Raw genomic sequence first — 57,332 nt, 5'->3', positions numbered from 1 at the left:
TGGTTGGCCAGCAAGCCGAGGAAATGCTGTCGGTAGATGTCTTCCAGTTCGGCATAGTGGTACTGCCCCGTCAGCCGATCGTTGATCTTGTAGTCGAAGCCGTACATGTCGAAATGATCGGCGGTGATGTTGCAGGCATAACGCTTGTTCTTGCAGTGCACGCGAATGTCCTGGGAATCAGTGGAGTCCCGGGCGGTGTACTTGTCCAGGCGCGCGGCCATGACATTCAGGTCCTTCACTTCCCTGGACGTGAGCATCGCGCCATTGAACATCGTCGGCAGCAGGCGGCCATCGTTGTACTTGAGCAGCGGCACATCCGGCAGCAGCGCGCCGTACTTCAGTATGCTCTGCGACACGCGCACCTTGGCGGTCAGGCCGAGCTTGGTGTATTCGTCCGCCGAACCCCGCGGGTTACTGCCGCTGGACGGCAGCAGGCCGCTGTTACTGCTGTCGGGACTGGAGTCGAGCTTGAACCCCGCCATGCCCAATGCATCGACACCAAGACCCAGTGTGCCTTCGGTGAACCCCGATTGCAGATTGAGAATGAAACCCTGGGCCGACTCTTCGCGTTTGGACGCGCCCTGCTCGTTGGAGGTGTGGCCGTCACGGAAGTCGCGGTTGAAATACACCGTGCGTGATTCGATGTTCGCCGTGGTGTCGTCGATAAAGCCGCTCGCCTGGGCCGGCCCGGTAAAACCGGCGCACAGCACCAGGGCGCCGAAGCCGAATGACTGGCGCACGAAGATGAACGTAAAGGGGGGACGCATTAAAAAGCTCCAACAATGCAGCGTTTGCGCCAGGGCGCAATCAGCCAGAAATAGCCTTCATCCGGTCAGGTAACAGACCGGGCTGAAGTGAAACGCGGGGTGAACGACAATGATGGCAGAACGCTTTTTCTTGCTGCAGACGACTTTAGTCTGAAAAGTGACCGTATTGTTTTTCGCCGAACGGTAGTGGTTTGACGACAGGCGGCATTCAACTGGCTTTAACCAATGCTTAATCGCGCAGTCCAACACTCTACTGGACCGCACGCCCTCAGAGTCCTCTGACGCCCAGTGCGGCAGGCTCGACGATACGTCGAGCTCACTTGCACCTGCACTGGAGATCACCCCATGAAATCGCGCGCCCTGCTCGTTTCAATCGCCCTTGTCTGTGCCGCATCGACCGGCATTGCCCAGGCCAATGACCCCGCCACACAAAACGTGCCCTCCTATCACTACGGCATGCCGTTGCACGTGGGCAAAGTGATTGCGCTGAGCGAACCCACAACCCTGGACTGCGAAGTGATTACGGCGACGATGAAGTACATCGACTCACAATCGGGCCAGCCTGCAGAAGTCGCCTACCGAAAACTGTCTGACGCTTGCAGTTATCAGAACTGAAGGAAAATTCTGATTTAACGCCTTGCGGTACTCGTGGGGAATTTCAGGCGCTATGCTCAGGCGCTTCCTCACTGCCGCAAGGATTCGCCATGCAGTTGTCGTTTCGTACGTTATCGACATCAACCGCCGCTTTGTGTTTGCTGCTGGCACTGGCCTGGGGCGTCATGCCCGAGTGGCTGCTGGCCACTTGGGATATTGAATACTCGCCGACCGCAGGCCTCATTGCACGACGCATAGCAGTACTGTTCGCAGCGTTGGGGGTGATGTTCTATCTGGTGCGCAACCAGGCGCCCTCCGCGTCTCGCCAGGCATTGGCCATTGGCTTTGTGGTGGGCTGCTGGGGGCTGGCGATACTGGGTTTCGGCGAATGGCTCAATGGCCATGCCGGACCGGGCATCCTGCTGGCAGTCGGGGTTGAACTGGCGCTGGGCCTGGCGTTTTTCCAGACCCGGCGCGAATCGGCAGAATTTGAAACAACTGCTTAAAGTGCTTTGCGCATGCCCTGGCTATGCCCGGGTTCCGTGTAATGGTTTTGGAGATCGGAACGCAGAACGGCGATCAGTTCGTTTATTTCCCGACAGCCATTGAGTTGCTGGGCGTCGATACCGGTTTTCAGAAGATCGAGTTGATCGGTTTCACCATCGGCAAACACTTTTACAGTCATGGACAAGTCCGGCGACAGCGTGCATTGACAGCGTTTTGGTAGAAAACTGCTTTCAATGATATTGCGAAGTTCCAAGGCAGAAAGAAACATGGCGACCCTCTCCGTTGTGAGACTGCCAATTAACTATCGACGCTGACTCATATGGAATCCCGGTCAGCTTGAGAACAGCTACAGCATAAAACATGCCCTGAATTTCGCTGTGCAGCTCATCGGTAAATCAAGGGCTTATTGTAAGGTCTCGTAAAAATGGTCGTGCAATCTGCAAAAAACGGCTTGTGCCGGCCCTGCAATTTGCACGCTGGGCGAAGGATTTGCATTGACCGCCGGCGCCGTCGAGAATGGCCGCCAGCCGATCCAGTATCCGCTCACCCCACACATTCGCAAGGAGGCATCATGGGTTCATCGACCATCAGTACCACCGTCGGGCTGATTGCCGTCACGCTGTCCGGCATCGTCCACGGGGCAAAACTCGAAGACGTCGCGCCCTTCCCGAAACCGGACAGCGGTTTCACCCGCCAGGTCATCCACCTCACGCCACAAACCCGTGAAGACGATTTCCAGGTCGAGATCCTTGCCGGCAAGACCCTGGCAGTCGACTGCAATCGCCAGCGCCTGGGCGGCATTCTCGAAGAAAAGAACCTCGAAGGCTGGGGCTATCCGTTCTATCGCCTGGACAAAGTCATCGGCCCGATGAGCACCCTGATGGCCTGCCCCGATGGCAAGAGCACGCAGGCGTTCGTGCCGGTGGTCGGCGACGGTTTCATGCTGCGCTACAACAGCAAGCTGCCGATCGTGCTCTACGTCCCCAAGGACATCGAGGTGCGCTACCGGGTCTGGTCAGCCTCCAGCAAGGTCGATAAAGCCGTCGCGGAGTAGGCCTTACATGCATCAAGCGAGCGTGTCGCACAACGCGGCACGCTCGGCGACATGGCGCAAACTGTCGAAATTGATATTGGCACCCGACTCGATGGCGATGAACGTCTGGCCACGGGTATTGCTTCTCGCCACGTACTTCTTGATGCCAGCCACCGCCAACGCACCGGAAGGTTCGGCGATCGAGCGGGTATCGTCATAGATATTCTTGATTGCAGCGCAGAGCTCATCGTTGCTGACCGTCAGCACCTCATCGACGCAAAACCGGCACACTTCGAATCCATGAGCACCGATCTGGGCCACTGCCACCCCATCGGCGAAAGTGCCGACGTGAGGCAGGACGACACGTTGATCGGCCTCCAGCGCCGCTTTCAAGCAAGCGGAATGCTCCGACTCGACGCCGATGATGCGCACTTCTGGCCGCAGGTATTTGATGTACGCCGCGATGCCGGCGATCAGACCGCCACCACCCACCGGTACAAAAATCGCATCCAGCGGGCCCTGGTGCTGGCGCAGGATCTCCATGGCCACGGTGCCCTGCCCCGCAATCACATCAGGGTCGTCGAAGGGCGAAACAAAGGTCTTGCCGGTTTTTTCCGCCAGATCCAGCGCATAGGCCAGGGCAAACGGAAAACTCTCGCCGTGCAACAACGCCTGTGCGCCACGACTGCTCACTCCGAGCACCTTCAATTCCGGTGTCGTCGCGGGCATCACAATTGTCGCTTCGATCCCCAGCTCACGCGCCGCCAACGCCACCCCCTGGGCGTGATTGCCTGCCGAAGCCGTCACCACGCCCCGCGCCTGTTGCTCAGCACTCAATTGTACGAGCTTGTTGTAGGCACCCCGGATCTTGAAGGAAAAGGTCGGTTGCAAATCTTCGCGTTTAAGCAGGATCTGATTGCCCAAGGCTGCGGACAACGCCGGAGCTGGTTGCAAGGGAGTGCGCACCGCCAGTTCATAGACCGGCGCGGCAAGGATTTTCTTGACGTAATGCTCAAGCAGGGTTTGTTGGGCGGGCACACTGGTCATGATCGTCTCCTGACATTGATCAGAGCCCCGAGACAGAAAATGAAAACCCGCCTCAAGGGCGGGTTGGGTGCTGCAGTCGTGAGCTAGCCCGCCAAATGAGGAATGGCGGTAATAATGCTTGGCTGGCAGCGCAATACGGTGGAAGTCATGTCCGGAAAATATCCGGGCGTGGGTGGCAAGTCAATGGTTCGATTTCAAGATAGCCATCGCGAGCAAGCTCGCTCCCACACTTGATCTCGGTCGAATGTGGGAGCCAGGCCTTTACTTCAATCCCACCCTGTACAGCCCACCATCCTCTTCATCGGTCAGTACATACAAATATCCATCCGGGCCCTGTCGGACATCACGGATGCGCTTGTCGAGTTCGCCCAGCAAGCGCTCTTCGTGAACCACCTTGTCGCCGTCGAACTGCAGGCGAATCAGCTCCCGGGTGACCAGCGCGCCAATGAACGCGTTGTGCCGCCAGGCCTTGAAACGGTCGCCGTCGTAGAAGGCCAGGCCGCTCAGGCCAGGGGATTTTTCCCAGACATGGTGCGGCCCGACGGTGCCTTCGGCGATCTTGCCGTTGGCTTCCGGGATTGGCTGACCCGAGTAATTGATGCCGTGGGTGGCCAGCGGCCAGCCGTAGTTCTTGCCGCGCTCGATGATGTTGACCTCATCACCGCCCTGCGGACCGTGTTCGTTTTCCCAGAGCGTGCCGGTCCAGGGGTTGAGCGCCGCCCCTTGCGGGTTACGCACGCCGTAGGCCCATATTTCCGGGCGCACGCCGGCTTGTCCGACAAAGGGGTTGTCCTCGGGCACCTTGCCGTCCGGATAGATCCTGACGACCTTGCCCTGCAACTTGTCGAGGTCCTGAGCGGTGGGCCGGTCGTTGTTTTCCCCCAGGGTAATGAACAGATAGCCATCCCGGTCGAACACCAGCCGCGAACCAAAATGGTTGCCGACCGAGAGCTTGGGCTCCTGGCGGAAGATCACCCGGAAATCCTTCAGCGTCGTCAGGTCTTCGGACAACCGTCCGCGACCGACCGCGGTACCGGCCTTGTCACCCTGACCGCCACCTTCGGCATAGGACAGGTAGATCATCCGGTCTTGCTTGAAGTCGGGTGACAGCGCCACATCCAGCAAGCCGCCCTGCCCCTTGGCCCAGACCTTGGGCACGCCATTGAGTGGCGCCGACAATTTGCCCTCGGCCGTTACCACGCGCAGGTTGCCCGGACGTTCGGTGACCAGCATGCCCTGGCGATCAGGCAGAAAGGCCAATGACCAGGGATGCTCAAGTCCGGTCGCGATCGGCGTGAGCTCAAGGGTGCCCTGCTCGCTTTGCATGTCCCGGTCAGTCGCTGCCAGAACAGGCACGCTGACGGCGAACAAGGTGCTGGCGCAGAAAGTGGCCAGGAGGGTTTTACGCAACATGCACGATTCCTTTTGTCATGGGATACAGGCAGCTGCCTCTCTTTCAAGGGCTGCGGGGAGGTGGATTGGGGATGAACTTCGGGGCACTGGTGGGGGCCGAGCCTTGGGGGTAGCGATTGCCGATGCCACCGTTGTCGAGGGTGGGCGGACGTGGCACCGGCACGGTATTCGGCCCATGGATGGCAGGGGCATTGGGTTGCGTGCCCTGCATGCTGTTTGGATTGGCCCGGCGGATCGGGCTGTTGTAGGGATTATTGTTGGTGCTGCCCGGAAGGTTTTGCGCCACCTGCAACGGAGCGCCGGGCGAAGCGACGTCGGCCTGTGCCGCATGACCGAGTACGCCGCTCAATGCCAGCACGATAAGGCCAGGTACGTATCGATTCATGGGATGCCTCTCGACCTGTGCGTGAATACAGTCTTCGATAGCACGCTACGCCTGGGGTTCGGATTTGTTAACACAAACCTTGCCGGCAAGATGTAACACGAAGTTGATGCGCGGCCAGGACCGGGCCGCAGGCCGCTGAAACTTTTGCGCAGAGCCCAAGGTCACCTGATCATCACTTTCGGGAAGACGACCATGGCACGGGCAATCTGGAAAGGCGCGATCAGTTTCGGGCTGGTGCATATTCCTGTGGCGCTGGTCTCGGCGACGTCCTCCCAAGGGGTGGATTTCGACTGGCTAGACAGCCGCAGCATGGACCCGGTGGGCTATAAGCGCGTCAACAAGGTCACCGGCAAGGAAGTCACCAAGGAGCACATCGTCAAAGGCGTGCAGTACGAAAAAGGCCGATACGTGGTGCTCAGCGAAGAAGAAATTCGCTCGGCGCATCCCCTGTCGACCCAGACCATCGATATCTTTGCCTTTGTCGACGCCGAGCAGATCCCGCTGCAGAACATCGACACGCCCTATTATCTGGCACCGGACAAACGCGGAGGCAAAGTCTACGCCCTGTTACGCGAAACCCTGACCAAGACCAACAAAGTCGCGCTCGCCCGCGTGGTGCTGCATACCCGCCAGTACCTGGCGGCCTTGATGCCGCTGGAAAAGGCCATGGTCCTGATCAAACTGCGCTGGCCGGCGGAGGTTCGCAGCCTGGACGAACTGGCATTGGGCCCCGATGTGACAAAGGCCGAGCTGGCCAAGGGCGAACTGGACATGGCCAAGCGCCTGGTGCAGGACATGAGTGTCGAGTGGTCGCCGGAGGATTACCGGGACGAATTCGAAGACAAGATCATGGCCCTGGTGGACAAGAAAGCCCATGAAGGCAAGATCGAGGATGTTGAAACGGCCACGGGCGAAGAGGAGCGCAAGACGGCGGATGTGATTGATTTGACCGAGTTGCTCAAGCGAAGCCTGGGGGGCAAGGGGGCGGCCAAGGCGCCTGCCAAGCCCAAGTCGACTACCAAGCCGGCGGCGAGGAAGAAAGTCAGCAAGTGATGTGTTGGATGTTCCTGCCTCTTCGCGAGCAAGCCCGCTCCTACAGGTTTTGCGTGCACCGCCAATCTCTGTAGGAGCGGGCTTGTCAGCGAAGGCGTCCTCAGATCACAACAAAAATCGCCAGCAACCCACCAAAAAACGCCCACTTCTGCAGGTAATACAGCTTGCGATTGCGCTTCTTCAACGCCTTGCCATGCAGGCGAACCTTGTAGATCTTGCCAAACAGCCGGTTGATCCCACCCGTCTTGTCCCCCGCCTCGTTCGGCGCACCGGCAGCCGACATGACATTGCGGCTGAACCAGCCATTGAACGCCGCCGCCCAGCGGTATTTCATCGGGCGTTCGACGTCGCAGAACAGGATGATGCGGTTCTGCCCGGTGGTGTTTTCCGCGTAATGAATAAAGGTCTCGTCGAACATCACCGCCTCACCATCGCGCCAGTGATAGTTCTCGCCATCGACATTGATGTAGCAACCGGCATCATTGGGCGTTTCCAGGCCCAGGTGGTAACGATAGGAACCGGCATACGGATCGCGATGGCGAACCAGTTTCGACCCCGGCGGCAACTCGGCGAACATCGCCGCCTTGATCGAGCCGATGCCCTGCACCAGTTCGGTGGTGCGCGGGCAGAGTTTCATCGCCGACGGGTGGCTGTCGCCGTACCACTTGAGGTAGAAGCGCTTCCATCCGGTCTTGAAGAAGGAGTTGAAACCAACGTCGTCGTAATCGTTGGAGCGCTTGATTTCCCCCGCCTTCAGCAAATTCTGGCCTTCGGCGCGAATTTCTTCCCAGTGGGTCTGCAGCGGCGTCAGGTCGGGAAAATCCGCCGGGTTGAGAAACGGCCTGTTGGGGATCTTCGAGAACAGATAAAGGAAGCAATTGATCGGCGCCAGGAACGTCGAGTGGTCGCTCAGTTGACGGCCCAGTTTGTGGCGCACGCGACCGCGCAGGTGGACATAGGCGATGGAAACAAGGTACACAGCGGCAATGATGAGCTTCACGGAAATCGTCACACGTCAGAGGTGAACAAACTGCGCCCCCTGGCGGCCAACGGCCTGTGGGGCTTGTGCAGCGTCTGAAAACCAAACAGCGGGCCCGATGACCCGTCCTTGAGCCGATGCCGACGTTCGGCATCAAGTGAAAGACGGCATTTTAGCCATCGTCTGTAACCAATTGTTAGCTTTCAAATGTGAAAATCTGTCCGTTGATACCGGCAATGCGTCGGTGCGGCCTTATTGCCCTATCGTTTAAAGAGCCAGACCAGTACAATCGCCGCCAAACTTTACGCGCCCCCCTTGGTTGATGACGGGAACGATCCCGGCCTCAGCGCACTTCGACTCGGGCCAAGCGCTCCATATGCTGCTGTCCACTTATTGCCAGATGGATCTTCCGCTTCTGACCGGGATGCATTTCCCGTGATCCGAATGACGGAAACGGGTACTGATTCGGTACTGCCGCAACCCTAGCTACTCTGAATGCTTCGCAGGAAAAACCTTTGATTTCTACAGCTAACATCACGATGCAGTTCGGCGCCAAGCCGCTATTCGAAAACGTGTCGGTCAAATTCGGCGCGGGCAACCGCTACGGCCTGATCGGCGCCAACGGTTGCGGCAAGTCGACCTTCATGAAAATCCTCGGTAGCGACCTTGATCCGTCCGGCGGCCAGGTCATGCTGGAACCGAACGTGCGCCTGGGTAAATTGCGCCAGGACCAGTTCGCCTACGAAGAATTCACCGTAATCGACACCGTGATCATGGGTCACGAAGAGCTGTGGAAGGTCAAGGCCGAGCGCGATCGCATCTACTCGCTGCCGGAAATGACCGAAGAAGACGGCATGGCCGTGGCCGAGCTGGAAACCGAATTCGCCGAAATGGACGGTTACACCGCGGAGTCCCGTGCTGGCGAACTGTTGCTGGGCCTGGGTATCGGCATCGAGCAGCATTTCGGCCCGATGAGCGAAGTTTCCCCAGGCTGGAAACTGCGCGTATTGCTGGCTCAGGCGCTGTTCTCCGATCCGGAAGTGCTGTTGCTCGACGAACCGACCAACCACCTGGATATCAACACCATCCGCTGGCTGGAAAACGTTCTGACCCAGCGTTCCAGCTTGATGATCATCATCTCTCACGACCGTCACTTCCTGAACAGCGTATGCACCCACATGGCTGACCTGGATTACGGCGAGCTGCGCCTGTTCCCGGGCAACTACGACGAGTACATGACCGTGGCGACCCAGTCTCGCGAGCAACTGCTGTCGGACAACGCCAAGAAGAAAGCGCAGATTTCGGAACTGCAATCGTTCGTCAGCCGCTTCTCGGCCAACGCCTCGAAAGCCAAGCAGGCCACTTCCCGCGCCAAGGCGATCGACAAGATCCAGCTGGCCGAGGTCAAGCCTTCGAGCCGCGTGAGCCCGTTCATCCGTTTCGAGCAAAACAAGAAGCTGCACCGCCAGGCGGTCATCGTCGAGCGCATGGCCAAAGGCTTCGACGGCAAGCCACTGTTCAAGGACTTCAGCTTCCAGGTTGAAGCCGGCGAACGCGTGGCGATCATCGGCCCGAACGGTATCGGCAAGACCACCCTGCTGCGCACCCTGGTCAACGAACTGACCCCGGATGCCGGTAGCGTCAAGTGGACCGACGCCGCTGAGCTGGGCTACTACGCTCAGGATCACGCGCACGACTTCGAAGACGACGTGACTCTGTTCGACTGGATGGGTCAGTGGACCCAGGGCGAGCAGATGATTCGCGGTACTTTGGGTCGCATGCTGTTCTCCAACGACGAGATCCTCAAGTCGGTCAAGGTCATCTCCGGTGGTGAGCAAGGTCGCATGCTGTTCGGCAAACTGATCCTGCAAAAGCCGAACGTGCTGATCATGGACGAACCGACCAACCACCTGGACATGGAATCCATCGAAGCGCTGAACCTGGCGCTGGAAAACTACCCGGGCACGCTGATCTTCGTCAGCCACGACCGTGAGTTCGTGTCGTCCCTGGCCACCCGCATCATCGAGTTGAGCCCGAACGGCGTGACCGACTTCAGCGGTACCTATGACGATTACCTGCGTAGCCAGGGTGTGGTGTTCTAAAAGCAGCTATTAGTTTCTAGCTGCAAGCTGCAAGTTAAAGCCCTGTCCTTTGTGACGGGGCTTTTTGTATTCAGACTCATGATTTTCTGTGGTGTCGAGACCATCGCGAGCAAGCCCGCTCCCACAGGGGGAATGCATTCCAAATGTGGGAGCGGGCTTGCTCGCGAAGAGGCCTTCAAGAACAGCGATAATTAGTTAGCCTGCTTCCTTTTATCCCACAGCCGCGCCATCATGCAGTTCTCCCTCCGCCGCCCGCGAACGAGCCCTCATGTCTGCGCAAGAACAGCCACCACAAAGCTCCATGGCGATCACCCTGCAGATCGTTTCCATCGTTTTCTATACATTCATCGCCTTCATCTGCATCGGCCTGCCGATTGCGGTGTTGCCGGGGTATGTCCATGAGCAGCTCGGGTTCAGTGCCGTTATCGCCGGGTTGACCATTGGCTCGCAATACCTGGCCACCCTGCTCAGCCGGCCCATGGCCGGGCGCATGTCCGACAGTGTCGGGACCAAGCGCGCCATCATCTACGGCCTGACGGGGATCGTCTTGAGTGGCGGGCTGACCTTGTTGTCGACCTTGCTGCAAAGCTTTCCATTGATCAGCCTGTTGATCCTGATCGCCGGACGCTTGTTGCTGGGCATCGCCCAAGGGCTGATCGGGGTCGGCACGATCAGTTGGTGCATGGGCCAGGTAGGCGCCGAACATACCGCGCGCTCGATCTCGTGGAACGGCATCGCCTCCTATGGTGCCATTGCCATCGGGGCGCCGCTGGGGGTGGTGATGGTCGGGCAGCTGGGGTTTGCCAGCCTGGGTATCACCCTGTCGGTGCTGGCCCTGTTGGCTTTGCTGCTGATTCGCAACAAACCGTCGGTGCCAGTGGTACGCGGTGAGCGGCTGCCGTTCTGGGCGGTGTTCGGACGGATTGCGCCATTCGGTGCAAGCCTGAGCCTGGCCTCGATCGGCTACGGCACCCTCACCACCTTCATCACCCTGTATTACGTCAACCGGGGCTGGAGCGGCGCGGCGTACTGCCTGACGGTGTTCGGGGTGTGCTTCATCCTGGCGCGGCTGTGTTTCATTTCCAGCATCAGCCGTTTTGGCGGTTTCACCTCGGCCGTTGCCTGCATGTCCATCGAGACCGTCGGCCTGGTGCTGTTGTGGCTGGCGCCTTCGACCGGCTATGCCTTGATCGGTGCCGGCCTGACCGGTTTCGGTTTGTCGCTGGTGTATCCGGCCCTGGGCGTCGAGGCGATCAAGCAGGTGCCCAACTCCAGCCGAGGCGCCGGCCTGAGCGCTTATGCGGTGTTTTTCGACCTGGCGCTGGCGATTGCCGGGCCGTTGATGGGCGCAGTGGCGTTGAACCTGGGGTACGCGTGGATCTTCTTCAGTGCGGCGTTGTTGTCGGTGTGTGCGCTGGGCTTGACCCTTTTGCTCAAGCACCGTGCAACGACCTGATTACTGATCAGCGGTCTGCATCCCCGCCCGCGTCGGTTTGCCTAGGGTGCGCGAGAAGAAACGCCCGGCTTCCGAGATCAGGCTACGGTGAATGTCCGCGCGATCGACGCCCTCTGCATCGGTACACAGGGCCGGCATGATCACAATCTGTTCGTCATTGCACGGCGCCATGAACACGAAATGCCCGGCCCCGGCGAGCAGCTTGAAGTCCGGGGCGACGGGCAGCTTGCGCGCCAGTGCCGCGGCGTTCTTGTCGGGCGCCACCAGCTTGTCGCCATCGCCGCTATAAAGCAGTACCGGAACATGCACATCGGCCAGGGTATGACGGCCGAACTTCAGGCTCAGCGGCGCCATCAGCAACAGTGCATGGACCCGTGGGTCGGCCACCGGCTGCAAATCGTCGCGGTCGACGATCAGTTCACCCTGGGTATTGCAGGCATCACGGTCGTCCGGGCGCTCCTGGCAGTAACGGCGCAGACGATCCAGGTCCGGGGTCGCGCCGGACAGTATCAACGCCGTTTCGCCGCCTGCCGAGTAACCGATTACCCCGACCTGCTCGGCATTGACGAAGGGTGCGAGCATGGGATCGCCCAGCGTCGCGGTAATGGCTTCGGAAATCTGGATCGGCCGTCCGTACAGGTTGCTCAAGGTGCCGAGGCGGCTGTGATCCTTGGAGTTGTCGCCCGGATGAATCACCGCCACCACCACAAAACCCTTGCGGGCCAGGGACGTGGCCAGGTCGTGCAGGGCCAGCGGCGTGCCGGTGTTGCCATGGGACAGCAGCAGCATCGGAAACCGGCCGATAGCGACTTTGGTGTCTTCGCCGGCTTCGACGTTGTACCCCTCAAGCAGGCTGGAATGTTCCTTGGCGCTCGAAGGATAAAAGGCAATGGCACGCATCGGTTGCAAGTCGAGCGGGTCGAGAAAGCTCAGTTCGTGATAACCGACGCTCCAGTGAGGATGCGGCGCAGGCGCGGCGTGCACTGAATTCAGGCTGGCGAGCAGACAGATCAGTAAAGCTGCACAAAGACGCACCATGGGATGCCCCACCTTGTTACCGGATCAGAGACGTTAAGCCTCGACTGCATAACTCAGGCCACAACTTGCAACAGCCAGAAACAAAAAACTCCGCATCTGCCACTTGCGTGATCAGAATACAGAGTTTTTTGGGAATTGCCTGCAGCGGCAATGGGTGTTTACGCAAGCCTTACGCGGCGGCGAACAGCTGCTCGCTGATTTGCGCCTGGGCGTCGTTCATGGCTTTGCCACGCACTTCGTCACCGTAAGCCAGGCCGTGGGCACGGACGAATTCGATGTCGGTAATGCCGATGAAACCGAACAGGACCTTCAGGTAGTCTTCGTGGGCAACACCGGTTGCCTGGCCGGCGTGCAGGCCACCGGAAGTCGAAACGATCACGACTTTCTTGCCACCGCACAAGCCTTCAGGGCCGGCTTCGGTGTAGCGGAATGTCTGGCCGGCAACGGCGATGCGGTCGATCCAGGCTTTCAATTGGGTCGGGATGGTGAAGTTGTACATCGGCGCGGCAATCACCACGGCATCGGCGGCGAGGAACTCGGCCAGGGTCGAGGCGCTCAGCTCGGCTTCGTGCTGTTGGGCGGCGTTGCGCAGTTCAGCGGCGGTACCTGCTGCAACCAGGGTGGCCCCGGAAAAGTGGCTGATGGCGTCGGCAGCCAGGTCGCGGTAGGTCACTACGGCGGACGGCTCGGCGGCTTGCCAGGCTTTGACGACTTCGCCGCTCAGCAGACGGGAAGCCGAGTTGTCACCAAGAATGCTCGAATCGATATGCAGCAGTTTCATGTGGGATCTCCAAGTGAGGATCGCCGCCAGGGCGATCTGATGGAAACAATCCTACAGACGAAACCAATAGCTGATTAGACTGCAACAATGCGATAGTTTGTCCCACTGATAGAACGATCGAGAAAGTGCCATGCAAGACCTGAACGACCTCTATTACTTCGCCAAAGTCGTGGAGGCCGGTGGCTTCGCGGCCGCCGGCCGTTTGCTGGGGATTCCCAAGTCGCGACTGTCACGGCGCATTGCTGAACTTGAGGAGCGCCTGGGTGCGCGGCTTCTGCAACGCACCACCCGCCAGCTGAAACTCACCGCCGTCGGCGAACGTTATCTGCGCCACTGCCAGGCAATGCTGCTGGAAGCGGAAATGGCTGACGAAGCCGTGGCCAGCATGTCCAGTGAACCGCGCGGACGCTTGCGGGTTTCTTCCCCGGTCGGCCTGGCCCATGAAATGCTTCCGAGGGTGATCAGCAACTTCCTGGAGAAATATCCCCAGGTACAGCTGGAGGTGATGCTGGTCAATCGGCGCGTCGACCTGGTGACCGAAGGCGTGGACGTCGCGTTGCGCGTACGCGAGCCGGGTGATGAAGATCCGCTGCTGGTCACCCGCCGCCTGCGTCAGGCGCAGATGCTGATGGTCGCCAGCCCCGCGTTTCTCCAGGGACTGGACATCAATCACCCCGATGACCTGAAGAACCTGCCGGTGCTCGGCGCCCTCGAGCCCGATCGCCTGGTGCACATTGGCCTGGTCGATCGCCAGGGCAAGAAACACGAGCTGGCCCTTGAAGCGCGATTGGGCATCGACGACTTCATCGTGCGGAAGACCTGCACCCTCGCCGGCCAGGGGTTCACCACGTTGCCTATGATGTATTGCGAGCAGGAACTGGCCAATGGCTCACTGGTACAGTTACTGCCCGAGTGGTCGTTGCCCGGGGGCTGGTTGCAGGCGGTCTACCCTCACCGACGCGGGGTGATGCCGGCCGTGCGTGCCTGGCTCGACCATCTGATCGAAACCTTCAATGCCTGTGGGGACCGTTTGATATGAAGGCAGGACGCATGAACGAGGCCGACGTGGCGGCTTTCTGCCTGGCATTGCCGGGTGCGCGGGAAGACTACAAATGGGGTGGCGTGCGGGTGTTTTCGATTGCCGGTACCAAGATGTTCGCCTTGCAGAACCTGCGCGGCGACTCCCTGGCGTTCAAGGTCGACAAGGACCTGTTTCTCGGTCATTGCGACCGCCCGGGCATTCACCCGGCGCCCTATCTTGCGCGGGCCCAATGGATCATCATGGCCACGCCCTACCCGCTCGGCGCCGAGGAACTGCAAGGCTTGCTACGGCGCTCCCATCAGCTTGTCGTCAGTAAGTTGCCCAAGCGCACCCAGGTCGGGCTGTTGCTCTGATCAGAACAGTGAGAACAGCTGCGCGCCGAGGAACAGCCGGTCGATCCAGAACACCTGGTGCAGCAGCACGATGATCCAGAACACCCCTTGAAAGGACAGCTTGCGCGTCTTGTGTCGAAACACTTGCTGCGCGAGCAAGGCGCCCGGCCAGCCGCCAGCGAACTCCAGCGCATGCAGGACGTTTTCCGGGATACGCCTTTGATCGGCGCGCGCCTTGCGCTTGTCGCTCCAGTACAGCAGGAACGCCAGCCCGCTGACGATGCCGTAGGCCGCCATGGGAATCAGCGAAACCCCCTGCAGCCATAACGACATCGAACCGAACAGCGGCAGCGCGCACAACATCGCCAACACCAGCAGTTTCAGGCGCAGATGGCGGATGCCTGCCCCGGATTGGCGTCCTGCGTCGTTGCGCGCGCGGGTATCGTTCATGGCTTGGCGGCGGTCCAGTCGACCCAACCGAACTGCCAGGTCGCCAGGATCAGCAAGCCGAATGCAATGCGGTACCAGGCAAACGCCGCATAGCTGTGGCTGGCGATGAACTTGAGCAAGCCCCTGACCGCAATCATCGCGAAAATGAACGCAGTGACGAAGCCGACCGCAAACACCGGGAAGTCAGACGGCACGAACAGGTCGCGGTACTTGTAGCCCGAGTACACCGCCGCGCCGACCATGGTCGGCATGGCCAGGAAGAAGGAAAACTCGGTAGCGGTCTTGCGCGACAGGCCGAACAACAGGCCGCCGATGATCGTCGAGCCGGAGCGCGAGGTACCCGGAATCATCGCCAGGCACTGGGCCAGGCCGACTTTCAGGGCGTCTTTCCAGGTCATGTCATCGACGCTTTCGGCATGCACTTCGTGCTGACGCTTTTCGGCCCACAACATGATGACCCCGCCCACCACCAAGGCCGTGGCCACCGTGATCGGGTTGAACAGGTAGTGGTGAATCAGGTCGGCGAAAATGACCCCCAGTACCACCGCCGGCAGGAACGCAATCAGCAGGTTGGCGGTAAAGCGCCGGGCACTTGGCTGCGTCGGCAGGCCGACGACCACGTCGAAGATCTTGCGGCGAAACTCCCACACCACCGCCAGGATGGCGCCGAGCTGGATAATAATGTTGAACGCCATGGCCCGCTCGCCACCGAAGTCGAGCAAGTCGGCGACAATAATCTGGTGCCCGGTACTGGAAATGGGCAAGAACTCCGTCAGCCCTTCTACAACGCCAAGAATCAAAGCCTGAAAGGCCGTCCAAAGATCCATCAATCCCCCAAAAGGCCATGCGTCGACGCATGCCCCGTTAATTTATTCAAAGCCGTTTACTGTCATCAGCGTCGTTGAGTCCCGCGCGCACAAGCCTACGCAAAAAACGTCGCGAGTTTCGTGAAAAATCAGTTTGATTTCAGGTTTTTGCGTGCGGGACGAAATCCTAGCAGACAAGTGCGCTTTACGCTGCCGTGCAGTCGGCATCGAAGGCACCCGCTGCTACAAGCCTCTCGGCCATAATCCGGTTACAATCGCGCCCCTCTTCGATTTCTCCAAGGAACCTGCATGTCCGGGCTTGAACTGTTTGCCGCCACCCTCGGCGTCATTGCCGTCTGGTTGACGGTCAAACAGAATCCCTGGTGCTGGCCGATCGGCCTGGTCATGGTGCTGATCTACAGCTGGATCTTTTACGAGGTCAAGCTGTATTCCGACATGCTGCTGCAAGTGATCTATGCCGGGCTGCAAGTTTACGGTTGGTGGCAGTGGACCCGCGCGGGCCAGGCCCATCACGGGCGCGAAGTCAGCCGACTGGACGCACCTGCGGTGGCGTCGGGGCTGGCCCTGGGCGCGCTGGGCAGTCTGTTGCTGGGCGCCGCCATGGCGCACTGGACCGATGCCGCGCAACCCTGGCTCGATGCTGCCCTCACGGCCTTCAGCCTGGTGGCTCAATGGTGGATGGCGCAAAAACGCCTGCAGTGCTGGCCGCTGTGGATCGTCCTGGACTGTGTGTTCGTCGGCCTGTTCCTTTATAAGGGGATGTACCTGACGGCTGCCCTGTATGGCCTGTTCACCCTGCTGGCCATTCAAGGCTGGCGCACATGGCGCCGCGATCCGGTATTGTGCCTATGAAGGTGTTGGTTTTGGCAGGACCTGAATCGAGCGGCAAAAGTTGGCTATCAAACGAGATTCACGCCAATTTCGGCGGCATACTGGTCGGCGAGTACGTTCGGCATTTCATCGAAAAGGAAGCCCGAGTAACCTGCTACGAAGACATCACACCAATAGCACTTGGCCAGCTGTCTTGGGAAGATCAAGCACGGGCCCAACAGCCGTCCCTGTTGATTCTCGATACGCATCTGTTGAGCAACATCCTTTGGAGCCGCACCTTGTTTGGCGCTTGCCCGGTGTGGATCGAGCAGGCATTGCAGGTACGGCACTACGACCTGCATCTGCTGCTGAGCCCGGAAACCGTGGCCTGGCACGACGATGGGCAGCGTTGCCAACCGCAGTTGGCAGAACGCCAGGCGTTTTTCCAGGCCAGCCGCCAGTGGCTTGACCTGCATCGCCAGCCTTACCAGATAGTCCAAGGTGACTGGCAACAGCGCAAGGACGCGGCATTCGAGGCTGTAACGCGCTTGCTCAACGCCTGACAAGACGGCCACGCCCTGCCGGAAATGTCCATTCCTGAAACACCCTCCCCAGCGAGAACCCGCGAGATAGAGCGGTTCGAGCATTTTCACCAGAAAATGTTAAGCCACTGATACAACCTGCCTTAAACGCCCTCAGCGAGCAATGCCGCCAGCAAGGACGGCACTTTTGCGTGCTTCTGTCTCAGGGGCGTTACAAAGTGTTTTTCACCACCTCAACAGTTTAAGCCAAGCCACTGTTTTCAATAGAAAAGCAAAAACCGGCACAGCTTCTGCTCTCTTCCTTCGCAACGCTGATAAGGGCCAGCGTTCCACTTACAGAAGGAATTGCCGCCGTGGGGAAATTTCATAACAACATCCATAGTCTCCTGCTGGTCGGATGCGCTCTGAGTTCAATGGCTTGCCTGCCTGTCCAGGCGGACAACGGCATCATCATCATCAAACGCGATGTCCAGGTACGCAACGCAACGATCCCGCCGCTCGTTCCCGATCCCAACCCCACGACTGTCAACGCCAACCCGTCCAAACAGGTCCTCGCTCAAACCAACGAGTTGAGCGACGGGGACTTTGCCGGCGTCGCCAGTGGTGCAGGCATCTCCCGCCTGGTCACGCAAAACACCAACAACCTGGGCGGCAACATCAGCACCCAGAACCAGCTTTCCAACCAACCCGCCGGGCGTTCGGGCAATGGCGGCAGCGGCATTGCCAATATGGTCAACTCCAACGTCCAGCAGGGCCTGGGTGCCCTCAGAATCATAACGGGAGACCGTTAAGATGAATCGTACGCTGCTGATGATCGCCATGTTTTGCAGTGCATCGACCTTCGCCCAATCCCCCGTCATTGATAACGCCACCATCGACAATTCGGGCGCGCAGTACCAGGGCAACGTCGGGGTCAACCAGGCAGCCGGCGACTTGCAGCAACAGGCGAACGCCAGGGCCTTCGCCATTGGCCGTGACGCCAGCGCGACCACGGATATTCGCCAACGGTTGCGCACCATTGTCGATCCCAGGATCGATGCCCACGCCAGTATTCAAGGCGACTCCTTCAGCCATGGCAATGGCGCATTGGGCGTCAACCAGAGCGCGGGCGCCAGCAACCAGCAAGCCAATGCGCTGCGCATAAGCACCAGTGAGCAGCCGCAAAGTATCGACGACAGCGTCCTCATGCAACAGAACGTGACGCTGCTCTACAACTCCGATCCAACTGACTCTGCACCCGGCTATCGCCAGGTCACTACCAGTGACCAGGCATTCACCGGTAGCCGTGGGGTGATTCAGTTGAATCAGAGCGCCGGGGTGGGAAACCGAATGGCCAACACCCTGAGCGTACGGGTCGTGGATTGACCCAAATAGGTAACAACAACACTTAACCTAAAATAAGTACGGAGAATCACCATGAAACCTTCGATGGCATTAAAGCCTCTGGTTTTCGCAATTGCTGCGGTCATGGCTGTTGCTGTACAAGCTGGGCAAAACGATAGGCGTGGCAACCACCATAACAATGGTGGCCAACAACAAACCCCTCCTGCAAGGATGGTCCCCATCAGCGCGACTGCCAATGCGACGGACAGACAGAGCAGCACCGGCAACCGCATCTGGAATGAAGGGGTAGAAAACTCGGCCGAGATGAGCAGTTCGGCCGCAGGCGCGAGCGGTAACGTCGGCGTCAACGTGGCGGCAGGTTCCGGCAACCAGCAAGACAACGCCGCCGCCATCGCCAACGCAGCCTCCGACAACGCCGCGATCGATAACAGCTTCGTGTTCGGCACGGCCACTGCCACCGCGAACGTCACGCAAATCAGCAACAATAACCGCGTCAGCAACTTTGGCGTGACCAACTCTGCCGTGATGAGTGGATCCGCCGACGGCAGCAGCGGTAACGTGGGTGTCAACATTGCTGGTGGCGATCTGAACCAACAGAAAAACACCATGGCAATTGCCAATACCAATGCTCCACTGGGTAGCGCAAGAGCCACCGCCTCCGCCAACCAAAGCGGTCCTGGCCTGACAGTGAACAACACTGCCGATCGGACCTACCGTGTTGATACGATCACCGTTACCAATACGCGGTCTGGTAGTGCCTCGTTTGACAAGTCGTTCGAAGCCAGCGGCAGTCAAAGCAGTTCTTCGAGCTGGGCCGCGGCCGGATCCAAAAGCTCTGATGCCAGCGGTTCGCTTAGCATTGATCTGAGCGGTTCTACCGCCAGCGCTGCGAGCGGTTCCAACAGCAGCGCTGCCAGCGGTTCCAACAGCAGCTCTGCCAGCGGTTCCAACAGCAGCTCTGCCAGCGGTACCAACAGCAGCACTGCCAGCGGTTCCAACAGCAGCACTGCCAGCGGTTCTTCGAGCGCTTCTCTGACTGCTTCCCTGGGCGCTACGCTGGACGCTGAAGCTGCGTCTTCCAACTCCACTACCGTCAACTTCGGTTTTGGCGATCGCACCCGCAGCAGCAGTTCCGATGCATCGGTCAACGCTTCGCTTGATGCAACCCTTGACGTAGCGGTAGACAGATCGTACGACCGTTCGCGCGACTCCTCGTTCGACCGTTCACGCGATTCCTCGTTCGACCGTACCCGCGACTCCTCGTACGACCGTTCGCGCGACTCCTCGTACGACCGTTCGGCCGAGTCTTCGTACGACAAGTCTCGCGAATCGTCGTTCGAGAAAGCGTTCGATGCTTCGTTCGAGAAATCGACCGCGTCCTCGTACGATAAATCGGGCAGCAAGTCGGCCGAATCTGCGTACGACAAAGCGAAAAGCTACAGTGAAAGCAGCTCTTATGATTTGAGCAACACCTACTCTTATCAAGTGCTGACTCCAACTGGCTGGGCCAACCCTGTGACCAACACTGCAACCCTGAGCGGTTCGGTGAACGGTGGCAGCGGCAACCTGGGTGTCAACGTGGCTGCTGGTGTGGGCAACCAACAAAGCAACTCGCTGGCCATCTCCAACCAATCGTTCTAATGCTGTCTGTGGAGGCCCCCTTCCGGGGGCCTTTTTCAACCCAACCAGAAGGCGTCCCCACCATGCGTATTATCGCCTTGGCAATTTTGCTTTGCGTGGCCAGTGTGGTCGAGGCTGCACAACTGCCGCTGTCCGTACTACCGGGTGGCGGGTTGGTGTACAAACCGATCCAGAGCGTACGCGAACGCAAATTTTCCGACCTGGTGCAACAGAAAACCGACTTCAGTTGCGGCGCCGCGGCGCTGGCGACCATCTTGCGCCAGGCCTATTGGCTTGACGTGGACGAAGAACAGATCATCGAAGGCATGCTGTCACACTCCGATCAGGACCTTGTCCGCGTCCAGGGCTTTTCCATGCTCGACATGAAGCGCTACGTGGAAAGTCTCGGCATGCGGGCCCGTGGCTATCGGGTAGCGACGGAAACCCTGAACGAGATCAAGATCCCGGTGGTGGTACTGATGGATGTCCGTGGCTACAAACATTTTGTGGTCATGCAAAGAGTCCATAAAGGCTGGGTCTACATCGGCGATCCGGTACTCGGTCATAAACGCTACAAAGTCGACGAGTTCACCAAAGGCTGGAACGGCATCATCTTTGCCGTCATCGGCCAGGGCTACGACAAAACCAATGCGTTGCTCGACCCGCCGCTGCCTCTGACCGCCAAGAACCGCGTCAACGCCTTCAGCCCGGTGCAGGACGCTGAGTTAATGGATTTCGGATTTATCCAAAGCGACTTCTTCTAATAACAATGGAGCACGATGCTCCGGGAGTATCCAATGAAGACTCCAATCTGGCTGGCCGTGGTTTGCCTGGCCGCCAGCCTGCCGACCCATGCGGAACTGTTGAAACCCATTGAACTGAATGACCAGGAACTGGCAAGCCTGCGCGGACGTTATGTCATGCCGGGGCGGATCATCAGTTTCGGCATCGCCATGAGCAGCACCTGGCAAAATGCCAACGGTGAGGTGATCGGCGCGACGTCCTCGATGCAAATTCAGCAATCGACCATCAAGCCACAGTTCTACGTGACGATGATCGACGAAAAAGGCTATGGCTCGGCGCATACCCAAAGCGCCGGCACCGGCACCGTCACGGGCGGCGCCGGCCTCAACAGCACCGAGGGCGTCACCCAGGTCGTGCGGGCTGCCGGCGACAACAACAGTGCCTATAACAACGTTGATATCAACGTCTCCAAGGCCAACCAGGCGCCAGCCATGCAACCGCAAGGCCAGGCCCTGGCCGCGGGCTCGACGCTGGTAGGTTCCAATGGGGCGGGCTCGCTCAGCGTTTCCTCGAGCGGTACGGGTGTGCAAATGAACATCGTGGCCAACAACAACCAGGGCAGTACCGTACAACGCCTGGCCCAGGGTGGCTTGATGCAGAACACCACTTTGCTCGGCAGCAGCAACCAGGTGAGGAACCTCACGTCCCTCAATGTCGTGCTGCGTGACAACGTGGCAACAGCCGGCTCTCTGAACGGGAATCTCGACCAGCTTAAAGGTCTTCGCACTCAAGGATTCTGATCTACGCTCAGTCTCATCAAATGTAGTCAGAAGGGACGGCTAACCCATGCATCGAATGTTAACGTTCAGAGCTATCGTCTGTTTGAGTAGCCTGGCCCCGGCTTCATTGCTATACGCAGCACCGGACCCCCAGGTCGAAGCACTAAAACAAGAACTCATGGAGCTGAAACAGCGGTACGAAGCACAACAGAACGCGCTGATGGTCCTCGAACAGCGCGTTCGCCAAGTCGAAGAAGCACCGGCCACACCTGCTCCCAAACGCCTGACCAAATCCCCCGCCGAATCGCCCAACAGTGGCCAGACGGTGGCTGCCGGCGCGCCTGGAACCACCGGCAGTTCCTACGGCCAGTCGCTCAAGGATGACTCGGAACCAGCACAGAGCGTGTCCAACCTGTACGACGAAGCCAGCGGGTTCTTCGGCGGCGGCAAGTTCAGCGTGGAAACCGGCCTGACCTACACCCACTACGATACCCGTGCGTTGACGCTCAACGGCTTCCTGGCACTGGACTCGATTTTCCTTGGCAACATCAACCTCGACCGTATCAAGTCGGATAACTGGACCCTGGACCTGACCGCCCGTTATAACGTGGCGCAACGCTGGCAGTTCGACATTAACGTCCCCGTGATCTATCGCGAATCCACGTATTCATCCGGTGGCGCCGGTGGCGCAGCCAACGGGGTTTCAGACGAAACCGTTACCCGCGACCCGAACATCGGCGATATCAACGTTGGCGTTGCCTACAAGTTCCTCGATGAGTCGGCCAACCTGCCCGACGCGGTGGTTACCCTGCGCGTCAAGGCGCCGACCGGGGATGACCCTTACGGCATCAAGCTGGTCGAGGTGCCTGGCAACGATAACCTCGCGGTCCCCGAGGACCTGCCGACCGGCAACGGTGTCTGGGCGATCACCCCGGGTATCTCGCTGGTCAAGACCTTCGACCCGGCCGTGCTGTTCGGCAGCCTGGCCTACACCTACAACATGGAGGACTCTTTCAGCGACATCAGCCCTACGGTCAACACCAAGGTGCCCGGGGACGTGAAACTGGGCGATTCCTGGCAAGTCGGCGCCGGTATTGCCTTCGCCTTGAACGAGAAGATGAGTATGTCGTTCTCCTTCACCGACCAGTTTGCCCGCAAGAGCAAGATCAAGCCGGACGGCGGCGACTGGCAATCGATCTCCAACAGCGACTACAACTCGGCCAACTTCAACATCGGCATGACCCTGGCAGCTTCCGACAACCTGACGATCGTGCCCAACCTGGCCATTGGCCTGACCGACGACTCGCCGGACTTCTCCTTCAGCCTGAAATTCCCGTACTACTTCTGACCCAAAACAAAGCCCCGTTGCGACTTCCATCGCAACGGGGCTTTGTTGTAGAGCAAAAGATCGCAGCCTGCGGCACCTCCTACAAGGTGAACGTATTCCCATGTAGGAGGTGCCGCAGGCTGCGATCTTTTAACGTATTTGATGTTTATGGAGCAGCCGGTAAAAGGTCGGCCTGGAGATGCCCAGCACCTTGGCGGCAATACTCAGGTTATCGCTATGACGGTTGAGTACATCACACAGGGCCTGGCGCTCTGCCCGGTGCTTGTAGTCTTCCAGCGTGCCCATTGGCGCGGCAATGGCGTGGTGGCTGATCAGCCCGAGGTCTCGCGCTTCGATCTGCCTGCCTTCGGCCAGCACCAGGCCGCGACGTACCCGGTTGGCCAGCTCGCGAACATTGCCCGGCCAGTCGTGTTTGCCCATGGCAATCAAGGCGTCTTCACTGAAGCTGCGCGGGCGGCGGCCGGTTTCATGGCTGTAGAAATGGGAAAAGTGGTTGGCCAGCATCGACAGGTCGCCATTGCGCTCACGCAGGGGCGCAGTCACGACTTGCAAGACGTTCAGTCGGTAATACAGGTCTTCGCGAAAGCCTTTCTTCTCGATCGCCGCCTCCAGATCGACATGGGTTGCCGCCAACACCCGTACATCCACGGGGATCGGCTGGCTACCGCCAACCCGTTCGATGTGTTTTTCCTGGAGGAAGCGCAACAGGCTCGCCTGCAACTCAAGGGGCAGATCGCCGATCTCGTCGAGAAACAGCGTGCCGCCGTGAGCCGCTTCGATCCGCCCGACCTTGCGTTGATGGGCGCCGGTAAAGGCCCCCTTCTCGTGGCCAAACAGTTCGGACTGGATCAGGTGCTCGGGAATCGCCCCGCAGTTGATCGCGACAAAGGGTTTGCTGTGGCGCAGGGATTGCCGATGCAGCGTACGGGCCACCAGCTCCTTGCCTGTGCCGCTTTCACCGCGAATCAACACCGGCGACTCGGTGGGCGCCAGCTTGCTCAACAGCTTGCGCAGTTCGCGGATGGGTTTGCTGTCCCCCAGCAGTTCGTGTTCGGGCTGATCGATGTGCACCGTGCCCTGCCCGCGCAGGCGCGCCATGCCAAAGGCCCGACCCAGCGTCACCTGGACCCTGGAGACATCGAACGGCAAGGTATGAAAATCGAAAAACCACTCGCAGACGAAGTCCCCGACATTCTGTAGCCGCAGAACGTCCTGGTTGAGCACGGCGATCCACTCGGTACCGCTGCGGCTGATCACCTCCTTGACCGTATCCGGGTGCTCGAGGTGAAAGGGCTGCAGGCGTAACAAGCCCACGTCACAGCTACGATCGGCGGCGTTGTCCAGCGAGCAGCTGTCAACATCCCAACCCACGGAGCGTAATCCAGGTAACAGGCGATGGCAGTCGTCGCAGGGATCTACCACTAATAGACGTCGTAACGCAGGCGCTTCGCTCATGTGATTTCCTTGACGCCAAATTTTAGGATTTTTTATTAAAAACAGTCATTTGGCGGACCTGGCTGTAACGTTAGCAAGAATTTGACGGGCGCTTGTACCGATTGACTATAGGCCTGCTGCGCAAAGCGTTATAAGAAACGGGATTTTCCAGCGACCTGACGAATGTTTCCTTTCATCAAGCTTTCAACACGCGCCCGATTTACAGGGATATACAAGAAAGTTGAAATTTCTTCTGATTGTGTGTGACCTGAACCCGGGTTGCGCGCATCAGTACAAGTAACCAGCCGAACGGTATAAGCCCAACCGACGGCAATTGACTTGATTGGGCCTACAGAGAGACGACCTATGAACGCCCCGCTCCGTGTCAACGAAGCTCTGCTGATAGCCGATCGCGCATTTAAACCGTTCAAATGCGTGGCCTGGGCCCCACAGGACGGGAATGGCGAACTGACCCTGACCGTTATCGACCGCACCAGTAACAAAATAGGGCGCAAACAAATCCCGAGCAGCGCCTACAGTGATCCGGCACAGCTTGAAAGCTTGCTGGAACAGGCCCGCGCCGAATTGAGCGAAGAAGGCTACACGCTGCAATCCTGGTCGATGCCACAATAATTGTATTGCGGATTACTCCGGGGTAATCCGCGCCTTCCCGCTGTTGTTAGTTAGTGGTCTTTTCATGCCAAGTGCACTCAAGACGCTTTCTTACTTGAACTTCGGCGTGCTCCGGACTCTTTGCTGGCTTGGCTTTGGTTCGAAAAGACAGTGTTGTGGCACACAACGACCCTCCGCCTGTTAGTTCTGACAGTTGTGCAATCAATCATTCAGGGATTGAATAATCTCTTAACAGTCGCCACCCCCAACTTCTGGATCAGGACGACTCGCAAGGAGATGCGTGCATGTCAATCCAGTCCGTTCTGGCTTTCCCCGCAACCGTCCAGCCTGCCGGAAAGCTCGACCCCACCTTCGCTGCCAAAGGCACCACCCAGGTGTATTTCTTCGGCAGTACTTCAAGCCTGGCCAATGACATCGCGATTGACTCACAGGGTCGTTTGCTGGTGGCGGCAAAGGTCACAATGCCTGGCGGCAGCCGCTTTGGCCTGGCGCGTTTGCTGAAGGACGGTTCGGCGGACCTGGCCTTTGGCAGACAAGGCAGTGTCATCGGCCAATTCGAACCGGGTTTCGAGGCCATGGCGGGCAAGGTGCAGGTGCTGCCCGATGGAAACATCCTGATCGCTGGCCTGCAATACGAAAGCGAGCACCGCACGCTTCCGGCACTGGCACTGTTCGACCCGCAGGGTCAACCGGTCCAACGGTTTGGCGACAATGGCCGCTGCGTGGTGCGCTTGCCAGGCCATTTGTCCCGGGGCATGCGCGATGTCTGGCTGCCTCCGGGCGTACCGGGCGCCGAGGCCTGCAGTGTCGACGTGCAGGAGGACGGTCGAATACTGCTGGTGGCCAATCATCACTTCGAACTGGCCGATCATGCCGCCATGCTGATACGGCTGGACGCCAATGGCTCGCTGGACAGCAGCTTCAATGGCCGTGGTTTTGTCATGGTCAGGCACCTGCTGATGAATACCTGGCTCAGCAACGTGACGGTGCAACGGGACGGTCGCATCCTGGTGGCTGGCTCGATCAATTTTCCGCAGGAAGGCCTGGTGGCCCGCTACAACCCCGATGGCAGCCTCGACAGCAGTTTCGCCCTGGACGGCTACATGAGCTTCACGGCGAACGGGCAAGGTGCCCAGGTCAGTCAAATCGTCCAGCAGGACAATGGCGACATCCAGTGTTTTGGCAGCAGCCGCGACCCCATGCGCTGCCTGGCCCTGAAACTGCACCTCAATGGTCGCCCGGATCATCACTGCAACGGCGGCCAGGCGCATTTGCTGGAGATCGGCCACAACGGCTGCCAGTGGACCGCCGCGCAAATGCAACCGGACGGCAGCGTAGTGACCGCCGGCGCCACCATTGGCGGCGTCGAGGCCGACTTCGTATTGGGGCGATACCTGCCAGGCGGGCAACTCGACAGCGAATTCGGCAACGGCAGTGGATGGCTGCGCACCCGTCTGGGCCGCAGTCTCGATACGGCCACTTCCGTCGCGGTACAGGACGACGGTAACGTCCTCGTCGGCGGCTATTCGCTGGACGGCAACTATCGGGCGATCGTCGCACGCTACCTGGTCTGATTCGATGGATTTTTCCTACGCTTGATCTTCTTTCCGGCTTACGGCAACTTGCGCGCTTCTTAATACAAGGAGTAGCCGATGTCCGGCTCGATGGTCCAGGCGTTCGCGCACAATTTTCTCGGCAACTCACCGCGCTGGTACAAGGCCTGCATTGTCGGTTTCCTGATTCTCAACGCCCTGGTGTTATGGACCGCAGGCCCGGTGGTCGCGGGCTGGATGCTGGTGCTGGAGTTCATTTTCACCCTGGCGATGGCCCTCAAGTGTTACCCGCTGATGCCCGGCGGCCTGCTGCTGGTCGAAGCGCTACTGCTGAAGATGACCACGCCCCAGGCGCTCTATGACGAGTTGCTGCACAACTTTCCGGTGATCCTGCTGCTGATGTTCATGGTGGCGGGCATCTACTTCATGAAAGACCTGCTGCTGTTCCTGTTCTCGCGCCTGTTGCTGGGTGTGCGCAGCAAAGCCCTGCTGGCGCTGATGTTCTGCTTTTTGTCGGCGTTCCTGTCGGCGTTTCTCGATGCCCTGACGGTGACCGCGGTGATCATTAGTGCCGCCGTCGGGTTTTACTCGGTGTACCACCGCGTCGCCTCGGGTAGCGATCCGCGCCAGGACAGCGAATTTAGCGATGATCAGCACCTGCCCACCCTGCATCACGCCGACCTCGAGCAGTTCCGCGCATTTTTGCGCAGCCTGCTGATGCACGGTGCCGTGGGTACGGCGCTGGGTGGCGTGTGTACGCTGGTCGGCGAACCGCAGAACCTGCTGATCGGTCATGAGATGGGCTGGCACTTCGCCGACTTTTTCCTGAAGGTCGCCCCGGTTTCCCTGCCGGTGCTGGTCGCAGGCCTGGTCACCTGCGTCCTGCTGGAAAAACTGCGCTGGTTTGGTTACGGCACCTTGCTGCCGGACAACGTACGCACCGTGCTGGCCAGTTACGCCGCCCAGGACAATGCCGAGCGCACCTCGCGCCAGCGTGCAGCGTTGATCGTGCAAGCCGTGGCCGCGCTGATCCTGATTGCCGGGTTGGCCTTGCACGTGGCGGAAGTGGGCCTGATCGGGCTGATGGTAATCGTGCTGATCACCGCGTTCACCGGCATCACCGATGAGCACCGCCTGGGCACCGCGTTCAAGGACGCCATGCCCTTCACCGCGTTGCTGGTGGTGTTTTTCGCCGTGGTGGCGGTCATCCATGATCAGCAGTTGTTCACGCCATTGATCCAGTGGGTCCTGGCCCTGCCCGCCGAGCAACAACCGGGCATGCTGTACATCGCCAACGGCCTGCTCTCGGCCATCAGCGACAACGTGTTCGTGGCGACCATCTACATCACCGAAGTGAAACAGGCCTTCCTCTCCGGGCACATGAGCCGCGAGCATTTCGAGACCCTGGCGATCGCGATCAACACCGGCACCAACCTGCCCAGCGTGGCGACGCCCAATGGCCAGGCGGCGTTCCTGTTCCTGCTGACCTCGTCGATTGCGCCGCTGATTCGCCTGTCGTATGGGCGGATGGTGTGGATGGCGTTGCCTTATACAGTAGTGATGGGGATTCTGGGGTGGTACGCCGTGAGCTTCTGGCTGTAACACCACCCCCCCTGGGTCACTCAGCCAAGGCCGTGCCAGACGCGTCCGTCGCGGGCCAGCAGTTCTTCGGCGGCCTCGGGGCCGTTTTCACCCGCGGCATAGCCCTGCACGCTGGCATCCTGCTGCCAGGCATCGAGGAAAGGCTGTACGGCACGCCAGCCGTTCTCGATGTTGTCGGCGCGCTGGAACAGCGTCTGGTCGCCGGTCAGGCAGTCGTAGATCAGCGTTTCATAACCGGTGGACGGCTGCATTTCGAAGAAGTCCTTGTAGGCAAACCCCAGTTCGATGTTGTCCATCTTCAGGGCCTGGCCAGGCCGCTTGGCCAGCAGGTCGAACCACATGCCTTCGTTGGGCTGGATCTGGATTCGCAGATAGGTCGGCGCCAGCTCATCGACTTCGGTATCACGGAACTGCGCATAAGGTGCCGGTTTGAAGCAGATGACGATCTCGGTGTCGCGCACGCTCATGCGCTTGCCGGTGCGCAGGTAGAACGGCACGCCGACCCAGCGCCAGTTGTCGATCATGACCTTGAGGGCGACATAGGTTTCGGTGTTGCTGTCGGGTGCCACCTTGTCTTCCTGGCGATAACCAGGCAGTGGTTTGCCATCGACTTCGCCAGCCATGTATTGGCCGCGAACCGAATTGGCCCGGGCCTCTTCCACCGACCAGGGACGAATCGCGCCGACCACCTTGGCCTTCTCACCGCGCACCGCATCGGCACCAAAGGCCGCCGGTGGCTCCATGGCCACCATTGCCAGCAACTGGAACAGGTGATTGGGCACCATGTCCCGCAGGGCGCCGGTGTGTTCGTAAAAACTGCCACGGGTTTCCACGCCGACGGTTTCGGCCGCGGTGATCTGTACGTGGTCGATGTAATGGTTGTTCCAGAACGCTTCGAACAGGCTGTTGGAGAACCGGCTGACCAGGATGTTCTGCACGGTCTCCTTGCCCAGATAGTGATCGATGCGATAGATCTGCTTTTCCGTCATGACCTTGAGCAGGCAGGCGTTCAAGGCCTCGGCGGTTTGCAGGTCGGAACCGAAGGGTTTTTCGATCACCACCCTGCGAAACGCCTCGGGGTTTTCCTCGAGCAAGCCGGACGCGCCGAGGCGGCGCACCACTTCACTGAAAAAGCGTGGCGCGGTGGCCAGGTAGAACACCGCGTTGCCTGTGCCGCTGTCGGCGATTTTGGCCGCCAGCGCTTGATAAGTGCTGTCGTCCAGGAAGTCGCCCTGGACGTAGCTGATGCCTTTGGCGAGTTTGGCCCACACGTCCGGGTCAAGGGACTGATCGCCCTTGCCGACTTTGGCGGCCACCTCGCTGCGGATGAAGTCTTCGAGTTTTTTTGCGAAGCCTTCATCGCTGATGGCGTTGTGGTCAACGCCGATGATCCGCAGGCCATCCCCGAGTAAACCGTCGCGCTTGAGGTTGTACAGCGCCGGCATCAGCAGGCGCTTGACCAGATCACCGTGGGCGCCGAACAGGAACAGCGTGGTGGGTGGCGCGGGTTCAGTCTTGGATTTCCTGCGGATCCCATGGGTCATTTTTTCGCAGTCTCCTTGTGGCCACCGAAGCCGAAGCGCTGGGCGGAAAGAATCTTGTCACCAAAGGTGCCCTGGCCGCGCGAGCGGTAGCGGGAGAACAGCGAGTTCGACAGCACGGGCACCGGTACCGCCTGTTCCATGGCGGCTTCGATGGTCCACTGACCTTCGCCGCTGTCCGCTACGGAACCGGAATAACCGTCGAGCTTCGAATCGCTGGCCAGGGCATCGGCGGTCAGGTCCAGCAGCCACGAGGACACCACGCTGCCACGACGCCAGACTTCGGCAATATCGGCGACGTTCAGGTCGAAACGCTGGTCTGGCGGCAGGATGTCGCTGGACTTGGTTTTCAGGATGTCGAAGCCTTCGGCAAAGGCCTGCATCATGCCGTACTCGATACCGTTGTGGATCATCTTGACGAAATGCCCGGCACCGGCGGGACCGGCGTGGATGTAGCCGTGCTCGGCACGATCGTCATCGGACTTGCGGTCCTTGGTGCGCGGAATGTCACCCATGCCCGGCGCCAGGGTCTTGAACAGCGGATCAAGACGCGTCACGGTCTCGGCATCGCCGCCGATCATCATGCAATAGCCGCGCTCCAGGCCCCAGACGCCGCCTGAGGTGCCGACGTCGATGTAGTGCAGGCCTTTTTCCGCGAGGGTTTTCGCCCGGCGGATGTCGTCCTTATAGAAGGTGTTGCCGCCGTCGATGATGGTATCGCCGGCTTCGAGCAAGGTGCTCAGGGTGTTGATGGTGTCTTCGGTCGGTGCGCCTGCCGGCAACATGACCCACACCGCTCGTGGTTTGGCCAGGCCAGCGACCAGGGCCGGCAAATCGGCGACGCCGGTGGCGCCATCGCTGCTCAAGTTATCGACGAAGGCGGTATTGCGGTCGTACACAACGGTGGTATGTCCGTTGAGCATCAGGCGCCGCGCAATATTGCCGCCCATGCGGCCCAGTCCAATAATCCCGAGTTGCATGTGCTGATGCTCCCTACTACAAATAAAAGTGTGTCAAAGGTTATAGCCCAACGCGACTCATGAGGTTAGTCCAGAGCGTTGGCATGAAGTTTCCGGGCATTGTGCCCGATCCTGATGGATAACGTCAGGAATCGTGCCGAAGACACAACGACCATGAAAAATAAAAAAGTTCCCTTCGGGGGCAAAAGAAATCAAAATTGGCGCCGATAGTAGATCAGCCACCGATTTTGGCGGCAGACCTACAGTTGAGATAGCCATTTGCGAGGTGAGCAATGGGCACAGTACACAACGCACTGCCAGCACAAACCCTTTACGTCACTATCCGTCGCGAGGAATTGCGTCAGTTGAAAGACGAGCGCGACCAGTTGAAACAGGAGCTGGCGCAATTGCGCTTGCTGGTCCAGGGCCAACAGCCCTTGCCCCTCCCCCAGCGGGCACCTCACGCCTGATCCCCCTGGCCTGATCCGGAAGCAGCATTGCACTGCTTCCGACACGCCATATCCCCCTCTACCTCCGGCAACTCACGAAATTTTCACATCCGCCTATTGATACTCCGGCGCAATGTGCGCCGCCTGGACTGTGCGCGGCCGCCCCTTTTCGGCGTCTGCGGGACTGGGTGGTGCTGTGATTACTGGCTGGAGCGTTGAATGACTTGGTTTAAACGCAGCGATTCGTCTGCGAAAGGTTTCGATTGGGCAGGACTTCTCTGGCTGTTCCTGTTCTTCTGGTATTTTTCCGGCATCACCCAACTGTTGATCCAGCTGACCGGCACCTCCGGTTTCACCGGCTTTCGCCAGGCGTTCGTGATGAGTGCCATCTGGCTGGCGCCGATGCTGTTGTTCCCCCGTCAGACACGAGTGATGGCCGCGGTCATCGGCGTGGTGCTGTGGGCGTGCTCGATGGCCAGCCTCGGTTACTTCTTCATCTATCAGCAGGAATTCTCGCAAAGCGTCATCTTCATCATGTTCGAATCGAACGTGTCTGAAGCGGGCGAATACATGACCCAGTATTTTGCCTGGTGGATGGTCCCGGCCTTCCTCGCGCACACCGCGGTCGGCTACTTCCTGTGGACACGCCTGCGCCCGGTGTACCTGCCGCGCACCAAGGCACTGGTGGCAGCAACCGCCATTCTGGTTGCCGTGGTCGGTTATCCCCTGGTCAAACAAACCCTGCGTACCGGCAGCTTCGCCGAGGGCTTCGAGAAATTCGAAACCCGCATCGAGCCGGCGGTGCCATGGCAAATGGCAGTGGCTTATCACCGCTACCTCGACACCCTGGCCAACATGCAAAACATGTTGCACAGCGCGAGCAAGGTGGCGCCGCTGCACAACTTCAAGGATGCGACGGCCAACCAGCCCGCTACCCTGGTGCTGGTGATCGGCGAGTCGACCAACCGTCAGCGCATGAGCCTGTACGGCTACCCTCGGCAAACCACGCCGGAGCTGGACAAGCTCAAGGATCAACTGACGGTCTTCGATAACGTCATCACGCCGCGCCCGTACACCATCGAGGCGTTGCAACAGGTGCTGACCTTCGCCGACGAAGAAAACCCTGAGCTGTACCTGTCCACGCCGTCGTTGGTCGCCATGATGAAACAGGCCGGCTACAAGACGTTCTGGATCACCAACCAGCAGACCATGACCAAGCGCAACACCATGCTCACGACCTTCTCCGAGCAGGCCGACGAACAGGTGTACCTCAACAACAACCGCAACCAGAATGCCGCCCAGTACGACGGCGACGTGATCGAGCCGTTCAACAAGGCCCTGGCCGACGCGGCACCGCGCAAATTGATCGTGGTGCATCTGCTCGGCACGCACATGAGCTACCAGTACCGCTACCCTTCGACCTTCGACAAGTTCAAGGACCGCAATGGCGTTCCGGCCGGCGTGCGTGACGATCAGCTGCCAACGTACAACAGCTATGACAACGCCGTGCTGTACAACGACTTCGTGGTGTCTAGCCTGATCAAGGACTACGCCAAGTCGGACCCGAACGGCTTCCTGTTCTACCTCTCCGACCACGGTGAAGACGTGTTCGACTCCCCCGGCCATGGCACCCTGGGACGCAACGAGAGCAAACCGACGGCGCCGATGTACACCATCCCGTTCATGGCGTGGGCCTCGCCAAAATGGCGCGAAAACCACGACTGGAACTTTGCCGCTGACCTGGGGCGGCCGTACAGCAGTTCGCACATGATCCATACCTGGGCAGACCTGGCAGGCCTGAGCTTCGATGAACTCGATCGCAGCAAGAGCGTGGTCAGCGACAGCTTCAAGCCACGGCCCTTGCTGATCGGCAACCCTTACGAGCGTCAGCAGCGGCCGTTGATTGACTTCAGCCTGATCAAGCCAAAAGCGCCTGAAGTCGTACAAAAGTAGCCCATACAACGCCGTTCAAACCTGTGGGAGCGGGCTTGCTCGCGAAAGCGGAGTGTCAGTCGACATCAATGTTGAATGACACTGCGCTTTCGCGAACAAGCGCGCTCCCACAGTTGTTTTGTGTTGTAGGAAATATCTCATAATAATAATTATTCTCGTTTACCCCTAAATCCCTCCCTCCTCCTTCGTCTTTGAATCAACGGATTTTTCCCTCGACGACAAGGAGTCGGCCGCGATGTTCGCGCCTATCACCCGTTCCATGACTTTTACCCTTGGCCTGTGCGGCGCCGCACTGAGCCCGGACCTGCTCGCTGAAACCGAGACCGAGAAAGCGCCTTTGGCGCCAACCCTCATGCTCGGTGCGACCAACGTCACCGCCCAGAGCCTGGGCAGCACCACCGAAAATACCGATTCGTACACCACAGGTTCCATGAGCACGGCCACCCGGCTACCTATGTCGATCAAGGAAACACCGCAATCGGTTTCAGTGGTCACGCGCCAGCAAATGGACGATTTCAAACTCGGCAGCCTGTCCGAAGCCATGAGCCAGACCACCGGCATCGTGGTCCAGCACAACGACTCGGACCGGGTCAGCTATTCCTCGCGCGGCTACTCGATCAATAATTTCCAGGTCGATGGCATGTTGAATACCTTCAGCTACATGAAGTCCGATTCCGACACCATCATCTACGACCGCATCGAAGTGGTACGCGGTGCAACGGGCCTGACCACGGGCGCGGGCGATCCTTCGGCCACCATCAACATGGTGCGCAAGCGGCCAACCGCACAGTGGGAAGCCAAGAGCGGTGTCAGCGGCGGCAGCTACGACGACTACTACAGCTACCTGGACGCCGGCGGTCCGCTGGCCTTCGACGGGCGACTGCGCGGTCGTGGAGTGGTGGCCTACCGCGACAGCGATTCCTACCGGGACAAATACCAGCAGCAACGGGAAGTCGGGTACGGGGTGCTCGAGGCCGACCTGACCGACGACACCCTGCTGGCAGTGGGTTACGACTATCAGAACAAGCACGTGCAAGGCACGTCCTGGGGCACGGTGCCGTACTGGAATGCCGACGGCAGCAGAGCCAATCTGGGACGCTCGACCAACATGGCGACGTCCTGGAGCTCGTGGCCGCTCAAGGACAAGACCGCGTTCGCCAACCTCGATCACCAGCTCGGTGGCGGATGGCAGTTCAAGGCCGCCTACACCCACCGCGAAAGTGACACCGACGGCAAGATCTACTATGCCGGCGGCGGCTTCCCCGAGGCGGACCGCAGCGGCATGATCGCCAACGTCAGCCACATGATCGGCACGCAAAAAATGAAGGCCTATGACTTCAACCTGTCCGGCCCCTACACGCTGTTGGGGCGTGATCACGAAATGATGGTGGGTTATGGCGAGGCCGAGCGCCGCGAGGATTCGCCTTACACGGTGGATGGCCCAAGAGCCGCCGATTATGAAAATGTCCCTGACTGGAAATACATGGGCAACATCGGCAAATTCCCCGACACCGTGACCAGCCTGACCGGCTCGAAAGACTATACCCGGCAGAAAGCCGGCTACCTGGCCACGCGCCTGAACCTCACCGATGAACTGCACGCCGTCCTCGGCAGCCGCTACGGCAGCTGGAAAACCTCAACCACCACCAACAGCTACGACGCCAACCTGCTACTGAGCGGCGTCGATCACAGCAGCCAGCAACAAAATGACATGTGGACGCCCTACGCCGGACTGCTGTACGACCTCACGCCGCAGTACACCGCCTATGTCAGCTACACCGACATTTTCAAACCGCAAACCAACCGCGACAGCAGTCGTAAATACCTCGAACCGGTGGTGGGCAGCAACTATGAACTGGGCCTCAAGGGCAGCCTGCTGGAAGAGCGCCTGAACCTGGCGAGCGCGCTGTTCTGGAGCAAGCAGGACAACGTCGCGGAACTGGACGACTCGGTGCCACCGGATCCGGTGACCGGCGAGGAGTTCTACAAATCCAGCGGCAAAGGCAACAAGGTGCAAGGCTTCGAGGCCGAGCTGTCAGGCGAAGTCATGGCGGGTTGGAACATGACCGCCGGGTACACCTACACCCATTCGGTCGACGGTGAAAAACAACGGATCAACACGGTTCAGCCGTTGAACATGCTGCGATTTTCCACGGCCTGGCACCTGCCCGGCGAGTGGCAGGCGCTGACAGTGGGGGCTGCGGTGAACTGGCAGAGCGACGTGTACCGCAGCGCCAGTCGCCCGGTCGGGCGCCGCGCCGATGGCAGCTTTATCACCGAGCGCACGGACATTCAGCAGGAGGCCTACACCGTGGTCAACCTGATGTCGCGCTACGAATTCGACCGGCACCTGTCCGCCTCGTTGAACGTCAACAATCTGTTCGACAAGAAGTACTACGACAACGTCGGCTTCTACAACGGTGTGTATTGGGGCGACCCGCGCACCGTGACCTTGAGCCTCGACTGGAAGCTCTAGAGGTATTAATTCCCATTTAACGGAATCGGCGGATAATGACCGTTCGACTTTGATTCATCGACTCATGGACGAACGGCATCCGACATCTGTAAGTGGGAGGCACACCATGAAAAGATCCACCCTGATCCTCGCGGTACTGATGACCTTGGGCTCCGCCAGCGCCTTTGCCGAAGGCGGGGCCGAACGCATGCGCTACTACTACGAAACCCTGCACTACAACCAGCAAGTGGCGTTGGGCAACATCACGCCAGACCAGGCGAAAGAGTTACGGGTACCGGACGATCAAACCGCGCAAATGACCGAGTCCTACCGGCCAAAAGATTAACCTCTGACTGCGGCATTTCTGTAGGAGCAAGCTTGCTCGCGATGGTCGTTAACGATAACGCGTGTTTACTGACTAAACGCGGCGCTCTTTAGCCCATCGCGAGCCATCTCGCTCCTACAGGTACAGGTACAGGTACAGTCAGGATTACAGCGGCTTGATCCAGAACATCATGCGCCCATGCGCCGGATCGAACTCGCCCGGGGCAAAGCCGAACTTGCCGTAGGACGCCTGCGCCACCGCATTGCCTTCCAGCACCTCCAGGGTGATCTTGCAGCAGCCGCGCTGACGGGCAATGTCCTCGACTTTGTCAAGCATCCGCTGGCTCAGTCCCAGGCCGCGAAACTTGGGTACCACCGCCACGTCGTGCACGTTGACCAATGGCCGGCAGGCAAAGGTCGAAAACCCTTCGAAGCAATTGACCAGCCCGGCCGGCTCGCCGCCGACAAAGGCCAGCACGCTGAACGCATGGGGGCGCTTGGCCAACTCAGCCGGCAGATGCTCCAGCACAGTGGCCGGCAGGGAGTGACCACCGCCCATTGGATCTTCGGCGTAACTGTTCAACACCAGGCCAATCGCCTCGGCATGCACCGGATTGGTGTAGCTGGCTTGAAGCACAAGAATTTCTGCGGAATCCATTTCCATCCTCGATGACTTGCCCCAGTACGTTGTTCGCGCTGGAAGGCCTGGGGAACATATCGCGAGTCGCGTTGGGGCTACAAGACTTTAAGATCAAAAGATCGCCGCCTTTGTAGGAGCTGCCGAAGGCTGCGATCTTTTGATCTTAATGTCCCCAGATCAGTGCTTCAGTCCACCCCAGCTCGGCAAAATCCTCAGCCCTTAACGAAGACTCCCCAGCACAAAAAAACTCATCCAGCTGCGGCGGCTTGACCGAAGTACCACTGAGCATCGCGTGAACCTGCCCGCGATGATGGAGCTGGTGCTCGAACAGATGCGACAGCAGGCGCAGGCGGCTGTCGTATTGCGGGGTGTCCCGGGCGATGGTCACGATCTTGCCCAGGTCGGCATCGCGCATCTGCTCGCAGTAGGCAATCAAGCGTCGGTCGACCTGGGCCTGTTCGCGCTTGAGCTCGTGCGCCTGGGTAACCGGCTCGTCGTCCTTGAAGAACACATGACAATCAGGATGGGGATCATCACCGCGCAGCTCGCGCTCCAGGGCATCCACGTAGAACCAGTCGCAGGTAAGGATGTGGTTGAGGGTGGCTCGCAGACTGGGAAAGAAATTGACCCGCGGCGCCGCCAGCTCATCCTCGCTCAACTGGCACCAGGCCTTGGCCAGTCGGTGATTGGCCCAGGCATTCTGATAAGCCATGGTCAAAAAATGATGCGACAGAGGTTGATTCATCTTCACGCCTCCTGGATTTCACGCCTCGGCGAAACGTTGCAACTGCATCTCCTGCAGGCGACTGAGGGTGCGGCGGAACGGAAATTCCAGGTAGCCCTCGGTGTAGAGCGAGTCCATGGGCACCTGGGCTTCGAGGTACAGCGGCACCTTGCGGTCGTAGCACTCGTCCACCAGCGCGATGAAACGCCGCACACCGTCGTCGTGCACCGACAATTGCGGCAACTCACGATCCCCGGCCTCCACCCGCACGGCACCGTCTTCAGTGCCCCGGGCAATGCGCCCGGCACGTTTTTGCGCGCTGAGGTTGGGCACGTCGCTTAAAAGAATAGCGCTGAAGCGGTCGCACAGGGCCATGAAATCCATCGCGGCAAAGGGCTGCTCACAGAGGTCGGCGTAGCGGCACCAGAGCACACCCTGGCTGGCCTGCACCACCGGCAGCGTACGATAACCGACCTTGATCGGCTCGTTGGAAACCCCTTGGCCAACCGTCAGCATCCGGAAAACCTCAGCCAGCGCGCTGGGCTGACCGGGCTCGGTGACCCAGTAACGTTGCAAGCCCTGGCCCGGGTGCAGGCGATGATCTTCGCCACCGTCCACCGCGATCACCTGCATGTGCTGTTTGATCGCGGCGATGGCCGGCATGAAGCGGTCGCGGTTGAAGCCGTCGGCGTACAACTGGTCCGGGGGCAGGTTGGAGGTGCAGACCACCACCACGCCCTGTTCGAACATCACCTGGAACAAGCGCCCGAGAATGATCGCGTCACCGATGTCATTGACGAACAACTCGTCAAAACACAGCACGCGCACCTCCTCGCTCAGCTCGCGGGCCAAGGCCTGCAACGGATCGGCGGTACCGGTCAGCTGAAATGAACGCTGGTGCACCCAACCCATGAAATGATGAAAGTGCTGCCGCCGGGCCGGCACCCGCAGGTGTTGGTAGAACTGGTCCATCAACCAGGTCTTGCCCCGCCCGACCGGGCCCCAGAGGTAGACGCCCATGATCGGCTTGCGGCCTTCATGCAGCGCTTCATGGCACTTTTGCAAGGCCCAGACGGCATGTTCCTGGGCCTCGTCCTGGACGAAACCCTTCTGTTCGATCGCGTGCTGCCAGGCACTGAGGGGAGAGTCGACATTCATGCGCGGCAGTATGCCATCCGTCGACGCTGGCTTCTGTGAAATATCGCGCCGGGCTTGCGCTATTGGACCCGGGGAAAAGTGTCTTGACGGATTATATGATTAGCATCATATTTAATAAATTACGTACAACATTTAAACAAACAGGCGTGTCCTCAGGAGTTCTCCCCATGCATTACAAAGTTTTCGGCCGTAAAACCGGCTTGCGGGTTTCCGAACTGGCCCTGGGTGCCGGCAACTTTGGCACCGGCTGGGGCCATGGTGCCGAGCGCGAAGAAGCCAAGGGCATTTTTGATGGCTACCTGGCGGCCGGCGGCAATTTCATCGACACCGCCAACGGCTACCAGGCTGGTCAGTCGGAAGCCATGCTCAGCGAATTCATCGCCGCGGAACGCGATCGCCTGGTCATCGCCACTAAATACACGCTGGGCACCACGCCGGACGCCGGCATTTCCCACACCGGCAACAACCGCAAGAACATGGTTCGCGCCGTGGAGGAGAGCCTGAAACGACTGAAGACCGATCACATCGATCTGTTCTGGGCGCACATGAGCGACGGCGTGACGCCGATGGAAGAGATCCTGCGTGGTTTCGACGACCTGGTCCGCGCCGGCAAGATCCATTACGCCGGGCTGTCGAACTTTCCGGCCTGGCGCATCGCCCGCGCCGACCTGCTGGCCGAGGTGCGCGGTTTCGCCCCGATTGCGGCGATTCAGGTCGAGTACAGCCTGGCCGAACGCACCGCCGAACGTGAACAACTGCCCATGGCCGAAGCCCTGGGTTTGGCCGCAACGCTATGGTCGCCATTGGGCGGCGGCTTCCTTACCGGCAAGTACCGCACTGGCGATGGCGATAACCGCGCGAGCAACCTGGGGATGCTGGTTCACGCCGAGAAAAGCGCCCGGGAAACCGCCCTGCTCGACACCCTGCTGGCCGTTGCGGAGGAACTGGGTGTGAGCCCGACCCATGTGGCTATTGCCTGGCTGCGCGAACAAGCCAGGCGCTCGACCACGACGCTGATTCCGATCCTGGGCTCGCGTACCCGCGAACAGCTGGATGCAACACTGGGGGCCTTGAATGTGCAACTGGATGCCGAACAGTTGTCGCGGCTCGATGGTGTCAGCGATGTGCCCAAGGGCGTGCCCCATGAATCCATTAGCGGGTCGTTTGCGCGGTTCGCCGGGGGTGTGACCCTGGATCTGCCGAAAATCCCGGTCGCCTGACCCCGTTACCTGTAGGAGCTGGCTTGCCAGCGAAGAGGGCCTGTCTGACACCACGATGTTGACTGTGGCGCCGCCTTCGCTGGCAAGCCAGCTCCTACAAGGTGTGTGTGTGTTACCGGTCGACCTTATGTTTGGCTGCATACAGGCACAGCATCTCCATCGCCAGCGTCGCCGCCGCCAATGAGGTGATGTCCGCATTGTCATAGGCCGGCGCCACCTCCACCACATCCATGCCCACCAGGTTGATTCCGCGCAGGCCGCCAAGGATTTCCAGCGCCTGCACTGTGCTCAACCCACCGCACACCGGTGTTCCGGTGCCCGGCGCGAATGCCGGATCGAGGCAGTCAATGTCGAACGTCAGGTACACCGGGTTGTCACCGACCCTTGCGCGAATCGCTTCGACGATCGCATCGACGCCACGCCTATGCACTTGCCGCGCGTCCAGCACCTGGAAGCCCTGATGATCATCGTTGGTGGTGCGCAAGCCGATCTGCACCGAACGCGACGGATCGACCAGCCCTTCCTTGGCCGCATGCCAGAACATGGTGCCGTGGTCGATACGCTTGCCCTCCTCGTCCGGCCAGGTATCACTGTGGGCGTCGAAGTGAATCAGCGACAGCGCACCGTGCTTGCGCGCATGGGCCTTGAGCAGCGGATAGGTGATGAAGTGATCGCCGCCGAAGGTCAGCATCGCACTGCCAGCATTGAGGATGTGCTCGGCGTGGGCTTCGATGCATTCGGGTGTCGACTGCGGCGAACCGTAATCGAAGTCGCAATCGCCGAAGTCGACCACCGCCAGATGATCGAAGGGGTCGAAGGTCCACGGCCAGTGGCGCTCCCAGGCAATCCCGGTGGAAGCGGCGCGGATCCCCCGTGGGCCGAAGCGGGCGCCGGGGCGGTTGCTGGTGGCGGTGTCGAACGGCACGCCGCTGACCGCGACGTCGACGCCGCGCAAGTCGCGGCTGTAGCGTCGACGCATGAAACTGGTGATGCCGGCGTAGGTACTTTCGGCGGCGGTGCCATAAAGGCTGTCACGGGTGATGGCCTGATCGTTCTGCACGGGGACGTCCATTGGAGGCTCCTTGTTATTGGCGGCTACGGAAAGTGGTGCAACTGTAGAGGTTGATCTCCTTGTCCTCTGCCTCGGCCGCGGCGGCCATGGCAAGGAACAACGCGGGGACACAGAACTTGAATACGCAAGCCATGACGATCACCTGACCGGGGGAAGTGGCTGCAGGATGCGTCCTCGATTACATTGGTAAAATATAAAGATTATTACGCTGACATTATCCCGGAGTAATGTTTGATGCTCGGTCAATTGCATGATCTGGACCTGCAACTGCTGCGCCTGTTTGTCAGCGTCGTCGAGTGCGGCGGCTTCAGCGCCGCCCAGGGTGAGCTGGGCTTGAGCCAGTCGAGCATCAGCCAGCAAATGGCCAAGCTGGAAACCCGCCTCGGCTATCGCTTGTGCAGCCGTGGCAAGGGCGGATTTCGCATCACGCCCAAGGGCGAACAACTGCTCATCGCGACGCGCGGCCTGTTCCAGTCCATCGAAGCGTTCCGTCATCAATCCAACGGTGTGGCCGGGCGCCTGATCGGTGAGGTGCGCCTGGGTGTGTCCGAAGCGCTGGATCAATCGGTGCTGCAGCGGGTGGCCGAGGCGATCCGGCGCTTTCGCGAGCGTGACGAATCGGTGCGCATCGAGTTGATGAGCGCCATGCCCGGCGACATGGAGCGATTGCTGCTGCAGCAGCGGCTGGACCTGGCCATCGGGTATTTCTCGCAGATCCAGGGCGCGTTTGACTACCACCAGCTGTTCAGCGAGACCCAGCACCTGTACTGCGCCCTGGGCCATCCGCTGTTCACCGATGAGGCGCCGGATGATGAGGCCCTGCAGGCCTGCGATCGGGTCGATCACCCCTACCGTTTCCTGCGCAGCGACGAACCCTTTCAAGGAAAGCTGTGTTCGGCGCGTGCGGAGCAGGTCGAAGGCACCCTCGCCTTTATTCTGTCTGGCAAGCACATCGGCTACCTGCCCAGTCACTTTGCCCGCAGCTGGGAAGACAAGGGTTTGCTGCGGCCGGTGCGTCGCGCTGGCTTGAGTTTCGAGGTGGCGTTTCATCTGGCTCGCCATCGAGCCCAGGTGCCGGGGGATGCGCAGAAAGCGTTTGAAGAGGATTTGCTCGCAGCATTTTCGTAAATACCCACGCCCACAGGGATTGTGTTGGGTATCAGGCTCACCGCTCGCCACAAAATAGTCTTTCTGGCATCCTGCGCCTCCATTTTCTGACCCGGCCCCGCCTCCCGGCACGCAAACCATGACTTCCCCAGAAAAAAACCCACGCCACAACGACCTGATCTACGGCCTCGACGACCGCCCGCACCTCACTGCCACGGTGTTCGCCGCCCTGCAACACGTGCTCGCCAGCTTCGTCGGCATCATCACCCCGACGCTGATCATGGGCAGTGCCCTGGGCTTGCAGAGTGAAATCCCCTACCTGATCAGCATGGCGCTGTTCGTCTCCGGCCTCGGCACTTTCGTCCAGGCGCGGCGTTTCGGTCCGGTCGGTTCGGGGCTGTTGTGCCTGCAAGGCACCAGTTTCTCGTTCATCAGCGTGATCCTCAGTGCCGGTTTCATGGTCAAGGCCCGGGGCGGCGGCACCGATGAAATCCTCTCGACGATCTTCGGCGTGTGCTTCTTTGCCGCCTTCATCGAAGTGGTCTTGAGCCAGTTCATCGGCAGGCTGCGGATGCTGATCACCCCGGTCGTGACCGGCACCATCATCACCCTGATGGGCCTGTCGTTGATCAAGGTCGCCATGACCGACATCGCCGGCGGCTTCGGCGCACCCGACCTCGGCGCGGCCAGTCACCTGGGCCTCGCGGCACTGGTGCTGGGCACCATCGTGGTGTTGAACCGGGTGGACGTGCCGTTTCTGCGCCTGGGCGCGATCGTCATCGGCCTGACCCTCGGCTACGTCGTCGCCTGGCTGCTGGGCCACGTCGATTTCGCCAGCCTGCCCGCCGTGCCGCTGATGAGCGTGCCGGTACCGTTCAAGTATGGTTTTTCCTTCGACTGGGTGGCGTTCGTCCCGGTGGCGGTGATTTTCCTGGTGTCGCCGCTGGAAGCAGCTGGTGACCTGACCGCCAACTCGATGATTTCCCGGCAACCGGTCAAGGGCCCGGTGTACATTCGCAGGATCAAGTCCGGTCTGTTGGCCGACGGCCTCAACTCGGCCATGGCCGCAGTGTTCAACAGCATGCCAATGGTGACCTTCGCGCAGAACAACGGGGTGATCCAGTTGACCGGCGTGGCCAGTCGTTACGTGGCGTTTTTCATTGCCGGCCTGCTGGTCATACTGGGGCTGTTCCCGCTGATCGGCGCGGTGCTGCAGCTGATGCCCAAGCCGGTGCTGGGCGGTGCCGAGCTCGTGATGTTCGGCACCGTCGCCGTGGCCGGGATCAAGATCCTCGCCGAAGCCGGACTGCATCGACGCAACATGCTGATCGTGGCGATTTCCATCGGCATGGGCCTGGGTGTGGCGGCGGTACCGGAGGTGTTGCGCGAGCTGCCCAAGGCGCTGCACAACATTTTCGAATCACCGATCACCGTCGGTGCACTGTGCGCCATCGTGCTGAATATCTTCCTGCCTGAAGAATTCATCGAACTGGAAGAAGACGATTTCGATCCGGAAGCCTCGATCCTCCAGGTCATGGAGAACCCCGACGTGCCGACCAGGCTTGAACCCGCAGCGAAAGCAGCTGCCACACAGTAGACCACCAAGGCTTCTGGGCTGGACCGCTGATGGCACAGCCCTTCTACAAACAGGAACACCTCCATGCGCAGCGCGGATCCCCGTGGGAGAGAGCTCGCTCCCACAGTGGTCATGTGGTGAAACGAACGCCGGGTTTGGCCCGCTCATCCACCGTCAATTCGAACACATCCGGACGCGCATAGTGACCGACTACGTCATAGTCGTATCGGGCGCGGATCAGGTCATCGGTGTCAATTTCAGCGCAAAGCAGACCAGGCCCATCCCGTAGCGGTCCGGCCAGGATATCCCCCATCGGCCCGATGATCACGCTGCCACCGGCAATCAACGGCCGGTCCGCCGGCCAGTTGGCGATCTCCAGCCCCAGGGCTTGCGGCGAATCCTGGACCTGGCACGCGCTGACCACGAAGCAGCGCCCCTCGTGGGCAATATGGCGCATGCTCACCTGCCACATCTCCCGCTCATCCACGGTCGGCGCGCACCACACCTCCACGCCTTTGGCGTACATCGCGGTGCGCAGCAGCGGCATCATGTTTTCCCAACACACCAGCGCGCCGATCCGTCCGACCTGGCTGTCGAGCACCGGCAAGGTGGAACCGTCGCCCATGCCCCAGATCAGCCGTTCGGTGCCGGTCGGCATCAGCTTGCGGTGTTTGGCGAGCAATCCGGCCTGGGGGTCGAAATACAGCGCGGTGCAATACAAGGTACTGCCGGCGCGCTCGATCACGCCGATCACCAGGTTGGCCCCGGTGCGCGCCGACAGCCCCGCCAGTGCTTCGGTCTCGACGCCAGGCACATCGATGGCGTTGGCGAAATAGCGGGCAAAGGCCTCGCGCCCCTGGGGCAAGCGATAACCCAGTTGAGTGCCGAACCCCTCGCCCTTGGGATAACCGCCCAATAGCGCTTCGGGCATGACCACCAGCGCGACGCCGGCTTCGACGATCGCCCTTTCATACGACAGGATCAGTTCCAGGGTGTCGGCCTTGCCACCGGGCAAGGCACCGATCTGCAGGGCGGCAACGATTGACTTGGGCATTTGCGGTGACTCCGTTGGCATGAGGTGTTGCTCATTCTCGGCCGACATCGGATCATCAATAAAGAGCAACTCACTGCTGAATGATATGAACCACATGAATATCGCCTCCCTCGATCTCAATCTGCTCAAAGTCTTCGAAGCCCTGCATGAAGAATCCAGTGCCAGCCGCGCGGCAGTGCGCCTGGGGGTGACGCAATCGGCTGTCAGCGCAGCTTTACGGCGTTTGCGCGAGGTGTATGGCGATCAGTTATTCGTGCGCACCGGTCGCGGCCTGGCACCCACGCTTAAGGCCAACCAGTTGAAGCCGGTGCTCAGCGAGGCCCTGAACAAATGCCGGCAGAGCCTGGCGATGGTCGATCCGATGGCCAACCATTTCGAAGGCCGCTCCGTGACCCTGGGGCTTTCGGATGATTTCGAGATCGCCTACGGCCGGCGCCTGATCGAGGAAATTGCCCGGTGCGCGCCCGGACTGAGGCTGATTTTTCGCCAGACCCACAGCCAGATCGTCGCCCAGGCCCTGATGGAACGCAGTATCGACCTGGCGATCACCGCCGGCGGCTTTGCCGAGCGTCTGCTCAGCCGACAGGTGCTGGGTGAGGGAGATTATTTGTGTCTGGTCGACCCGATCAGTCTGACCGTGGGACAACAGGCCATCAGCCTCGAGGAGTTCGTCGTACGTGAGCACATTCTGGTGTCGTCGGGCGGCTTTATCGGGATCACCGACGAGGGCTTGGCGGCGCTGGGCCTGAGTCGACGGGTCTGCGCCTCCACCACCCACTTTGCGGCGTTGCCGCACCTGCTCAAGGGCAGCCAGGCGGTGGCAACCATCCCGGCGCACGCGGCCAGGAGCATCGCGGCACTCAGCGGCCTGGCACTGCTGCCCTGCCCCCTGGTGTTGCCGCGCTATCCGATCGAAATGGGCTGGCGGACTGGTGCCCAGCTGGATCCGGTGGTCATGAAAGTGCGCGAAGCGATTGTTGCCTGCTTCCTGTAGGAGCCGGCTTGCCGGCGAAGGCGGCTTTGAAAAGTGCATCGCACATTCGGGCCTCTTCGCTGGCAAGCCAGCTCCTACAGTGAATTGGGTACGGCCGTTGAGATTATTTGGCCGCCATCAGCCGATTGACTTCGCTGCGCACCATGTTCGAGAACTCCGGCGGCGACATGCCGTCCAGTTCGGCGCGGACCCACTCGGCCCACTTTCCCTTGCGCTTGGCGCGTTCGCCGAACAGGCGCGCGGCTTCGCCCTTGGCTTTGCCCAGGTTGTTTTGCCAAAGCTCGAACAGACGGGATTTCTCGTCTTCCAGCGCGGCGCGCTCGGCGAGGGGTTTGTCGGCCAGATTGAAACTCATGGGATTTTTCCTGCTGCGTAAATAGGCGACATCTTACACTGTAGGAAGAATCGCCCTGCTCTGGTTTTTCTGGCGGATCGAGCGAACAGGCAAAATCCCTGCAACTTTTTCCAGCGCCAGACACTCCATTGTTCACTGTCCAATCACCGCAAGGAGTACTTCAATGGCCCGCAAAACCGCCCTGCAAGCCGCCGAAGATCAAATCAAGGATCAAGCCTTCAGCGAGCTGCAGTCGCTGATCGAAGAATCTGAAAAACTGCTCAAGAGCAGTGCCTCACTGGTCGGTGAGGAAGCCGAAACCCTGCGTGGGCAAATCGCCCTGAAACTGCAACAGGCCCGGGACTCGGTCACCAGCGTCCGGCAGCGGGCCACCCCGGCGGTCGATGCCACCGAAAGCTACATTGGTGGTCACCCGTGGCAAACCGTGGCGGTTTCCGCCGGTTTCGGGCTGGTGGTCGGCCTGCTGTTGTCTCGCCGCTAATACGCTTTATGTAGGAGCTGCCGAAGGCTGCGATCTTTTGATCTTGATCTTCGGCGCCTTTGACGCCGCCAAAAGATCGCAGCCTACGGCAGCTCCTACAGTGACCGTGCCAAGCCTCAGTGACCGGCCAGCTCCCGCAGCTTCGCCAGCTCCGAGGCCTCCAGCGCAATGCCCTCGACCTGGGACCTGGCACGCTGATTGTGGCGCCGATCCCCCGGCAAGCGCTTGAGCCCCACGCCATGCATCTGCCGCACCAGCTCCTGGCTGCGTTCGGCAAACCCCTGCCCCGCCGCCTTGCTCGGATCGATCACGATCAGCAACTGGCCAGTCCACGGCGTCTTGGCACCGGGATGGCTTTTCCAGTCGAACTCGAAGGAAAAATTACCCCCGGTCAAGGCCGCCGCCAACAACTCCACCATCATCGACAGCGCTGAACCCTTGTGCCCGCCGAACGGCAGCAATGCGCCCCCTTCGAGGATCGCCTTGGGATCCTGGGTCGGTTGACCAAGGCTGTCGACGCCCATGCCCGGCGGCAAACGTTCGCCCTTGCGCGCGGCAATCTGCACATCGCCATGGGCAATGGCGCTGGTGGCCAGGTCGAAGACGATCGGATCGCCGTCGGCTCGCGGGGCGGCAAAGGCAATCGGGTTGGTGCCGAACAGCGGCCGATCGGCGCCATGGGGCACCACGCACGTCATGCTATTCACCACGCTGAGCGCGACCAAACCTTCATAGGCGAAGGGCTCGACGTCCGGCCACAAGGCCGCGAAGTGATGGGAGTTACGGATCGCCAGCACCGCGATGCCGGCGCTGCGAGCCTTCTCCACCAGCAGCGGGCGCGCGGCCGCCAGGGCCGGTTGGGCAAATCCGTTACCGGCGTCGACCCGGACAAACCCGCTTGCCACATCCTCGACCACCGGAACGGCCTGGCCATTGACCCAACCGCTGTGCAGGGTCGAGACATAACCGGGAATGCGGAACACGCCATGGCTGTGGGCACCATCGCGTTCGGCACCGGCGCAGTTTTGCGCCAGCACCCGGGCGACGTCGCCAGAGGTGCCATGACGCAGGAAGATCTGCTCAAGCAATGCCGTCAGCTGGTCCAGGGACAGGTTTTGCGAAGCAACGGTGGATACAGGATCGTGTGGCGCGGACATCTGAAGCTCCAGACTAATTATTTTTTGGAGGGGGCAACAGCGTAGCTAGACCGCCGATTAACAACGCGCCACCAGTGACCTGTCAACCTTTCGATAGCAGGCATCTGCACGAATCCCCTGGCCCCGTGCGTTAACTATCTACCACCCGCGCCACAGCACCGACTTTTAGTCTCGACACTCAAACCCTATGCGCCCGCAGCCGCGCCCTATTTGAGATTCGACGATGCCTACACCTAGCGTCCCACTGCTTTTTCCCGAAGCCTTGAAGTCCCCCGGATTCTGGGTCGACCTGGGCAAAACCCATGGACTTACGCAAAAGGATTTCGAATGGTTAAGTCACCTGGAACTGGCCACCCAGTCCTCGCGCAGTCAACAGCGCCCGCCGATGCTCGCCGAAAGTATCCTGCTGACTATCAACGGTCATGCCCCGACACCCTTGGCCGGCAGTTTCGTGTTGAGCGACACCCCGGACGATAAAGGGCTGATTCTCTATACGCCCTATGGCGGCATCAGGAAGCTCGACAGTCGCGAAACCTTGATCGATGAGCTCGAAAAACAACTGAACCCCGCGACCGAAGACGACGATCTGCTCGCGTTCATGTCGCTGGCCCGGCGCAAGACACTCGCAGCAACCAGGCACATTAAAGTGAGCTTCGAGGCCATCGAGGGTGAAGTGTTTGAGCATCAGCGAAACGCCCTCACCGCTAACCAGGGGCTGAATGATCAAGCCTTGCTCGACGAATTAAGTGAACTGCCGACACTCGAATCGCTGCTCGACACCCTTCTCGATGAGCTGCTGGGTTCATCGTTTCCGGGGTTGGAGCAGAGTCTGACCCGGGTCAACTTTTACGCCACCTCTCCCACCGAGCAAGACAATCCACCTGTACGGCGCTGGCTCCAATCCATGTCTTTGAGTGCCGCAGTGCTGTCGTACTACCGCGACCAGCGGTGGCCTGCGGGGCAGGAGCCTGAATTTTTCCACCCCAAAAGAACACCACAGGGTAACGACCAGCAACACTGGGAAACTGCCGTCAAAACCGCTTCCGGCAAACTCATCAGCCTGCTTTCACGGCAGGTCGAGCGCTTTTGGAGTGGCGGCAGCGCCGACGGTGCGACGCGTCGCGAGTTTTTCGCCCGAGCCATTCGCGAACAGGCGCGGGCAGATATTGTGCTCAAGCGCGAAGCCGAAATCATCACTGCGCAACAAAGCACCGCCTTGCACACACTGATTCAACCGGCTGCCGGCACGGCCCGCAGCCCAACGCTGGAGACCGTGCGACTGTGGGAATACCAGGCCAATTACGTAGAACTGGCGGGGTCGCTGATGATCAGCCACGCCAACGCCTACCTCTACACCCCGACTCAAGGGCTGCAGGTGTTGGCAGATTACAAGGACTTGAAAGACACCTTGCTGAGTAAGTTCAAAGCCAGCGGTCACGAGGACGAAATCTACGGCCTCCTGAGCCTGGAGGAGCGTAACCGCTTTATCGGCTTCAATCAGCCGCAAGTCACCGGAGAAGTGGTGTCCGGGGCAATATTCACGACGCTGTTCGAAGCGATCATCCGTAAACAGCTGCAAAACCTGGAATACGTCCTGCAAGTGTTTCGTCACAGCGACGGCACCGTCGACATCCATGCCTTGTTCGACAAGGCGCTGGATATACGCGCCATGATCAGCGAGCGCTTACTCGCACTGGAGGCCAATGGGCGCTGGAGCACCCGGCCGGTGTTAACGGGCTCCCAGCAACCGTCCACGGTGTTGGCGGATAAAGCCGCCGCCTTCGAAAAAACCTTCAACGACGTTGAATCGGCGATCAAGACGGAGTTTGCGGCGCAACCGCTGGCCTCGCAGGCGGTGCAGCAGACCTACCTTGCGAACATGAAACCCCGCTTGGCCCACGCTCTTTCTGTGGGTCTTCGCGGGGAAGCCAATTTGCGAGTGATCAATTCAACGCTCCGCAAAGCCGACCGGGCGATCGTCGATACGATATTCAACCCTGATCAGCCTGAGCGGAAAAACCGCCGCGCGCTCAATGGATTCCGGCCCGATGCCTACAAACTGGTCCTGGAATGCTCCGGCGAACAAAACGTCCTGCCGCTGGCCAATTGCGTCGTGCTGACCGAGCGTGGCGGACTCGACCCCCAGCATTCGGGGCGGGCCATTTTGTGGACACCGGCCGAGGGACTGGAAGTCTTCAACCATGTCAGCGACTTGAAACGGGTGCTGAACCAGCGCTTGCTCGACCCTCTGCAACGCTTGGCATTGCTGGAAAACCTCACGCCCACCCAACGTAAATTCCATCGACGTTACTCACTCGGGTCACTGCGGCTGATTGAAGGCAATGTCCTGCACGAGCTGGCGCAATCGTCCATTGAGCGTTTTTTGGCAGGCTGCGAATATGTGCGCTCGCAATCACTGACATCGGCGCAACAGGTCACCGCGCTCGAGCAGTTGGCACAAACGGTCAGCGATACCAATTTGCACAGGGCCGCAGCCATCGCCCGGGCAATCAACCACCAGCAATCCTTGCCGGCGTGGCTGGGCATGGCCGGCGTCGACGAACAGCAATTGCACATCGAACTGCTGGAGCAATACCGCCACAACGTCACCGACGACAAGGATTACCTGCACGGGCTGCCAACCCTGCGCACCTTTGTACATGGTCGATTGAAATCGTTGCTCGGTAGCCGATTCCCCACTGCAGTACTGGACCCCGACAACATCGCGATCACTCCCAACCTGGCCCTGGCTGGCCCCTCCCGAACCCTGACCGAGTTTGCCTTGAACCATGTCAGCGTTGCTCAAGGCACCGGATTCACCATTAGGTCAAGCGAACGGGAGCCGCTTCCTCAAGGCCTGGACCAAAGTGCCATCCGCCAACTTCTGTTGTCACTCGACGTCCAGACAGCCTTTGCCAAACAAGTGACAGGCAAGCTCCTGGAAGACAGCGACGAAGCCGCTACCCGCAAGCAACGTTTCATGCTTCAACTGCCCTGGCAATTGATGCAGCATGCCCATGCACTGCACCTTCAACAGCGGCTGTCTTCCACGGCGTTCGATTTGATCCGGCAAGTGCTGGATATGCCAGACAGCCTGGCCCGCGCATCGGTGCAAGGTGCTCACGCCCTCGTTCGTCCGCTGGAATTGATCAAGACCGCCGGAGGCAACGCCACTGCAACCCTGGGGCTGTACCTGATCGGCCCCGGCCCCGGGCAGGAAGGCCCGCAAGTGTTGTATACGCCTTACCATTCAGGCTCGGTGTTCACCGAGTTCGAGAATGAGGCGAGCCTGGTCTCGGCGTTCTGTAAAATCGGACCGCTACAGGACTTGCTGATTCGCCGCCTGCCGGAGGATCAGCGCACGCTGTTCAGCAACTTGCTCCAGGACACCGTCGGGCAACCCAGCGAGATCACCCTCGCGTCCTCCCCGCTCGAAGGCAACCTGCTGGCGCAGCTATTTACCGACAACGTCACGCTGCTATCGCACCTGCTTGGCAGTCAGTCCGAAATCACCGCTCAGGCGGAATGGGAGGCGGCGAAAAACCTGTTCAGCAAGGGCATCAAACTGGTCGCGGGCCTGTTACCCGGTAAACTCGCCTATGGGCCGTTCCTGTGGCATAGCTACAAGCACTTCAAGGACTCCGCCGAAGCCTTGCAGGAGCACCACTGGAAACAGGCGCTGCAGGAGTTCATTGCCGGCGCCGTGCAAATGGTCTCGCTGGGGCGCTTGTCGCTGCACGCCTCGACCGAGGCCGTGCCCGCCACGGTGGAAACAGAACCGGTGAAGACCGACTTGGCCTCTGCGCAATGGTCACAATTAAAGCCGACCGCACCGGCACGCACCTTGCTGCAACCCTTCGAAGCCACGACCGTGGCATTGAAGGATCTGGTTAAAAACCAGGCGGATGGCACCTACGATGATTCCATCGGCAAACTTCGCTATGCGGCGATCGCCGGGAAGGTTTATCGCGTCGCCAAACCCGGCGCCGTCTGGCGCATCACCAAGACCCTGGTAGACGGCCCTGGGCTGCGCAGTACGCCGAGCCAGCAACTCGTCATCGATCCGGACCGGCATACCGTGCACTACGGCAAGGCCGTGTCGAAGATGATCAACGAATACACAGCAAGCCGTGAAGTCAGCCGAATCCTGAACATCGAAGCCGTCGGCATGGAGCAGATCCGGGCTCGTCACCCGGCAAAAGCCAGTCAAATCGTGAAGGCCATCGATTTGGCCCGTTATTACGCCTTCAACAGCTTGCACAATCTCGCGCAGGCCCGGCACCTTGTTAAGGGCACCCGGCTGGACGGTTTATTCAAAATCGTCTTTGATGTCAAAGACGTCGATACCGACCTGCTCGACAAGATAAAAAAGGCGATCACGCCGATCTGCACGGCACTTGTCGACCCGGATGATGACTTGATGAACACCGAACGCTTTGTCGTCGGCTCCACCAAAGACCCGCAGGACGTGTTGATCGCCTTCGTGATCGACGAGGATTCACGCAGACATGTGCATTTCACCCAGCGGTTTTTCGATCAACAACTCGGCCAATACAACGCTTGCCTGACCGAACCCTTCGATGTCGACGGACATGCACAGGCCGCCACTCTGATTCATGAATTCTCGCACGCCATTACCCAAAGCGCAGATATTGCCTATCTTGAAGCGAGGCGCCCCTTCAGCGACCTGATCAGCTCGATCACCAGCTTTGGCGCCTCTTTGAAAACCCGGCAGGAACGCTATCAACGCGAAGCGCTGTCCCTGGCGACCCCGAGGGATGAACTCTTCGCCCGCTGGAGCAACGAATTGCAGGAATGGATCAGCCTGGACTCGATTCCCGGCGCCGAAAACGCGGGCAAGGCCATCCTGAAGATTACTGGCTGCAAGAAAATGGCAGACGCTCGAAGCGCCTTCAGGAACCCGGTCAACGCGGATCTGCGCATCGACACCATTTTGCGCAACGCCGACTCGATTGCGTATCTGATCTGCCAAATGGGTCGACAACTCGATCCCGTGCCCGTATCCACCCCCTGAACGCCATAAAAATGCGCAGAACCTTAGTTTTGCGCATTGCGCTTGTCCGGGTCCGAATCGAAAATAATTACACTTTGATGGGTAATTGCCATGATCGATGTTTCTCGCAGACTCCCTCAAGGTTAGAATACGCGAAATCAGGATGAGTCAATGACCGACACCCCACTCTCGCCAGCCCAATATGACGCCATCACCGATGCCGCTGCGCATTGGTGCATGCGCCTGCATGCCCCTGACTGCACGGCGCAGGAGCGCCAGGCGTTCGAACAATGGCTAGACGTTCATCCACTGCATGCGTCCGAATACGAGGCCATGCTCGAGATCTGGGAAGTGGCTGGCGACCTGCCGCGTCCGGAAACGGTTGTGCCCCTGGTTCGCGCCAGGCCGCAGACGCCTTGGCGGGCCTTCGGCATGGCCGCCGCCGTGTGTGCGCTGGCCTTGCCGTTGGCGGCCTACAGCGGTTGGAACATGGGCTGGTTGCCTGACTCGTACGAGCATTTCGAGGCGAGCGACAACGTTCGCCAGGTCACCCTCAAGGACGGCAGCAAGGTCGAACTGAACCTGGGCACCGAGCTGACGTACAGCAACTACAAGGATCAGCGTCGAGTCACCTTGAAAAAAGGCGAGGCCTTCTTCAGTGTCAGTCACGACGCCAGCCACCCTTTCGTGGTCAAGGCCGCCGAAGGCAAGGTCCGGGTCACCGGCACCCGCTTCAACGTCTGGATGTATGAAGACCAGGTGAAAGTGAACCTGGTCGAAGGCTCGGTACTGGTCAGCAGCAACGATGACCTGCCGGGTGATGGGCTACGACTCGGCCCGGCCATGCAGGCCAGCTTTCGCCATGGCGACCTGATTCCGCGGATCAGCCAGACCTACGACGACGACAATTCCCTGGCCTGGCTCAACGGCAAGCTGGTCCTCGATGACCTGGCGCTGAGCGAAGCGCTGCCGCTGATCAATCGCTACCTGCAACCCCGGTGCAGGTGGCCGACAATGCCACTGGCGCGATCCGCATCGGCGGCATCTACAACATCCGCGAGCTCAACACCCTGGTGGCGACCCTGCCCAAGGTGCTGCCGGTCTACCTGACCCGCAACAAGGACGGCAACCCGATCCTGAACGCCATCCCGCAGCAACCGCCGAAAAGCTGAAGGCCGCCACCCTGACGGGGTGCGGCCTTCATTGTTTGCCTCACATGCCAGCGATTCTACTGCGCGGCCACCTTCCCGGCCTTGTCATCCTGCTCGTGGATCGTCTGCGCCTGGTAGTGCGGATCGGAGGTGATCTGTTGCTCAGTGAACGGCAACACACTCAACTGCTTGTGCGAAAACGCCAGCGTCTGGTCCCGGGCGTACTTCGACGCCGGGTCGCTGGACAGCGAAAACGCCAACAGGCCTTTGGCCTGCGGGCCCTTTTCATCGAAGGTCACCACCTGCAGATAGCTGGTGCCGCTGACCACTTCGCGTTTGCCATCGGTGCGGGGCACGCTTTGAATGGCGTTGTATACCCCCAGCGTGCCCGGCCCGCCATGGATCGGCGTCTGCTGGCCGCCGCTGCTGACCACCTGGATGTCACCCCAATGGCTGTTCTGGTTGAGCCCTGACGCCTTGACCTGCTCGATCGAGGCCAGCATGGCCTGGCGCAGCGCTTGCGCCACCTGCGCACGATCGACCGCCAGGCCGCGCGGGGTGTGTTGCGGGTCCAGTGGATCGAACGCCACACGCCAGACATCAGGCGCCTGCTCCAGAGCCTCCATGACATTCTGGAAGTGCACGAAGCCAAGGCCGCTGTCGAGATTGGCCTTGCGATCCCAAGCCTTGAGACTGGCACACAGCGGCGCCAGGGTTTTCCCATCGCTGCCCAGGTCCGCCGCGCAGAACTGCAGCAGGTCGGGCATCACTTGCGCTGCCTGATACACCTGGTCATCCAGCACCATGTGCTGCAAATCGGCTGCGGCGACCGGACCGGCCTTGGCCAGCGTTCCCAGGCGATCCAGGGCAAAACGCGAGCGCAGTCCCAGGGGCTGGCCGTCCTGGCTGATCAAGGGTGAGAAGCCGGTCAGCGGTTGCGCCGGATTGGCCATCCACGCCGAATCGTTGGAGTGCTGCACGAAGTCCTTGCGCAACAGTTGCGGCAACTGGTCCGCGGCAAAAATACCGGGTTGAGCGGCCCGGGGGTCAATGTCCCAGGCACAGGCGCTGTTGGAACCGTCGAGCACGATCAACTGCAGGCCGATCCGCGGATCGCTGCACTGGGCCAGCTTCGCCGCACTCACGTTCGGCACCACCGACAGGTTCATGTACAGCGTTTGCCCCTGATCGTCCGCTGCCAGCGTGTTGACCCAGGGGATGCCCTGGATCTGGTGCACCGAGGCCTGGAACTCCTTGAGGCTGCCGGCACGATTCATCGCGTACCACTGTTGCAGCACCCGGTCATTGTCCAGGTTGGCGTCGCGCAGGCTGTAGGCAAACTGCCGATCCCAGTCGAGCTTGCCAGGCCACTGCACAATCGGGCCGAACTGCGAGCTGTAGACCACATGGGAAACGGCCTTGACCGAGCCATCCGCCTGCTTGACATCGACCGTCAGGGTCTGCTTGTTCATGGGCAGCGACTTGCCGTCGAGCAGATAGCGGGTTGGATCCTTGGGGTCCAGTTGCAGGCGATACAAGGTGAAGTGTTTGGACGAGTCCACGGTATGGGTCCAGGCCAGGTGCTGGTTGAAGCCGATGTTGATCAGCGGCAGGCCAGGCAACGCGGCGCCCATCACATCCAGGTTGCCGGGGATGGTCAGGTGCATTTGATAGAAGCGCATCCCGCCGACCCAGGGGAAATGCGGATTGGCCAGCAACATGCCGCGACCATTGAAGGATCGATCGCTACCCACCGCCACCGCGTTGCTGCCGCGGTCCAAGGCAAAACGCTGCATACGCAGGTCCGCCACTTGGAACGCTGCCTGTTTGCCGTCATTGCCGGCGACCGCAGCCGGCGGCGTGGCGCCCGCCAGCGCTTCGGCGAACTGCCCGACGCCACCTTCCACCAACAGGCGGCGGGTCAGCTTGACCAGGTCCATGGCAGTGATTTCCCGCACCCAGTCGCCCTGGCACTGCGCCGGCAGCCCCTGGGCCCGACGCTCGCTCAGGGCGCGGTTGTAGCCGGCCACATAACCTTCGACCAGCCCGCGTACTTCAGGGGTTTGCGCCTGCCAGAACCCGGCCACGGCCTGCGGGGTGTTCAACCAATTGAAAAAAAGATCGCTGACCTGGTTTTCGCGCTCCTCGACCGTCAGTTGGTCGGGACCAAAAAACCGCGAACGCTGACCGTTCACCGTAACGATCTCATTGGCCAGCAAACACAGGTTATCCTGAGCGTAGGCATAGCCGATGCCGTAACCGAGGCCCCGCTCGTCCGCGGCGCGGATATGGGGCACGCCAAAACTGGTCCGGCGGATATCGGCACTGGCCTGCTCCAGCTGACTGCGCGCATTCGCCGCAAGACTCAGCCCCAGAAACACACCCGCCAGGCTCAACCTGGTCAACTGGCTGGAAATAATCACATTCGCTCCTGATCGAAAAACGAGGGTCACAGTTCTGCGTACTGACACGCACTGCGCATCCTGTTAGGGACGAAACAAACGAGAAAAATTTAGGAGACTGGATGGCGGTCCCGGGCCGCACTGCAAAGGCGCCTGACGCAGCGATCACACAATGATGACGAAATTTCTACATTTAAGTCTTCATGATTTGTGACGCTCATACGTCTTGTTTTGTAAGAGCGCCCAATTTTTCCCGATCAGGCTCTGAAAAGGAGTTTTTGCAATGTACAACTCGCAACTGCCAACGGACGGTAGCAACGCGCCAAAGGGCAGGGTCAGTGTTTTCGACCAACCTGCCGAGCGCAACGGCAACGAGCGGATCCGCGTCCTGCTCAAGAGCTTTGGCTTGCGGACCAGCCTGATTCGCCTCAAAGTCATCGACGCCCTGCTGTCCGCCGCCGAAAACGACCGCAGTCTGGGCGTGCGCGGCGTGCACACCCACTTGCTGGAGCTGGACATTCCCCTGTCGTTTCTGAGTGTGCGCGAAGTGTTGAAACGCCTGTGCAGCGAAGGCGTGATCGTCCTCAATGCGGATAAAAGCTACAGCCTCCACCCCCGGGCCGCCGCCCTGCTGCACAACGACTGATCAAGCCAGGGCCGGAGCCACCGCTCAGGGCTTGACCTTGCGGCGCATCACGCCGTTGATGACCACCACGACCACCGCCACGCCAATGGCGATGTACTGGAACAGTTTTTCGCTGATGACGCCGGTGTTCTGCAAATAAGAAAGGCCAAACATGGTCCCCAGTACCACGAGGGAGATCAGAATCGAGTATTTCAAACGTTGCGACTGAGTCATTGGCAATTCCTGAACCTGAAAAATGTATCTGCTGTGTTCCCCTTCACATGCCAGGCCGGCTGCGAAGGGGGGCTCATGTTACCGCCGATGAAGATTTTTAGCTTTATCACGGCGAAGGCGGCCTTGAATATTGCATCGCGCTATCGGGCCTCTTCGCTGGCAAGCCAGCTCCTGCAATGATTTGCGATGGTCGCCGCGGACCTGTAGGAGCCCGGCTTGCCGGCGATGGCGTCCTTGAATATTGCATCGCGCTATCGGGCCTCTTCGCTGGCAAGCCAGCTCCTGCAATGATTTGCGCTGGGCACCGCGGACCTGTAGGAGCCCGGCTTGCCGGCGAAGGCGGCCTCGAATATTGCATCGCGCTATCGGGCCTCTTCGCTGGCAAGCCAGCTCCTGCAATGATTTGCGCTGGTCGCCGCGGACCTGTAGGAGCCCGGCTTGCCGGCGAAGGCGGCCTTGAATATTGCATCGC

General features: G+C 60.0%; 52 protein-coding genes and 1 pseudogene (1 of these 53 running past the window's edge). 31 read left to right on the top strand and 22 right to left on the bottom strand.

The features are described 5' to 3' along the window. Positions 1-767, bottom strand: the 5' portion of a protein-coding gene (locus SOP95_RS18685; RefSeq protein ID WP_323607890.1) for an OprD family porin. The gene continues 535 nt to the left of window position 1, outside the view; the window shows 767 of its 1,302 coding nt (coding positions 1-767); it begins with the start codon at positions 765-767; the stop codon falls past the left edge of the window. Positions 768-1,112: 345 nt separating this feature from the next. On the opposite strand from SOP95_RS18685, the gene SOP95_RS18680 reads away from it, so the two are divergent. Together SOP95_RS18680 and SOP95_RS18675 are read left to right on the top strand one after the other, a co-directional pair. Beyond that, entirely contained in the window at positions 1,113-1,382 is a 270-nt protein-coding gene (locus tag SOP95_RS18680) for a DUF2790 domain-containing protein (protein ID WP_323607889.1), read from the top strand. Positions 1,383-1,471: 89 nt separating this feature from the next. Further along, positions 1,472-1,867, top strand: coding sequence for a hypothetical protein (locus SOP95_RS18675; protein WP_323607888.1), 396 nt, complete (start codon positions 1,472-1,474; stop codon positions 1,865-1,867). Here the strand turns inward: SOP95_RS18675 and SOP95_RS18670 are convergent. Further along, complete coding sequence (locus tag SOP95_RS18670) at positions 1,864-2,136, bottom strand: DUF1652 domain-containing protein (RefSeq protein WP_046819995.1); 273 nt, start codon at positions 2,134-2,136, stop codon at positions 1,864-1,866. The two genes, SOP95_RS18675 and SOP95_RS18670, sit on opposite strands and share 4 nt — an antisense overlap. Positions 2,137-2,439: 303 nt before the next feature. Between SOP95_RS18670 and eco the strand changes: the two genes are divergently transcribed. After that, on the top strand, positions 2,440-2,922 hold the full coding sequence (gene eco, locus SOP95_RS18665) for a serine protease inhibitor ecotin (RefSeq protein ID WP_323607887.1): 483 nt from the start codon (positions 2,440-2,442) through the stop codon (positions 2,920-2,922). A gap of 12 nt (positions 2,923-2,934) precedes the next feature. On the opposite strand, the gene ilvA is transcribed toward eco, so the two are convergent. From ilvA to SOP95_RS18650, 3 genes are all read right to left on the bottom strand, one after another. Then, positions 2,935-3,948: a threonine ammonia-lyase, biosynthetic gene (ilvA, locus tag SOP95_RS18660; RefSeq protein ID WP_323607886.1), complete on the bottom strand. Its 1,014-nt coding sequence runs from the start codon at positions 3,946-3,948 to the stop codon at positions 2,935-2,937. 261 nt (positions 3,949-4,209) lie between these two features. Then, positions 4,210-5,361, bottom strand: coding sequence for a PQQ-dependent sugar dehydrogenase (locus SOP95_RS18655; RefSeq protein ID WP_323607885.1), 1,152 nt, complete (start codon positions 5,359-5,361; stop codon positions 4,210-4,212). Between the two features lie 43 nt (positions 5,362-5,404). Then, positions 5,405-5,746 (bottom strand): hypothetical protein, encoded by a 342-nt coding sequence (locus SOP95_RS18650; protein WP_274075837.1) that lies wholly within the window; start codon positions 5,744-5,746, stop codon positions 5,405-5,407. Positions 5,747-5,938: 192 nt separating this feature from the next. Here SOP95_RS18650 and ku point away from each other — a divergent pair, with 192 nt between their 5' ends. Continuing rightward, on the top strand, positions 5,939-6,799 hold the full coding sequence (ku, locus tag SOP95_RS18645) for a non-homologous end joining protein Ku (protein ID WP_323607884.1): 861 nt from the start codon (positions 5,939-5,941) through the stop codon (positions 6,797-6,799). A 100-nt stretch (positions 6,800-6,899) separates the two neighbouring features. On the opposite strand, the gene lpxO is transcribed toward ku, so the two are convergent. Further along, on the bottom strand, positions 6,900-7,799 hold the full coding sequence (gene lpxO / locus SOP95_RS18640) for a lipid A hydroxylase LpxO (protein ID WP_323607883.1): 900 nt from the start codon (positions 7,797-7,799) through the stop codon (positions 6,900-6,902). Positions 7,800-8,293: 494 nt separating this feature from the next. Between lpxO and SOP95_RS18635 the strand changes: the two genes are divergently transcribed. Beyond that, on the top strand, positions 8,294-9,880 hold the full coding sequence (locus SOP95_RS18635) for an ABC-F family ATPase (RefSeq protein ID WP_274075840.1): 1,587 nt from the start codon (positions 8,294-8,296) through the stop codon (positions 9,878-9,880). 268 nt (positions 9,881-10,148) lie between these two features. Next, positions 10,149-11,336 (top strand): MFS transporter, encoded by a 1,188-nt coding sequence (locus SOP95_RS18630; protein WP_274075841.1) that lies wholly within the window; start codon positions 10,149-10,151, stop codon positions 11,334-11,336. On the opposite strand, the gene SOP95_RS18625 is transcribed toward SOP95_RS18630, so the two are convergent. Both SOP95_RS18625 and SOP95_RS18620 read right to left on the bottom strand, forming a co-directional pair. After that, positions 11,337-12,374 carry an alpha/beta hydrolase family protein gene (locus SOP95_RS18625; RefSeq protein ID WP_274075842.1) on the bottom strand — a complete coding sequence of 346 codons (1,038 nt, stop codon included), beginning with the start codon at positions 12,372-12,374 and terminating at the stop codon, positions 11,337-11,339. 169 nt (positions 12,375-12,543) lie between these two features. Continuing rightward, positions 12,544-13,155 (bottom strand): FMN-dependent NADH-azoreductase, encoded by a 612-nt coding sequence (locus SOP95_RS18620; protein ID WP_274075843.1) that lies wholly within the window; start codon positions 13,153-13,155, stop codon positions 12,544-12,546. Between the two features lie 130 nt (positions 13,156-13,285). On the opposite strand from SOP95_RS18620, the gene SOP95_RS18615 reads away from it, so the two are divergent. Continuing rightward, positions 13,286-14,194 carry a LysR substrate-binding domain-containing protein gene (locus SOP95_RS18615; RefSeq protein WP_323607882.1) on the top strand — a complete coding sequence of 303 codons (909 nt, stop codon included), beginning with the start codon at positions 13,286-13,288 and terminating at the stop codon, positions 14,192-14,194. Further along, the gene (locus tag SOP95_RS18610) at positions 14,191-14,550 is read left to right on the top strand and encodes an MmcQ/YjbR family DNA-binding protein (protein WP_274075845.1); all 360 of its coding nucleotides are present in this window, start codon (positions 14,191-14,193) and stop codon (positions 14,548-14,550) included. Before SOP95_RS18615 ends, SOP95_RS18610 begins: the two co-directional genes overlap by 4 nt. Here the strand turns inward: SOP95_RS18610 and SOP95_RS18605 are convergent, their stop codons facing one another. Both SOP95_RS18605 and SOP95_RS18600 read right to left on the bottom strand, forming a co-directional pair. Next, a complete protein-coding gene (locus SOP95_RS18605) occupies positions 14,551-14,979 on the bottom strand; it encodes a DUF1294 domain-containing protein (protein ID WP_323607881.1) in 429 nt (142 codons plus the stop codon). Next, a complete protein-coding gene (locus SOP95_RS18600; protein ID WP_274075847.1) occupies positions 14,976-15,806 on the bottom strand; it encodes an undecaprenyl-diphosphate phosphatase in 831 nt (276 codons plus the stop codon). Before SOP95_RS18600 ends, SOP95_RS18605 begins: the two co-directional genes overlap by 4 nt. 288 nt (positions 15,807-16,094) lie before the next feature. Here SOP95_RS18600 and pnuC point away from each other — a divergent pair, with 288 nt between their 5' ends. The 8 genes from pnuC to SOP95_RS18560 all read left to right on the top strand — a co-directional run bounded on the left by pnuC (position 16,095) and on the right by SOP95_RS18560 (position 22,993). Then, the gene (gene pnuC, locus SOP95_RS18595; protein WP_323607880.1) at positions 16,095-16,658 is read left to right on the top strand and encodes a nicotinamide riboside transporter PnuC; all 564 of its coding nucleotides are present in this window, start codon (positions 16,095-16,097) and stop codon (positions 16,656-16,658) included. Beyond that, positions 16,655-17,179, top strand: coding sequence for an AAA family ATPase (locus tag SOP95_RS18590; RefSeq protein ID WP_323607879.1), 525 nt, complete (start codon positions 16,655-16,657; stop codon positions 17,177-17,179). Before pnuC ends, SOP95_RS18590 begins: the two co-directional genes overlap by 4 nt. Positions 17,180-17,511: 332 nt before the next feature. Next, positions 17,512-17,949: a hypothetical protein gene (locus SOP95_RS18585; RefSeq protein WP_274075872.1), complete on the top strand. Its 438-nt coding sequence runs from the start codon at positions 17,512-17,514 to the stop codon at positions 17,947-17,949. Position 17,950: 1 nt separating this feature from the next. Continuing rightward, the gene (locus SOP95_RS18580; protein ID WP_274075850.1) at positions 17,951-18,523 is read left to right on the top strand and encodes an adhesin; all 573 of its coding nucleotides are present in this window, start codon (positions 17,951-17,953) and stop codon (positions 18,521-18,523) included. A 51-nt stretch (positions 18,524-18,574) separates the two neighbouring features. Continuing rightward, entirely contained in the window at positions 18,575-20,143 is a 1,569-nt protein-coding gene (locus SOP95_RS18575) for a heme utilization protein (protein ID WP_323607877.1), read from the top strand. Between the two features lie 62 nt (positions 20,144-20,205). Then, positions 20,206-20,886, top strand: coding sequence for a C39 family peptidase (locus SOP95_RS18570; RefSeq protein WP_274075852.1), 681 nt, complete (start codon positions 20,206-20,208; stop codon positions 20,884-20,886). 33 nt (positions 20,887-20,919) lie between these two features. Next, the gene (locus SOP95_RS18565; protein WP_274075853.1) at positions 20,920-21,666 is read left to right on the top strand and encodes a hypothetical protein; all 747 of its coding nucleotides are present in this window, start codon (positions 20,920-20,922) and stop codon (positions 21,664-21,666) included. A gap of 46 nt (positions 21,667-21,712) precedes the next feature. Beyond that, the gene (locus SOP95_RS18560; protein WP_274075854.1) at positions 21,713-22,993 is read left to right on the top strand and encodes a hypothetical protein; all 1,281 of its coding nucleotides are present in this window, start codon (positions 21,713-21,715) and stop codon (positions 22,991-22,993) included. Between the two features lie 129 nt (positions 22,994-23,122). On the opposite strand, the gene SOP95_RS18555 is transcribed toward SOP95_RS18560, so the two are convergent. Next, positions 23,123-24,448 carry a sigma-54 dependent transcriptional regulator gene (locus SOP95_RS18555; protein ID WP_274075855.1) on the bottom strand — a complete coding sequence of 442 codons (1,326 nt, stop codon included), beginning with the start codon at positions 24,446-24,448 and terminating at the stop codon, positions 23,123-23,125. A 345-nt stretch (positions 24,449-24,793) separates the two neighbouring features. Between SOP95_RS18555 and SOP95_RS18550 the strand changes: the two genes are divergently transcribed. From SOP95_RS18550 to nhaB, 3 genes are all read left to right on the top strand, one after another. Further along, positions 24,794-25,060, top strand: a complete 267-nt coding sequence (locus tag SOP95_RS18550) for a hypothetical protein (protein WP_274075856.1) — start codon at positions 24,794-24,796, stop codon at positions 25,058-25,060. 284 nt (positions 25,061-25,344) lie between these two features. Continuing rightward, complete coding sequence (locus SOP95_RS18545; protein WP_323607874.1) at positions 25,345-26,634, top strand: hypothetical protein; 1,290 nt, start codon at positions 25,345-25,347, stop codon at positions 26,632-26,634. Positions 26,635-26,712: 78 nt separating this feature from the next. Then, entirely contained in the window at positions 26,713-28,215 is a 1,503-nt protein-coding gene (gene nhaB, locus SOP95_RS18540) for a sodium/proton antiporter NhaB (protein WP_323607873.1), read from the top strand. A 20-nt stretch (positions 28,216-28,235) separates the two neighbouring features. Here nhaB and zwf read toward each other — a convergent pair whose 3' ends face one another. Both zwf and gnd read right to left on the bottom strand, forming a co-directional pair. Then, complete coding sequence (gene zwf, locus SOP95_RS18535; RefSeq protein ID WP_323607872.1) at positions 28,236-29,759, bottom strand: glucose-6-phosphate dehydrogenase; 1,524 nt, start codon at positions 29,757-29,759, stop codon at positions 28,236-28,238. Next, positions 29,756-30,736, bottom strand: a complete 981-nt coding sequence (gene gnd, locus SOP95_RS18530; protein WP_323607871.1) for a phosphogluconate dehydrogenase (NAD(+)-dependent, decarboxylating) — start codon at positions 30,734-30,736, stop codon at positions 29,756-29,758. The genes zwf and gnd overlap by 4 nt, the downstream gene beginning before the upstream one ends. Before the next feature lie 272 nt (positions 30,737-31,008). On the opposite strand from gnd, the gene SOP95_RS18525 reads away from it, so the two are divergent. The 4 genes from SOP95_RS18525 (at position 31,009) to SOP95_RS18510 (ending at position 35,918) form a co-directional block, all read left to right on the top strand. Beyond that, positions 31,009-31,185: a DUF6026 family protein gene (locus SOP95_RS18525; protein ID WP_274075861.1), complete on the top strand. Its 177-nt coding sequence runs from the start codon at positions 31,009-31,011 to the stop codon at positions 31,183-31,185. Between the two features lie 198 nt (positions 31,186-31,383). Further along, positions 31,384-33,117 (top strand): phosphoethanolamine transferase CptA, encoded by a 1,734-nt coding sequence (locus SOP95_RS18520; RefSeq protein ID WP_323607869.1) that lies wholly within the window; start codon positions 31,384-31,386, stop codon positions 33,115-33,117. A 235-nt stretch (positions 33,118-33,352) separates the two neighbouring features. Continuing rightward, a complete protein-coding gene (locus tag SOP95_RS18515; protein WP_323607868.1) occupies positions 33,353-35,593 on the top strand; it encodes a TonB-dependent siderophore receptor in 2,241 nt (746 codons plus the stop codon). Positions 35,594-35,699: 106 nt separating this feature from the next. After that, positions 35,700-35,918 carry a hypothetical protein gene (locus SOP95_RS18510; RefSeq protein WP_323607867.1) on the top strand — a complete coding sequence of 73 codons (219 nt, stop codon included), beginning with the start codon at positions 35,700-35,702 and terminating at the stop codon, positions 35,916-35,918. Between the two features lie 144 nt (positions 35,919-36,062). On the opposite strand, the gene SOP95_RS18505 is transcribed toward SOP95_RS18510, so the two are convergent. The 3 genes from SOP95_RS18505 to zapE all read right to left on the bottom strand — a co-directional run bounded on the left by SOP95_RS18505 (position 36,063) and on the right by zapE (position 38,418). After that, complete coding sequence (locus tag SOP95_RS18505) at positions 36,063-36,554, bottom strand: GNAT family N-acetyltransferase (RefSeq protein WP_274075865.1); 492 nt, start codon at positions 36,552-36,554, stop codon at positions 36,063-36,065. A gap of 145 nt (positions 36,555-36,699) precedes the next feature. Next, positions 36,700-37,281 (bottom strand): DinB family protein, encoded by a 582-nt coding sequence (locus SOP95_RS18500; RefSeq protein ID WP_323607866.1) that lies wholly within the window; start codon positions 37,279-37,281, stop codon positions 36,700-36,702. 18 nt (positions 37,282-37,299) lie between these two features. Next, complete coding sequence (zapE, locus tag SOP95_RS18495) at positions 37,300-38,418, bottom strand: cell division protein ZapE (protein WP_274075867.1); 1,119 nt, start codon at positions 38,416-38,418, stop codon at positions 37,300-37,302. Between the two features lie 167 nt (positions 38,419-38,585). On the opposite strand from zapE, the gene SOP95_RS18490 reads away from it, so the two are divergent. Then, positions 38,586-39,638 (top strand): aldo/keto reductase, encoded by a 1,053-nt coding sequence (locus SOP95_RS18490; RefSeq protein WP_323607865.1) that lies wholly within the window; start codon positions 38,586-38,588, stop codon positions 39,636-39,638. A gap of 112 nt (positions 39,639-39,750) precedes the next feature. On the opposite strand, the gene speB is transcribed toward SOP95_RS18490, so the two are convergent. Continuing rightward, entirely contained in the window at positions 39,751-40,710 is a 960-nt protein-coding gene (gene speB / locus SOP95_RS18485) for an agmatinase (RefSeq protein ID WP_323607864.1), read from the bottom strand. A 234-nt stretch (positions 40,711-40,944) separates the two neighbouring features. Between speB and SOP95_RS18480 the strand changes: the two genes are divergently transcribed. Both SOP95_RS18480 and SOP95_RS18475 read left to right on the top strand, forming a co-directional pair. Then, complete coding sequence (locus tag SOP95_RS18480) at positions 40,945-41,838, top strand: LysR family transcriptional regulator (protein WP_274078076.1); 894 nt, start codon at positions 40,945-40,947, stop codon at positions 41,836-41,838. Positions 41,839-41,956: 118 nt separating this feature from the next. After that, positions 41,957-43,414, top strand: a complete 1,458-nt coding sequence (locus tag SOP95_RS18475; protein ID WP_323607863.1) for a nucleobase:cation symporter-2 family protein — start codon at positions 41,957-41,959, stop codon at positions 43,412-43,414. A 109-nt stretch (positions 43,415-43,523) separates the two neighbouring features. Here SOP95_RS18475 and SOP95_RS18470 read toward each other — a convergent pair whose 3' ends face one another. Continuing rightward, on the bottom strand, positions 43,524-44,447 hold the full coding sequence (locus SOP95_RS18470; RefSeq protein ID WP_323607862.1) for a carbon-nitrogen hydrolase family protein: 924 nt from the start codon (positions 44,445-44,447) through the stop codon (positions 43,524-43,526). Positions 44,448-44,532: 85 nt separating this feature from the next. On the opposite strand from SOP95_RS18470, the gene SOP95_RS18465 reads away from it, so the two are divergent. Further along, a complete protein-coding gene (locus tag SOP95_RS18465; protein WP_323607861.1) occupies positions 44,533-45,441 on the top strand; it encodes a LysR family transcriptional regulator in 909 nt (302 codons plus the stop codon). 103 nt (positions 45,442-45,544) lie between these two features. Here the strand turns inward: SOP95_RS18465 and SOP95_RS18460 are convergent, their stop codons facing one another. Further along, complete coding sequence (locus SOP95_RS18460) at positions 45,545-45,796, bottom strand: hypothetical protein (protein ID WP_008061409.1); 252 nt, start codon at positions 45,794-45,796, stop codon at positions 45,545-45,547. Positions 45,797-45,959: 163 nt separating this feature from the next. On the opposite strand from SOP95_RS18460, the gene SOP95_RS18455 reads away from it, so the two are divergent. Continuing rightward, on the top strand, positions 45,960-46,277 hold the full coding sequence (locus tag SOP95_RS18455) for a DUF883 family protein (RefSeq protein WP_274078072.1): 318 nt from the start codon (positions 45,960-45,962) through the stop codon (positions 46,275-46,277). Positions 46,278-46,393: 116 nt separating this feature from the next. On the opposite strand, the gene SOP95_RS18450 is transcribed toward SOP95_RS18455, so the two are convergent. Beyond that, complete coding sequence (locus tag SOP95_RS18450) at positions 46,394-47,434, bottom strand: Ldh family oxidoreductase (RefSeq protein WP_323607860.1); 1,041 nt, start codon at positions 47,432-47,434, stop codon at positions 46,394-46,396. A 223-nt stretch (positions 47,435-47,657) separates the two neighbouring features. Here SOP95_RS18450 and SOP95_RS18445 point away from each other — a divergent pair, with 223 nt between their 5' ends. Both SOP95_RS18445 and SOP95_RS18440 read left to right on the top strand, forming a co-directional pair. Next, the gene (locus tag SOP95_RS18445; RefSeq protein ID WP_323607859.1) at positions 47,658-52,469 is read left to right on the top strand and encodes a dermonecrotic toxin domain-containing protein; all 4,812 of its coding nucleotides are present in this window, start codon (positions 47,658-47,660) and stop codon (positions 52,467-52,469) included. 150 nt (positions 52,470-52,619) lie between these two features. Continuing rightward, positions 52,620-53,620: pseudogene (locus tag SOP95_RS18440) on the top strand (FecR family protein). A 56-nt stretch (positions 53,621-53,676) separates the two neighbouring features. Here the strand turns inward: SOP95_RS18440 and pvdQ are convergent. After that, the gene (pvdQ, locus tag SOP95_RS18435) at positions 53,677-56,022 is read right to left on the bottom strand and encodes a bifunctional acylase PvdQ (RefSeq protein ID WP_323607858.1); all 2,346 of its coding nucleotides are present in this window, start codon (positions 56,020-56,022) and stop codon (positions 53,677-53,679) included. Between the two features lie 262 nt (positions 56,023-56,284). On the opposite strand from pvdQ, the gene SOP95_RS18430 reads away from it, so the two are divergent. Next, positions 56,285-56,647 carry a fe2+ zn2+ uptake regulation protein gene (locus SOP95_RS18430; protein WP_274078067.1) on the top strand — a complete coding sequence of 121 codons (363 nt, stop codon included), beginning with the start codon at positions 56,285-56,287 and terminating at the stop codon, positions 56,645-56,647. 24 nt (positions 56,648-56,671) lie between these two features. Here SOP95_RS18430 and SOP95_RS18425 read toward each other — a convergent pair whose 3' ends face one another. Beyond that, complete coding sequence (locus tag SOP95_RS18425; protein WP_008061425.1) at positions 56,672-56,860, bottom strand: hypothetical protein; 189 nt, start codon at positions 56,858-56,860, stop codon at positions 56,672-56,674. Between the last annotated feature and the right edge of the window lie 472 nt (positions 56,861-57,332).

It is taken from the genome of Pseudomonas sp. YuFO8 (assembly GCF_035065025.1).
In the GTDB taxonomy this organism is placed as follows: Bacteria; Pseudomonadota; Gammaproteobacteria; order Pseudomonadales; family Pseudomonadaceae; genus Aquipseudomonas; species Aquipseudomonas putida_AE.
The sequence above is the reverse complement of the archived record's forward strand: the minus strand, read 5'-3'. Positions and strand labels throughout refer to the sequence as shown.

Bases quoted from the DNA above. Each gene is read 5' to 3' on its own strand.
- SOP95_RS18680 (WP_323607889.1), top strand. From the start codon at position 1,113: ATGAAATCGCGCGCCCTGCTCGTTTCAATCGCCCTTGTCTGTGCCGCA.
- SOP95_RS18675 (WP_323607888.1), top strand. From the start codon at position 1,472: ATGCAGTTGTCGTTTCGTACGTTATCGACATCAACCGCCGCTTTGTGT.
- SOP95_RS18670 (WP_046819995.1), bottom strand. From the start codon at position 2,136: ATGTTTCTTTCTGCCTTGGAACTTCGCAATATCATTGAAAGCAGTTTT.
- eco (WP_323607887.1), top strand. From the start codon at position 2,440: ATGGGTTCATCGACCATCAGTACCACCGTCGGGCTGATTGCCGTCACG.
- ilvA (WP_323607886.1), bottom strand. From the start codon at position 3,948: ATGACCAGTGTGCCCGCCCAACAAACCCTGCTTGAGCATTACGTCAAG.
- SOP95_RS18655 (WP_323607885.1), bottom strand. From the start codon at position 5,361: ATGTTGCGTAAAACCCTCCTGGCCACTTTCTGCGCCAGCACCTTGTTC.
- SOP95_RS18650 (WP_274075837.1), bottom strand. From the start codon at position 5,746: ATGAATCGATACGTACCTGGCCTTATCGTGCTGGCATTGAGCGGCGTA.
- ku (WP_323607884.1), top strand. From the start codon at position 5,939: ATGGCACGGGCAATCTGGAAAGGCGCGATCAGTTTCGGGCTGGTGCAT.
- SOP95_RS18630 (WP_274075841.1), top strand. From the start codon at position 10,149: ATGTCTGCGCAAGAACAGCCACCACAAAGCTCCATGGCGATCACCCTG.
- SOP95_RS18625 (WP_274075842.1), bottom strand. From the start codon at position 12,374: ATGGTGCGTCTTTGTGCAGCTTTACTGATCTGTCTGCTCGCCAGCCTG.
- SOP95_RS18620 (WP_274075843.1), bottom strand. From the start codon at position 13,155: ATGAAACTGCTGCATATCGATTCGAGCATTCTTGGTGACAACTCGGCT.
- SOP95_RS18615 (WP_323607882.1), top strand. From the start codon at position 13,286: ATGCAAGACCTGAACGACCTCTATTACTTCGCCAAAGTCGTGGAGGCC.
- SOP95_RS18610 (WP_274075845.1), top strand. From the start codon at position 14,191: ATGAAGGCAGGACGCATGAACGAGGCCGACGTGGCGGCTTTCTGCCTG.
- SOP95_RS18605 (WP_323607881.1), bottom strand. From the start codon at position 14,979: ATGAACGATACCCGCGCGCGCAACGACGCAGGACGCCAATCCGGGGCA.
- SOP95_RS18600 (WP_274075847.1), bottom strand. From the start codon at position 15,806: ATGGATCTTTGGACGGCCTTTCAGGCTTTGATTCTTGGCGTTGTAGAA.
- pnuC (WP_323607880.1), top strand. From the start codon at position 16,095: ATGTCCGGGCTTGAACTGTTTGCCGCCACCCTCGGCGTCATTGCCGTC.
- SOP95_RS18590 (WP_323607879.1), top strand. From the start codon at position 16,655: ATGAAGGTGTTGGTTTTGGCAGGACCTGAATCGAGCGGCAAAAGTTGG.
- SOP95_RS18580 (WP_274075850.1), top strand. From the start codon at position 17,951: ATGAATCGTACGCTGCTGATGATCGCCATGTTTTGCAGTGCATCGACC.
- SOP95_RS18575 (WP_323607877.1), top strand. From the start codon at position 18,575: ATGAAACCTTCGATGGCATTAAAGCCTCTGGTTTTCGCAATTGCTGCG.
- SOP95_RS18570 (WP_274075852.1), top strand. From the start codon at position 20,206: ATGCGTATTATCGCCTTGGCAATTTTGCTTTGCGTGGCCAGTGTGGTC.
- SOP95_RS18565 (WP_274075853.1), top strand. From the start codon at position 20,920: ATGAAGACTCCAATCTGGCTGGCCGTGGTTTGCCTGGCCGCCAGCCTG.
- SOP95_RS18560 (WP_274075854.1), top strand. From the start codon at position 21,713: ATGCATCGAATGTTAACGTTCAGAGCTATCGTCTGTTTGAGTAGCCTG.
- SOP95_RS18555 (WP_274075855.1), bottom strand. From the start codon at position 24,448: ATGAGCGAAGCGCCTGCGTTACGACGTCTATTAGTGGTAGATCCCTGC.
- SOP95_RS18550 (WP_274075856.1), top strand. From the start codon at position 24,794: ATGAACGCCCCGCTCCGTGTCAACGAAGCTCTGCTGATAGCCGATCGC.
- SOP95_RS18545 (WP_323607874.1), top strand. From the start codon at position 25,345: ATGTCAATCCAGTCCGTTCTGGCTTTCCCCGCAACCGTCCAGCCTGCC.
- nhaB (WP_323607873.1), top strand. From the start codon at position 26,713: ATGTCCGGCTCGATGGTCCAGGCGTTCGCGCACAATTTTCTCGGCAAC.
- zwf (WP_323607872.1), bottom strand. From the start codon at position 29,759: ATGACCCATGGGATCCGCAGGAAATCCAAGACTGAACCCGCGCCACCC.
- gnd (WP_323607871.1), bottom strand. From the start codon at position 30,736: ATGCAACTCGGGATTATTGGACTGGGCCGCATGGGCGGCAATATTGCG.
- SOP95_RS18525 (WP_274075861.1), top strand. From the start codon at position 31,009: ATGGGCACAGTACACAACGCACTGCCAGCACAAACCCTTTACGTCACT.
- SOP95_RS18520 (WP_323607869.1), top strand. From the start codon at position 31,384: ATGACTTGGTTTAAACGCAGCGATTCGTCTGCGAAAGGTTTCGATTGG.
- SOP95_RS18515 (WP_323607868.1), top strand. From the start codon at position 33,353: ATGTTCGCGCCTATCACCCGTTCCATGACTTTTACCCTTGGCCTGTGC.
- SOP95_RS18510 (WP_323607867.1), top strand. From the start codon at position 35,700: ATGAAAAGATCCACCCTGATCCTCGCGGTACTGATGACCTTGGGCTCC.
- SOP95_RS18505 (WP_274075865.1), bottom strand. From the start codon at position 36,554: ATGGATTCCGCAGAAATTCTTGTGCTTCAAGCCAGCTACACCAATCCG.
- SOP95_RS18500 (WP_323607866.1), bottom strand. From the start codon at position 37,281: ATGAATCAACCTCTGTCGCATCATTTTTTGACCATGGCTTATCAGAAT.
- zapE (WP_274075867.1), bottom strand. From the start codon at position 38,418: ATGAATGTCGACTCTCCCCTCAGTGCCTGGCAGCACGCGATCGAACAG.
- SOP95_RS18490 (WP_323607865.1), top strand. From the start codon at position 38,586: ATGCATTACAAAGTTTTCGGCCGTAAAACCGGCTTGCGGGTTTCCGAA.
- speB (WP_323607864.1), bottom strand. From the start codon at position 40,710: ATGGACGTCCCCGTGCAGAACGATCAGGCCATCACCCGTGACAGCCTT.
- SOP95_RS18480 (WP_274078076.1), top strand. From the start codon at position 40,945: ATGCTCGGTCAATTGCATGATCTGGACCTGCAACTGCTGCGCCTGTTT.
- SOP95_RS18475 (WP_323607863.1), top strand. From the start codon at position 41,957: ATGACTTCCCCAGAAAAAAACCCACGCCACAACGACCTGATCTACGGC.
- SOP95_RS18470 (WP_323607862.1), bottom strand. From the start codon at position 44,447: ATGCCCAAGTCAATCGTTGCCGCCCTGCAGATCGGTGCCTTGCCCGGT.
- SOP95_RS18465 (WP_323607861.1), top strand. From the start codon at position 44,533: ATGAACCACATGAATATCGCCTCCCTCGATCTCAATCTGCTCAAAGTC.
- SOP95_RS18460 (WP_008061409.1), bottom strand. From the start codon at position 45,796: ATGAGTTTCAATCTGGCCGACAAACCCCTCGCCGAGCGCGCCGCGCTG.
- SOP95_RS18455 (WP_274078072.1), top strand. From the start codon at position 45,960: ATGGCCCGCAAAACCGCCCTGCAAGCCGCCGAAGATCAAATCAAGGAT.
- SOP95_RS18450 (WP_323607860.1), bottom strand. From the start codon at position 47,434: ATGTCCGCGCCACACGATCCTGTATCCACCGTTGCTTCGCAAAACCTG.
- SOP95_RS18445 (WP_323607859.1), top strand. From the start codon at position 47,658: ATGCCTACACCTAGCGTCCCACTGCTTTTTCCCGAAGCCTTGAAGTCC.
- SOP95_RS18430 (WP_274078067.1), top strand. From the start codon at position 56,285: ATGTACAACTCGCAACTGCCAACGGACGGTAGCAACGCGCCAAAGGGC.
- SOP95_RS18425 (WP_008061425.1), bottom strand. From the start codon at position 56,860: ATGACTCAGTCGCAACGTTTGAAATACTCGATTCTGATCTCCCTCGTG.